The 43,713-nt window shown below is 60.2% G+C and carries 42 protein-coding genes, 1 tRNA gene and 1 other RNA gene; 23 read left to right on the plus strand and 21 right to left on the minus strand.

From position 1 onward, the window contains the following. The 8 genes from U9R81_RS19235 to U9R81_RS19270 all read left to right on the plus strand — a co-directional run. On the plus strand, window positions 1-74 hold a 74-nt coding region (locus tag U9R81_RS19235; RefSeq protein WP_322495331.1), incomplete at its 5' end, for a hypothetical protein. Between the two features lie 120 nt (window positions 75-194). Then, window positions 195-374, plus strand: a complete 180-nt coding sequence (gene secE, locus U9R81_RS19240; RefSeq protein WP_245668954.1) for a preprotein translocase subunit SecE — start codon at window positions 195-197, stop codon at window positions 372-374. A gap of 24 nt (window positions 375-398) precedes the next feature. Then, on the plus strand, window positions 399-956 hold the full coding sequence (gene nusG / locus U9R81_RS19245; protein WP_322497028.1) for a transcription termination/antitermination protein NusG: 558 nt from the start codon (window positions 399-401) through the stop codon (window positions 954-956). An 83-nt stretch (window positions 957-1,039) separates the two neighbouring features. Next, entirely contained in the window at window positions 1,040-1,465 is a 426-nt protein-coding gene (gene rplK / locus U9R81_RS19250; RefSeq protein WP_322497029.1) for a 50S ribosomal protein L11, read from the plus strand. Between the two features lie 57 nt (window positions 1,466-1,522). Continuing rightward, complete coding sequence (gene rplA / locus U9R81_RS19255; protein WP_322497030.1) at window positions 1,523-2,236, plus strand: 50S ribosomal protein L1; 714 nt, start codon at window positions 1,523-1,525, stop codon at window positions 2,234-2,236. A 224-nt stretch (window positions 2,237-2,460) separates the two neighbouring features. Continuing rightward, window positions 2,461-3,003: a 50S ribosomal protein L10 gene (rplJ, locus tag U9R81_RS19260; protein WP_066787813.1), complete on the plus strand. Its 543-nt coding sequence runs from the start codon at window positions 2,461-2,463 to the stop codon at window positions 3,001-3,003. 98 nt (window positions 3,004-3,101) lie between these two features. Further along, the gene (gene rplL / locus U9R81_RS19265) at window positions 3,102-3,500 is read left to right on the plus strand and encodes a 50S ribosomal protein L7/L12 (protein WP_322497031.1); all 399 of its coding nucleotides are present in this window, start codon (window positions 3,102-3,104) and stop codon (window positions 3,498-3,500) included. A 90-nt stretch (window positions 3,501-3,590) separates the two neighbouring features. Continuing rightward, window positions 3,591-6,548: a hypothetical protein gene (locus U9R81_RS19270; RefSeq protein WP_322497032.1), complete on the plus strand. Its 2,958-nt coding sequence runs from the start codon at window positions 3,591-3,593 to the stop codon at window positions 6,546-6,548. A 56-nt stretch (window positions 6,549-6,604) separates the two neighbouring features. Here U9R81_RS19270 and ffs read toward each other — a convergent pair. Further along, window positions 6,605-6,703, minus strand: an RNA gene (gene ffs, locus U9R81_RS19275) — signal recognition particle sRNA small type. Window positions 6,704-6,793: 90 nt separating this feature from the next. Between ffs and U9R81_RS19280 the strand changes: the two genes are divergently transcribed. Further along, window positions 6,794-7,441, plus strand: coding sequence for a hypothetical protein (locus tag U9R81_RS19280; protein ID WP_322497033.1), 648 nt, complete (start codon window positions 6,794-6,796; stop codon window positions 7,439-7,441). A gap of 106 nt (window positions 7,442-7,547) precedes the next feature. On the opposite strand, the gene cdd is transcribed toward U9R81_RS19280, so the two are convergent. The 4 genes from cdd to U9R81_RS19300 form a co-directional block, all read right to left on the minus strand. Then, window positions 7,548-7,958 (minus strand): cytidine deaminase, encoded by a 411-nt coding sequence (gene cdd / locus U9R81_RS19285; protein ID WP_322497034.1) that lies wholly within the window; start codon window positions 7,956-7,958, stop codon window positions 7,548-7,550. Continuing rightward, window positions 7,939-9,291: a hemolysin family protein gene (locus U9R81_RS19290; protein WP_322497035.1), complete on the minus strand. Its 1,353-nt coding sequence runs from the start codon at window positions 9,289-9,291 to the stop codon at window positions 7,939-7,941. Before U9R81_RS19290 ends, cdd begins: the two co-directional genes overlap by 20 nt. An 88-nt stretch (window positions 9,292-9,379) precedes the next feature. Then, window positions 9,380-10,318, minus strand: a complete 939-nt coding sequence (locus tag U9R81_RS19295; RefSeq protein ID WP_322497036.1) for a ribose-phosphate pyrophosphokinase — start codon at window positions 10,316-10,318, stop codon at window positions 9,380-9,382. Window positions 10,319-10,468: 150 nt separating this feature from the next. After that, window positions 10,469-10,542, minus strand: a tRNA-Gln gene (locus tag U9R81_RS19300). Between the two features lie 115 nt (window positions 10,543-10,657). On the opposite strand from U9R81_RS19300, the gene ettA reads away from it, so the two are divergent. From ettA to U9R81_RS19315, 3 genes are all read left to right on the plus strand, one after another. Beyond that, complete coding sequence (gene ettA / locus U9R81_RS19305; RefSeq protein ID WP_322497037.1) at window positions 10,658-12,334, plus strand: energy-dependent translational throttle protein EttA; 1,677 nt, start codon at window positions 10,658-10,660, stop codon at window positions 12,332-12,334. A gap of 133 nt (window positions 12,335-12,467) precedes the next feature. Then, window positions 12,468-12,599, plus strand: coding sequence for a hypothetical protein (locus tag U9R81_RS19310; RefSeq protein ID WP_322497038.1), 132 nt, complete (start codon window positions 12,468-12,470; stop codon window positions 12,597-12,599). A 3-nt stretch (window positions 12,600-12,602) separates the two neighbouring features. Next, the gene (locus U9R81_RS19315; protein WP_322497039.1) at window positions 12,603-14,438 is read left to right on the plus strand and encodes a hypothetical protein; all 1,836 of its coding nucleotides are present in this window, start codon (window positions 12,603-12,605) and stop codon (window positions 14,436-14,438) included. On the opposite strand, the gene U9R81_RS19320 is transcribed toward U9R81_RS19315, so the two are convergent. Then, the gene (locus U9R81_RS19320; protein WP_322497040.1) at window positions 14,414-14,554 is read right to left on the minus strand and encodes a hypothetical protein; all 141 of its coding nucleotides are present in this window, start codon (window positions 14,552-14,554) and stop codon (window positions 14,414-14,416) included. The genes U9R81_RS19315 and U9R81_RS19320 overlap by 25 nt on opposite strands. A 216-nt stretch (window positions 14,555-14,770) precedes the next feature. Here U9R81_RS19320 and U9R81_RS19325 point away from each other — a divergent pair, with 216 nt between their 5' ends. From U9R81_RS19325 to U9R81_RS19340, 4 genes are all read left to right on the plus strand, one after another. Continuing rightward, window positions 14,771-16,120, plus strand: a complete 1,350-nt coding sequence (locus U9R81_RS19325) for an acetyl ornithine aminotransferase family protein (protein ID WP_322497041.1) — start codon at window positions 14,771-14,773, stop codon at window positions 16,118-16,120. Between the two features lie 126 nt (window positions 16,121-16,246). Then, window positions 16,247-17,674 (plus strand): serine/threonine protein kinase, encoded by a 1,428-nt coding sequence (locus U9R81_RS19330; protein ID WP_322497042.1) that lies wholly within the window; start codon window positions 16,247-16,249, stop codon window positions 17,672-17,674. 28 nt (window positions 17,675-17,702) lie between these two features. Then, window positions 17,703-18,302 (plus strand): GNAT family N-acetyltransferase, encoded by a 600-nt coding sequence (locus tag U9R81_RS19335; protein WP_322497043.1) that lies wholly within the window; start codon window positions 17,703-17,705, stop codon window positions 18,300-18,302. A 10-nt stretch (window positions 18,303-18,312) separates the two neighbouring features. Then, window positions 18,313-18,864 carry a hypothetical protein gene (locus U9R81_RS19340; RefSeq protein ID WP_322497044.1) on the plus strand — a complete coding sequence of 184 codons (552 nt, stop codon included), beginning with the start codon at window positions 18,313-18,315 and terminating at the stop codon, window positions 18,862-18,864. A 7-nt stretch (window positions 18,865-18,871) separates the two neighbouring features. On the opposite strand, the gene U9R81_RS19345 is transcribed toward U9R81_RS19340, so the two are convergent. The 3 genes from U9R81_RS19345 to gatA form a co-directional block, all read right to left on the minus strand. After that, window positions 18,872-19,354: a transcriptional repressor gene (locus tag U9R81_RS19345; RefSeq protein ID WP_322497045.1), complete on the minus strand. Its 483-nt coding sequence runs from the start codon at window positions 19,352-19,354 to the stop codon at window positions 18,872-18,874. Between the two features lie 96 nt (window positions 19,355-19,450). Next, window positions 19,451-19,696, minus strand: coding sequence for a 30S ribosomal protein S18 (gene rpsR / locus U9R81_RS19350; protein WP_066787774.1), 246 nt, complete (start codon window positions 19,694-19,696; stop codon window positions 19,451-19,453). Between the two features lie 103 nt (window positions 19,697-19,799). Further along, entirely contained in the window at window positions 19,800-21,260 is a 1,461-nt protein-coding gene (gene gatA / locus U9R81_RS19355) for an Asp-tRNA(Asn)/Glu-tRNA(Gln) amidotransferase subunit GatA (protein ID WP_322497046.1), read from the minus strand. Window positions 21,261-21,285: 25 nt separating this feature from the next. Between gatA and U9R81_RS19360 the strand changes: the two genes are divergently transcribed. Further along, window positions 21,286-24,009, plus strand: a complete 2,724-nt coding sequence (locus tag U9R81_RS19360) for a clostripain-related cysteine peptidase (protein ID WP_322497047.1) — start codon at window positions 21,286-21,288, stop codon at window positions 24,007-24,009. A 268-nt stretch (window positions 24,010-24,277) separates the two neighbouring features. On the opposite strand, the gene U9R81_RS19365 is transcribed toward U9R81_RS19360, so the two are convergent. The 4 genes from U9R81_RS19365 to U9R81_RS19380 all read right to left on the minus strand — a co-directional run bounded on the left by U9R81_RS19365 (window position 24,278) and on the right by U9R81_RS19380 (window position 30,816). Then, window positions 24,278-26,173: an ABC transporter ATP-binding protein gene (locus U9R81_RS19365; RefSeq protein ID WP_322497048.1), complete on the minus strand. Its 1,896-nt coding sequence runs from the start codon at window positions 26,171-26,173 to the stop codon at window positions 24,278-24,280. Continuing rightward, window positions 26,170-28,095: an ABC transporter ATP-binding protein gene (locus tag U9R81_RS19370; protein WP_322497049.1), complete on the minus strand. Its 1,926-nt coding sequence runs from the start codon at window positions 28,093-28,095 to the stop codon at window positions 26,170-26,172. The genes U9R81_RS19365 and U9R81_RS19370 overlap by 4 nt, the downstream gene beginning before the upstream one ends. Before the next feature lie 50 nt (window positions 28,096-28,145). Further along, the gene (locus tag U9R81_RS19375; protein ID WP_322497050.1) at window positions 28,146-28,577 is read right to left on the minus strand and encodes a MarR family transcriptional regulator; all 432 of its coding nucleotides are present in this window, start codon (window positions 28,575-28,577) and stop codon (window positions 28,146-28,148) included. Window positions 28,578-28,782: 205 nt separating this feature from the next. After that, window positions 28,783-30,816, minus strand: coding sequence for a S9 family peptidase (locus tag U9R81_RS19380; protein ID WP_322497051.1), 2,034 nt, complete (start codon window positions 30,814-30,816; stop codon window positions 28,783-28,785). Between the two features lie 234 nt (window positions 30,817-31,050). Between U9R81_RS19380 and U9R81_RS19385 the strand changes: the two genes are divergently transcribed. Both U9R81_RS19385 and U9R81_RS19390 read left to right on the plus strand, forming a co-directional pair. Then, window positions 31,051-31,761, plus strand: a complete 711-nt coding sequence (locus U9R81_RS19385) for a helix-turn-helix transcriptional regulator (RefSeq protein ID WP_322497052.1) — start codon at window positions 31,051-31,053, stop codon at window positions 31,759-31,761. 110 nt (window positions 31,762-31,871) lie between these two features. Continuing rightward, window positions 31,872-33,005 carry a glycosyltransferase family 1 protein gene (locus tag U9R81_RS19390; RefSeq protein WP_322497053.1) on the plus strand — a complete coding sequence of 378 codons (1,134 nt, stop codon included), beginning with the start codon at window positions 31,872-31,874 and terminating at the stop codon, window positions 33,003-33,005. Between the two features lie 14 nt (window positions 33,006-33,019). On the opposite strand, the gene U9R81_RS19395 is transcribed toward U9R81_RS19390, so the two are convergent. Then, window positions 33,020-34,483: a GNAT family N-acetyltransferase gene (locus U9R81_RS19395; RefSeq protein ID WP_322497054.1), complete on the minus strand. Its 1,464-nt coding sequence runs from the start codon at window positions 34,481-34,483 to the stop codon at window positions 33,020-33,022. Window positions 34,484-34,538: 55 nt separating this feature from the next. Here U9R81_RS19395 and U9R81_RS19400 point away from each other — a divergent pair, with 55 nt between their 5' ends. Continuing rightward, on the plus strand, window positions 34,539-35,066 hold the full coding sequence (locus U9R81_RS19400; protein ID WP_322497055.1) for a dual specificity protein phosphatase: 528 nt from the start codon (window positions 34,539-34,541) through the stop codon (window positions 35,064-35,066). Here U9R81_RS19400 and U9R81_RS19405 read toward each other — a convergent pair. From U9R81_RS19405 to U9R81_RS19435, 7 genes are all read right to left on the minus strand, one after another. Then, window positions 35,044-35,949 carry a DUF2156 domain-containing protein gene (locus U9R81_RS19405; protein ID WP_322497056.1) on the minus strand — a complete coding sequence of 302 codons (906 nt, stop codon included), beginning with the start codon at window positions 35,947-35,949 and terminating at the stop codon, window positions 35,044-35,046. The two genes, U9R81_RS19400 and U9R81_RS19405, sit on opposite strands and share 23 nt — an antisense overlap. 83 nt (window positions 35,950-36,032) lie before the next feature. Next, window positions 36,033-36,662, minus strand: a complete 630-nt coding sequence (udk, locus tag U9R81_RS19410; protein ID WP_322497057.1) for a uridine kinase — start codon at window positions 36,660-36,662, stop codon at window positions 36,033-36,035. A gap of 62 nt (window positions 36,663-36,724) precedes the next feature. Further along, window positions 36,725-36,865 (minus strand): hypothetical protein, encoded by a 141-nt coding sequence (locus U9R81_RS19415; RefSeq protein WP_322497058.1) that lies wholly within the window; start codon window positions 36,863-36,865, stop codon window positions 36,725-36,727. Window positions 36,866-36,868: 3 nt separating this feature from the next. Next, on the minus strand, window positions 36,869-37,576 hold the full coding sequence (locus U9R81_RS19420; RefSeq protein WP_322497059.1) for a zinc metallopeptidase: 708 nt from the start codon (window positions 37,574-37,576) through the stop codon (window positions 36,869-36,871). A gap of 138 nt (window positions 37,577-37,714) precedes the next feature. Then, window positions 37,715-37,933, minus strand: coding sequence for a YtxH domain-containing protein (locus U9R81_RS19425; RefSeq protein WP_322497060.1), 219 nt, complete (start codon window positions 37,931-37,933; stop codon window positions 37,715-37,717). Between the two features lie 159 nt (window positions 37,934-38,092). After that, window positions 38,093-39,370 carry a Glu/Leu/Phe/Val family dehydrogenase gene (locus tag U9R81_RS19430; protein WP_416180999.1) on the minus strand — a complete coding sequence of 426 codons (1,278 nt, stop codon included), beginning with the start codon at window positions 39,368-39,370 and terminating at the stop codon, window positions 38,093-38,095. A 118-nt stretch (window positions 39,371-39,488) separates the two neighbouring features. Then, complete coding sequence (locus U9R81_RS19435) at window positions 39,489-40,553, minus strand: M42 family metallopeptidase (RefSeq protein WP_322497062.1); 1,065 nt, start codon at window positions 40,551-40,553, stop codon at window positions 39,489-39,491. A 207-nt stretch (window positions 40,554-40,760) separates the two neighbouring features. On the opposite strand from U9R81_RS19435, the gene U9R81_RS19440 reads away from it, so the two are divergent. The 3 genes from U9R81_RS19440 to U9R81_RS19450 all read left to right on the plus strand — a co-directional run bounded on the left by U9R81_RS19440 (window position 40,761) and on the right by U9R81_RS19450 (window position 43,588). Continuing rightward, a complete protein-coding gene (locus tag U9R81_RS19440; RefSeq protein WP_066787718.1) occupies window positions 40,761-41,114 on the plus strand; it encodes a metallopeptidase family protein in 354 nt (117 codons plus the stop codon). A gap of 32 nt (window positions 41,115-41,146) precedes the next feature. Then, window positions 41,147-42,394 carry a glycosyl hydrolase family 18 protein gene (locus U9R81_RS19445; RefSeq protein WP_322497063.1) on the plus strand — a complete coding sequence of 416 codons (1,248 nt, stop codon included), beginning with the start codon at window positions 41,147-41,149 and terminating at the stop codon, window positions 42,392-42,394. A gap of 132 nt (window positions 42,395-42,526) precedes the next feature. Next, window positions 42,527-43,588 carry a hypothetical protein gene (locus tag U9R81_RS19450; protein ID WP_322497064.1) on the plus strand — a complete coding sequence of 354 codons (1,062 nt, stop codon included), beginning with the start codon at window positions 42,527-42,529 and terminating at the stop codon, window positions 43,586-43,588. The last annotated feature ends 125 nt before the right edge of the window (window positions 43,589-43,713 follow it).

Raw genomic sequence — 43,713 nt, forward strand, 5'->3', positions numbered from 1 at the left:
AGAGTCTCCGCTTCGCCATTCGCGAGGGTGGCCGCACCGTCGGCGCTGGCGTCGTGACCAAGATCCTTGATTAACGCCTGAGGCCGGATTCGCTGGGCTGCCGGTGGCCTTGCCGCCGCCGGCAGCTTCAAAGTGAAGGGTATACAATGGCCGTGGCCAAAGATACAGAGCGCGACATTCAAGAAAACATCCTCGTGCGCACGTTTCGCGAGACGCGCAGCGAGTTACGGCAAGTCGTTTGGCCAAGCCGTGAAGAGACGATTCGTCTGACGGTGCTCGTGATTGCGGTGTCGTTGGTGATCGGGTTGCTGCTGTTTATTGGTGATTCGATCTTTACCTTCCTCTACACGAGCCTCGTGAGCCTCGTCCAGTAAACTGTTCGCGAACAGGGGCTGCCCATGTCTGAGGAAAAAGAGAAAGAGGCTGATGATCGGCGCTGGTACGTGATTCACACGTACTCAGGCTACGAGAATAAAGTGAAGCAAAATCTGGAGCATCGCATTGCTTCGATGGAGATGCAAGACCAGATTTTTCGCGTCATTGTGCCGACTGAAGAAGAGATTGAAATCAAGAATGGCCAGCGCCGCACGGTCAACAAGAAGATCTACCCCGGTTATGTGTTGGTGCAGATGCGCCTGACCGATGACTCGTGGTATGTGGTGCGCAATACGCCGGGTGTGACGAGTTTTGTCGGGCATGGGAATAAGCCGACCCCGCTTGAGGATGAAGAGGTAAAGGCCATCCTGCGCCAGATGGAGGGCGAAGCGCCGAAGGTGCGCGTCAGCTACCAAAAGGGGCAGGCCGTCAAGATTATCGATGGCCCGTTCACCGATTTCGAGGGTATTGTCGATGCGATCGACCACGAGCGGGGCCGCGTGCGGGTGCTGGTCTCGTTCTTCGGTCGCGAAGCGCCGGTGGAACTTGACTTCTTGCAAGTGACCCGGTTGGTTGAGTAAGAATATTCCGTTATCCGTGACCTCGCCGGCTGCGCGAGGGAGGGAAGCATTTCACAGCTTTCCGCTATGTAAGGAGTAGTGTTGTGGCGAAGAAACTTGTCGCAGTTGTCAAGCTGCAATTACCGGCCGGCAAGGCGACGCCAGCGCCGCCCGTTGGCCCGGCGCTCGGCCAGTACGGCATTAATATCATGGCGTTCGTGAAGGAGTATAATGAGAAATCGGCTTCGCAGGCCGGCAGCATTGTCCCGGTCGAAATCACGATCTACAGCGATCGCTCCTTCGTCGCGCGCCTGTTGACGCCGCCGGCTGCTGATCTGTTGCGTAAGGCTGCTGGCATTCAGAAAGGTGCGAGCAATCCGAAGCGCACGACGGCGGGGTCTATTACTCGTGCCCAGTTGCGCCAGATTGCCCAGCAGAAGCTGCCCGATATGAACGCGAATGATATCGAAGCGGCGGAACGGATTATTGCCGGCACTGCCCGCAGCATGGGCATCAAGATCGTTGAATAAGCGTTGTTAGTTGGTGGGAGGATCAATCGATCCGCCATCACCACCCGGAGTGTTACCATGCCAAAGCACGGAAAAAAGTATCTCGCCGCGCTGGCGAAGGTTGATCGCTCGCGTCTCTATACCCCAGCCGAGGCGCTGGCGCTGGTGAAAGAGACGTCGTATGCCAAGTTTGATGCGACGGTCGAAGCGCACTTGCGCCTTGGCATCGATCCGCGTCACGCCGATCAGAATATCCGCACGACGGTTGCGCTGCCCCACGGTACCGGCAAGACGGTGCGAGTGCTCGTCTTCACGCAGGGTGAGGCGGTGCAGGCAGCACTCGATGCCGGCGCTGATTACGCCGGGAGCGATGATCTGATTGCCAAGATCGATCGCGAGAATTTCTTTGATTTCGATGTGGCGATTGCAACCCCCGATATGATGGGGAAGGTTGGTCGCATCGGCCGCAAGCTTGGTCCCCGCGGTCTGATGCCGAACCCCAAGAGCGGTACGATTGTGCCGGCTGCTGATCTCGCTCGCACGATCCGCGAAGTGAAGGGTGGTCGTGTTGAGTTCCGCAATGACAAAACTGGCATTCTGCACGTGGCGATCGGGAAGGTAAGCTTTACCCCGCAGCAGTTGGCCGAGAATTTTGTCGCCTTGATGGATGCGGTCAAGGCAGCGAAGCCGAGTGGTGCGAAAGGAACGTATATTCGCACCGTGACCCTGACCAGCACGATGGGCCCCGGTGTGCCGGTTGATCCGGCAGCGGCGCAGACCTTTAAGCCGTAATAGGTGAATATATCTCGTGGCTGCCTGAGACAGCCGGTGAGCATGCGCTCCTAATGGCCCCGTTGGGCCGCCGGCCGAGGTGGCGTCTGAGGTGCGATAGCCGTGAGCGTTGCGCTCGCTCTGTCGATTGTGCGCAGTGTTTGGCTGCGCTCATCTCGGTCGCTCGGTCTCAGGACGCGAGCGACCGTTTTTATTGTGACTTCAACAGAGAGGAGGTGAGATAGATGCCAACGCAGCGCAAAATTGAAACAGTGCATGAGCTAACCGAGAAGCTGAGCCGCGCCCAGTTGGTGGTGGTGGCCGACTATCGCGGCGATGGTCGCGGCATGAGCGTGGCTGATATGACTGAACTGCGCCGGAAGCTGCGCGAGCACGGCGGCGAAGTTGTGGTGGCGAAGAATACGCTGCTCAAGATTGCCGCCAATCATACCGGTCGCGAGGCGCTTGATTCGTTGCTCTCCGGCCCCACTGCGGTGACCTTTGCTTACGATGATGCTGGCAAGGTGGCCAAGGCGCTGCTCGATTATCTCAAGTCTGGCAACAAGAGCTTTACCGTCCGTGGCGCGTTGCTCGGCAAGACGCTGCTGCCAGCCGATGCCCTCGAGCAGGTGACGAAGCTGCCATCGCGCGAGCAGGCGCTGGCGCAGGTGGTCGGCGGAATCGCAGCGCCGGTTTCCGGTGTGGTTGGTGTGCTCAACGCCGCGATCTCCAATGTGCTGTACGTCTTGCAGGCCCGGATTGATCAATTGCAGCCGCAGAATTCGTAATGCGTAGCGGCACAAGGTTGCTGTGCCGTTGGGCACAGCAACCCTGTGCCCGTACAGGGAATAAGGTTATTAGTACTACATAAAGGAGTATACATACCATGTCGAAGATCGATTCGATTATCGAGATGATCGAGGGCCTGAATGTCCTCGAGCTGGTCGAGCTGAAGAAGAAGATGGAGGAGAAGTGGGGCGTGACCGCAGCGGCGCCAGTGATGGCGATGGGTGTGGCTGCGCCGGTGGCTGCCGCCGGTGACGGCGCTGCCGCTGCTGCTCCGGTTGAGGAGAAGACTGAGTTTGATGTCATCCTCAAGGAGGCTGGCCCCAACAAGATTCAGGTCATTAAGGTCGTGCGCGAGCTGACCAGCCTTGGCCTGAAGGAGGCGAAGGATCTAGTTGAGGGCGCGCCCAAGCCGGTGCGCGAGGGTGTGAGCAAGGAAGAGGCCGAGGCGGCCAAGGCCAAGCTGACTGAAGTCGGCGCTGTGGTTGAGGTGAAGTAAGCCGGTTTGCCGCACCTTTGGGTTGGTACGGGCACAGCACTGCTGTGCCCGTACACTGTTTTTGCAAGGGTGTGGTATAGTACATACCCGATGACGCCAATAGTACCGCGCGCCTTTCGCGCTGTCGAGCAATTTAGCGAACTTTACGCCACCGTCGCGCCGGCGTTGCGCGCGCAGCAAGAACGGGTGCAGGCATGCTTGCGCTCGGCGATTGACCGGCCGGCGTTGCTTAATGCTGTGGTCGCCACGGTGCGCGATCAGCAAGGCATTGTCGCCCTCAAGGCGCCGATCGGCGCTGGCGCAACCACCTTGCTCTGCCAATTGGCGGTGCGCTACGATTGGCCGCTCTGGTTAGCCGATGATGATGACGGCGGCGGCGCGCTGGCGTTCTACGCCCAAATAGCTGCTCTGCGCCGGCCCTCGCTTCCATTGATCGATCCAGCGGCGCTGACTGATCCGTCCGCTTTTGAACGGCTGTTGGCCGAGGTGGCCGATCCTTCCCAGCCGTTGGTATTGCTGGTCAGCGCTCCCGACCGCGATCGGCAGCCGTTACGCTCGTTACCCCTGTCATTGCCGTTTGATCTCCCTGCCGGTGTGACGCTGGTGATGCACGGTTCATTGCCGGTCGAACCGGATGCGCGTCTCGTTTTACCTGCTGCTGATCGTGAGTTGATCCAAACCCAGACGGCGTTGCTCGAACGGCGCCATTGTCCGCCGGCATGGCGCGCGCCGTTGCTGGCCGCGGCGCAGGGGAATCTGCTCTACTTGAGCTGGGCTGAACGCTGGCTCCATCTCGGGTTGCTCACGAGCGCCGATCTGCCTGCCGATTTGAACTATTTGCTGCTGGACTGGTGGCGAGCGCTGAGTCCAACCGAACGGCGGCTGGCGGTGTTGCTGGCTGCGAGCGGCGAACCGGTGCCAGTAGCGGCGCTGGCTGAGATTAGCGCCGAGCATCCGCATTTGGTGCTCGATCGGTGGGAAGAGCAGGGACTGGTGCATATCAATCTTCGTCGCTTGAGCGATGAAGATTCCTTGTTGCTGGTGCGTTATGCTCATCGCGCCGTGCGCCTTTTTCTGGCGCGCCACGTGCCTCGCGAGATGGATGCCGCTCACGGTGAATTGGCGCAGTGGTGCGCCGAACGCTTGCGGCGCAATCCCCTCGATCCGGTGAACCGGTACCTTGTGCGCCAACTAGCGCGCCATACCGCGCTGTGCCCGCCGGCTCAGCGACCGGCTTATCTGCCGACTGCCGACCAAACTACGTGGTTGCGCGAACGCGAGTTGCGCGAAGGACTGGTCGGCGCGTTACGCGATGCCGGGTGGATGCTGCACGATGCCGCGCATGGCCCGCCGTTAGCCTTAGCCCGCACCGCAGCAATCACCGGTACCCTCGCGACCCGGGCTCGCCAACTGAGCGGTGAAGTGGTGACGGCGGCATTCCTCACTGCGGTTCAAACCGGTGGTCGCGAGGGCAGCCTGCGCCGGGTGACGGCCATTGTCGAGCAGTTGCCCGATGGCGTGCCGAAAGCCGCGGTGCTGCGCCAGCTCGGCGAGGCGTGCTATAGCGTCAATATGCGCAGCGCCGCAATGCGGCTGCTCTCGCGCGCGCTCGATCTTGAGGCGCAACCGGTGTCACGGGCATGGTGCGATGCGCGCGATCAGGCAATCGAGGCCTTGGCCACGGCGTGCCTAGAAGCGGGTGATATTGAGCGGGCCTTAGCGTGCGCTGAACAGATCGATCTGCTTGAGCGGCGTGCTCACGTTGAGACGCTGGTCGTGCGCCGGTTATTGGCCGATGGCCAGTATAATCACGCATGGCGGCTGTCGCGCGCGATTCTGCACGAGAACCGGGCCGCATGGGCGCAGGCTGAGGTAGCGGTTGCGTTAGCCCGAATCGGCGATCCACGGGGCGAGATGCTGCTCGAAGAATTGAAGGTGGAGACGGCGCGGGCATGGGCCGAGATCGAGTTGGCATGTGACCTCGCGTTGCGCAACGAAGAGGCGGCGTTGCAACGTATAGCGGCCTTGGCTAGCCCGCATCAGCGTGATCGGGGCTTAGCCCGCCTTGCCCGGGTCTTTGCGTTGGCTGAGAAGGACGGTGATGCGCTGGCTGCCGCCGAACGGATTGGCAACCGCGAGTTGCGGGTAACGACGCTGCTTGAGTTACGGTTGTTGTTACAAGGGTTGGTCGCCAATCTTGCCACCGAGCGCGCAACGCGCGAGATCGATGCTTTGCAAGGCGAGGATCGGCCGATCTTGCTTGCGGCCTTGGCTTCGGCTCACGCTGCCATTGGCCGTAAGGATCGGGCGCTGGCGATTGCGTATCAGTTAAGCGGTGAAGAATTGGAGCGCGCCTTGTCGCGGGTTGCGGTAGCCTGCGCGCAGGCCGGTGATTACGCCGGCGCGCAAGAGGTGTTGGCCGCGATGACCGATGATGATGAGCGTGACTGGGCCCGCGACGAGATTGCGCGCGCTTTGGCCGCTATCGGTGATTGGGTGGCGGCGAGTGCGCAAGCCGCGGCGATTGTGGCTGAAGACCAACGGGCGCGTACCAGCGCTGATCTGGCGATTGCGCGCGCGCGGGCCGGTGATGTGCTCGTGGCCGTCGATATGATCCGCGCAATCGAGGTGGCTGCCGAACGCGGGCGGGCGTTGGTTATGATTGCGCCGTTGTTGGTAAACACCGATACCGGCTTGGCCGACCGTTTGGCTGAAGAATTGCTGGCTGGCGAAGCGCGCAATCGTTACCGCGCAGCCTTGGCTGTTGCGCTTGTCGAGCATGGCGATGTGACAACCGCTGCCACTATTGCGCGCCGGATTCGCCGCCGCAATGAACGGGTGCGCGCTGAATTGGCGATCGTGGCGGCGCTCGATCCTGCTGATCCAATGACCTTGCACCGGCTGGCGAGCACGTTAGGCAAGGCGGCCATTGGGCGCGAGGAAATGTTTCATGCGCTGAGCTTCGTTGTGCCGATGTTGCAGCGCATGGGTGGTACGCCATTGTTGGCCGAATTGGCAGCGGCGATTGTCGCTGATGATCGCGCTTAGCGTATCCGGCTTTCAGCTAGCCGGCAGCATCGACCCCTATCCGTTTCACCTCTGCCAAAAACAAAGCGCCGCGAACACCCAGAGGAACTCGCGTACCGTTGCTACCTCTCGGTCCTGGCGGGGTTCCGCAAGTATCTGCCGTTCGCGGCACTAGTTCATTATACCCCAAAATCGCGATTGCGCAACTCTTGCATCTACGAATGAGCGTGGTATTATTCGAGACAACTGTAGTTGTAGGAGGACGCATGAGCAACGAAACCACGCCTCGCCCCGTCAAGCGTTACGCGCGCATTGCCCCCCTCTACAAAGCGCTGATCTGGACATCGTTCATCATGAACGCAGTGCTGCTGGTGGCGCTGGGGATTGTGATTGGGATTTTGGTGATGAACCAGCGTCAAGTGGCGCAATTGGCCGAGAATTTGCCGGTCTTCGCCGCCAATAATCTGGCTGAGCTGCAAGATGTCGTGAACCATCTCGAGTCGGCGACAATTGTTTACACAGTGCCGCTGAGCACGCGCTTGCCAATCGAGCTGGATGTGCCGATCAACGGCGCAACGATTATGACCGAGCGCAATGTCGTGAAGTTGACCGAGCCGGTTTCGTTGCAGGCGCCAGCCCAAATCGCGTTTCCCGGCGGCGGTGGCAATCTCAATGCCAGCGTGGCGATCGTGTTGCCCGCCGGGCTTGAGTTGCCGGTCGATTTGAATATGAATGTCAAGCTGGTGACATCGATCCCGGTTGAACTTGATGTGCCGGTAAACATCCCGCTTGCCGAGACTGAACTGGGGCCGCAGTTCACCCGGCTCAGCGCGATTGTCGACCGGCTGGTTGAACCGGTCGCGCCGCTGTTGCCGATGCCGGCGACCCCACCGGATAGCAGCAAGCCGCAATAACATCCAACCGTGATGTGTTCATCAAGATAATGTTCGCGGCCAAAGGCAGTGTCACCCGATGGATGGCGGCAGGGTAGCTGCCGTCACCCATTACTGTCGCCTGCGCTCACTCCCCACGCAGTTGTTCAGGACCAAAACCGTAGGGCAACAACTCAGCCGGCGTGGTGAGTCGGCGTTCGCTTGCATCGGCGTTGATCAGAATGATCTGCGCGTGCGGCGCTAGCTCAAAGATCACCTGCCGGCACGCGCCACACGGGCTGGCGACGGTAGCGGTCGGCGTCACCACCGCTAACACCGTTACCGGCCCGGCAGCGGCCATGTGCGCGCTGAACAGTGCCACCCGCTCGGCGCAGATGGTCAGCGGGTATGAGGCATTCTCAATGTTTGCGCCGCTAAAGATTTGCCCATCCGCCGTGAGGACGGCTGCGCCAACGGCAAACTGCGAATAGGGCGCGTAGGCGCGGCTTTGGGCCGCCAACGCGGCGGCCACGAGTCGATCAAGGACTGCTTGATCCATGCGCTTCTTTGGTCAGCGGCAACATAGGCTTCTCGGCCTCCGCCGGCGCTGCCGCCTCTACCTCTGCCGGCGTTTGCCGCACAATGCGCAACCGTTCAGCGCGGATGCCTTTCAATGAGAGTACCGTGATGGTGACATCACCGCACGTCACCTCATCACCCACCCGCGGAATCCGGCCTAACTGCTCGTACACCAAGCCGCCAATCCGGTCGGCAGTCGTTTCCGGGAATTCGACTTCCAGCAATTCGGCCACATCATCAATCGGCACGCGGGCATCGACGATAAACTCACGCGGCCCCACTTCCACAATCGCCGGCTCTTCGGTATCGTACTCGTCGCGGATTTCGCCCACGATCTGCTCGATCAAATCCTCTAGGGTGACAATGCCGGCGGTGCCGCCGTATTCATCAACCACGATCGCCATGTGAACGCGCCGGCGTTGCAAATCTTCCAAGAGCGCCTTGACCTTCATCGTCACCGGCACAAAATAAGCCGGGCGCAGCAGGTCGCGCAGCGGTGTATCGCGCTTGCCGTCGCGCAAGACGGGGATGAGGTCTTTGGCGTACAGAATGCCGACCACATTGTCGATCGTCTCTTCGTAGACCGGAATGCGCGAGTGGCCGCGAGTGATCGCCATATCGAGCGCGCGATCAAGCGAGCTATTGACTTCGAGCGCAGCCACATCAACCCGCGGGATCATAATCTCGCGCACCAGCGTGTCGCCAAAATCCATCACACCCTCGATCATCTCGCGCTCTTCGTGCTCGATCCAACCCGCCTCTTCACCGGCGCTCATCATCAGGCGCAGCTCTTCTTCCGTCACCAATGGCGTCGGCGGGGCCGGTTTGCCGCTCAAGAGGGTGAAAATGGGGCGGGTAATGGCGTTGATCACGGCCATTAACGGCCACAAGATCGTGGCGACGATCACCAGCGGGCGGGCCAGCACCAGCACGGTGGTGTCGGGGTTGCGGCGCGCGAGCGCCTTGGCCACCACTTCACTGAGCAACAGAATCGCAAACAGCAGGGTGGCTAGACCGCCGATCATCGCGTTGGCGCCATACAGCGCGGTGAGTTGGATGGTCAGCGCGGTCACGGTGATGGTCAAAACGGTATTCAGAAAGATAATGGCCGACTTGATCCGGTATGGTTCGTCGAGGAAATGGGCCGTGAAGCGGCGCGAGCCAAGACCAGCCGAGGCGAGCAGGGCGCTCAGGCGCGGGCGACTCACCGTCATCAAGACCGTATCGGCTGCCGAGGTAATGCCGAGGAACATGAGGCACAGGCCAATGCCGATCATCAGCGAACTAGGGCCGGGGTCCTCCAAGCGAATCATCCTCCTTTCCGCGGAACAGAGTGGCGCGCATCACTCTGCGGGTGCGCCCGAACGCTCCGTTGCCTTCGGGCGCAGCATTGCCGCATGGTTACGAAAACAGCGCGCTCAGCGACAGATCTTTGTGGATCCGCATAATCGCTTCGGCAAACAGCGGCGCGACGCTGATCGTGCGCACCCGCGCGGCAGTTGCCTCAGGCGGTTGGGGAATGGTGTTGGTGACAATCGTCTCGATCAGATTAGATTTAGCGATCAGTTGCAACGCATTATCGGCGAAAATGCCGTGCGTCGCGCAGGCGTAGACGGCGCACGCGCCGCGGGCTAGCAGGGTCTGGGCCGCTTCGATCAGCGTGCCGCCGGTCGAGATCATATCATCGACGATGATGGCCGTCTTGCCCTCGACTTCGCCAACCATCTCGATTACTTCGGCGGTGTCAGGTTCGAGCCGCTGCTTAGCGATAATCGCCAAGCCGGCCCCGATCCGTTCGCGGAAGCGGTTGGCTCGCCCCACGCCGCCGGCATCGGGCGAAACGACGACCGGATTGGGCAGATTCAGCTCGCGAATATAGTCGGCCAAGAGCGGTGACGCCTGCAAGTGATCGACCGGAATGTCGAAGAAACCTTCGATCGCTGGCGCGTGGAGATCCATCGTCAACACCCGGTCGGCGCCAGCGGTGCGGATCAAGTTGGCGACTAGCTTGGCCGTAATCGGCTCGCGCCCTGATGTCTTCTTTTCTTGCTTGGCATAGCCGTAGTATGGAATGACCGCCGTCACCCGCGCTGCTGACGCGCGCCGGAAAGCGTCGATCATAATCAACAATTCCATCAGATGGTGATCCACTGGCGTGCAGGTGGGCTGGATCACAAACACATCGCAGCCGCGCACATTGTCGTGGATCTTGACCCGCGTCTCGCCGTTCTTGAACGTGCCGACCAGCGCCCGTCCCAGATTGATGCGCAGGTTGCGGGCAATCTCTTGCGCTAACGCCGGGTTGGCGTTGCCGGTGAAAATCAGCAGGCGACCATCCATGATGCAGTCGTTCTTTCTTGAATAGAAACGCGCAGCGAGCATGCTCACTGCGCACATATCAATTGGCCGAGCCAGAAATCCTGACCACCATCGCCGAGAGCAGATTGTGTGGGTTCAGTCGTTTCATTGCCTGTGGCACGGTTGTTGCTGTGGCTGCCGGGCTAGGACTCGAACCTAGACTAACGGATCCAAAGTCCGCTGTGCTACCATTACACCACCCGGCATCACGCTGGGTATTATACCATAAGCTTGAAATTGTGTTGTCAATCGCGCGCTGTATTTGGTTGACCGCTCTATGCTACACTAAGAGCGGTATCACCCAACTCAAGGAGTGCTCGCATGACCGATACTCAAAAGATCATCTTCTCGATGTACCGGGTGGGCAAGGTGGTGCCCCCCAATCGCGAAATCCTGAAAGATATCAGCCTCTCGTTTTTCTATGGGGCCAAGATCGGCGTGATCGGCGCCAATGGTTCAGGCAAGAGTTCGCTCTTGCGGATTATGGCTGGTCTCGACCAAGATTACAACGGTGAGATTACCCGCGCTCCCGGCTATACGGTTGGCTTGCTCGAACAAGAGCCGCACCTCGACAATGCCAAGACGGTGCGTGAGGTGGTTGAAGAGGGCATGGCCGAGACGGTGGCTCTGCTGCGCCGCTACGACGAGATCACCGAGCAGTTTAACAACCCCGATGCCGATTACGATGCGCTGATTGCCGAGCAGGCCGAACTGCAAGACAAGATCGATCACGTTGACGGCTGGAATCTCGATAGCCGGCTGGAATTGGCGATGGACGCGCTGCGCTGCCCGCCGGGAGATACGCCGGTGGCGGTGTTGTCGGGCGGTGAACGCCGTCGGGTGGCGCTCTGCCGGTTGCTATTGCAGCAACCCGATATTCTGCTGCTCGATGAGCCGACCAACCATCTGGACGCCGAATCGGTGGCGTGGCTGGAACGGCATCTGCAAGAGTACACGGGTACTGTGATCGCGGTCACGCACGATCGCCACTTTCTCAACAATGTCGCCGGCTGGATTCTCGAACTCGAACGCGGGCAGGGCATTCCGTGGCGCGGCAACTATTCGAGCTGGCTTGAGCAGAAGCGGCAGAAACTGGCCGAAACCGAAAAGGCCGAATCGCAGCGCCAAAAGGCTCTCCAGCGTGAGTTGGAATGGATTAATATGGCCCCCAAGGGCCGCCATGCCAAGTCGAAGGCGCGTATCGCCGCCTACGAGCGTCTGCTCAGCGAGAGCCAAGATCAGCGTGATCGCGAGCTGGAAATCTACATCCCGCCAGGCCCCCGCCTCGGCGATCTGGTGATCCGGGCCACCAATGTGACCAAAGCCTACGGCGACAAACTGCTCTATGAAAACCTGAGCTTCGATGTGCCGCCGGGAGCGATCGTCGGCATTGTCGGCCCCAACGGCGCCGGCAAGACAACCCTCTTCCGCATGATCGTCGGCCAAGAGCAACCTGATAGCGGCACGCTCGCCGTTGGCGCTTCCGTCAAGCTCGGCTACGTCGATCAGAGCCGCGAGGTGCTCGATCCCAAGCAAACGGTCTGGGAAGCGATCACCGAAGGGAACGACCAGATTGTGCTGGGTGGGCGGCAAGTCAACTCGCGCGCCTACTGCGCTCGCTTCAATTTTAGCGGCAGTGACCAGCAGAAACTGGTGGGCAGCCTTTCGGGCGGCGAGCGCAATCGGGTTCATCTTGCCCGCATCCTCAAGTCGGGGGCGAACGTCTTGCTGCTCGACGAGCCGACCAACGATCTCGACGTGCATACCCTGCGCGCGCTGGAAGAAGGGTTAGAGAACTTTGCTGGCTGCGCGTTGATTATCTCGCACGACCGCTGGTTCCTCGATCGCGTCGCTACCCACATTCTCGCCTTTGAAGGCGATAGCCAAGTGGTGTGGTTCCCCGGCACCTATTCGGAATACGCTGCCGATTATCGCCGCCGCAAAGGGGCCGAGGCCGATCACCCGCACCGGATTGTCTACCGTAAATTGACGCGGTGATGGCGACGGCGGGGGCGCACTGACGTAGGGGCGCACGGTAGTGCGCCCCTACGTAAATATCTTTTCACTGTATTTCCTGTGGGCGCGTGCTACAATCGCAATGAAGCGACCTTTTAGAGGGAGGGGGTGCGCGATGCGTTCGCTCGTCACGTTCCTGATCGCGGTACTGTTCGCCGGTTGCACGTTGCCCTTCGCCGAAGCGCCTACGCCGACCGCCACCCTGACTCCATCGCCACGCCCGACCCGCACGCCGCGCCCGGTGTAAGTGGTGACGCCATTTCCGGCGCTGACGCCACCGCCAATGATGCCAAGCTTCTATGGCTTTGACCCCGAACGGGCGTTGGCAGCACCGTTGCTTGAGGTCAATTCGGCGCAAACCGTTCAATTCGATCAGACCGGGATCGCATGGTTCCGCATCAACTTGCAGACCGGCCAAGCGTATGAACTGTTTACCGCTAATCTTTCCGACGGCCTCGATACCACCTTAGTTATCTTCAACCGTGCTGGCGACGAAGTCGCGTTTGACGATGATTTTGAAGGCTTCGCGTCGCGTATTATCTATCTGCCGGATGAATCAGCGACCTTCTTTGTGCGATTGGACAGCTTCTTATCAGTCTCTTCTGCCGGAGCGTCCTGTCTGTTGCATTTACGCACTTTGGCGTTGCCACCTCCTGATGCCTTTGAACCCGACGATACGCAGGCACAAGCGCGCCCAATTGCGCTCGACGAAGTGCAGAATCGCACGTTTACCCATGCCAAGGATATTGATTGGGTGCGCTTTGAAGCCCAAGCTGGCCAGATCTATCTCTTCCGCACGCTCGATCTAGGTGTAGGAGTTGACACGATGTTGTCACTATACAACGAGCGTGGCGAGGAGTTGGCCTATAACGACGACGCAGAGGACTTGGCCTCGATTATCGTCTATGGCAGCGATACCGATGCGACCCTCTACCTTAAGGTGTCAATTTATACCATACAACAGGTAGATATACCGTACCGGTTGGTGGCGACCATCTTTACCCCGGCGCCGCCGGATGCTTACGAACCGGACAATGAACTGGCCGCGGCGCGCCCAATCGCAGTAAGCGAAATGCAAAACCGCACCATCAGCGATCCACGTGATAGTGATTGGTTGGCGCTTGAGACACGTGCTGGCTATGCCTACCGTATTATGTTGCGGCTTGAAGGCCGGGGAGCCGATCTCGCTCTCGTGTTGACTGACGCTGCCGGCAACGAGCTGGAGTCTGGCGTCTATCTTGATGATCTGAGCCGTGATCTCATCTATTCAGCGGACATCGACGCGACGAGGTTTGTCGCAATTCGCCCATCCTACTTCCGCAGCAATGATACGCGCTACAGCGTGCAGGTCGAAGCAGTGCCGCTGATTGCTCGCGAGGCCTTTGAGCCCGACGATCTGCCGGCGAATGCCGGTTTGCTTGTTGAGGGTGAGACGCAACTACGCACGGTTCAAGATTCATCTGACGTTGATCTGGTGCAGGTGCAAGTACAGGCCGGCAAGGCGTATCAATTTGTGGCAACGTATGATCCCTATACAGTGTGGCTATCACTCGATCTGCTTGATAGTGAACGAGAGGTTATTGTAGACGCTGATTTCGTTCAAACTGACAATGGCCGTCAGATTCGCTATCTGGCAAACGCCGATGCGATCCTCTATCTCCAAGTAACTGCGTATGATGTGCAATTAGGCGGCGCGAGCTATCAATTGTCAATGGAAACGATTCCTTCGCCGCAGCCCGACGCCTACGAGCCGGATAACGACCTCCAGAGCGCGCGTCCGATTGAGATCGGCGCCACCCAACAACACAATTTCATCGGTCGTAACGATGAAGATTGGCTGAAGCTCGATTTGCAGGCCGGCCAGACCTATATCATTGAAACGTTTGACCTTGCTAGCGACGTAGATACGGTTATCGAACTGTTTGATGCGCAGGGCCAGTCGCTCGCGATGAATGACGATAGCGATGGTTTCGCATCGCGAATCGAGTTCCGCCCGCCGCGCAGTGCGATCTATTACGTGCGGATTACGAATATTGGCGTCGCCATGTTTGGCGCCACCTATCAGGTGCGGGTCAGCGCGCGGTAGCCGGTTGGCGTAATGCGTTGCCCGATGCGCTCGCCTCTTGTCATTGCAAGCCGCGCGTAGGGGCAGAGCGTCGCTCGGCCCGCGCGCAGCGCAGCCATTGCAATGCGCTCAGGCATAGGTTACGCTAAAGCGGGAGATTACTTCGGTCGGGTGGCGCCCGCTGCGCTGGTCGCCACCACTCCCTCGCAATGACCGGAGGGGCGCTACGCGCCCGCGCAATGACAGAAGCTACCCTTCGCTCCCTCGCTATGCCCCTGCCTTGACGCCCTTAGCGCATGTCGGCTACAATATTTAGTCTGCAACTATCGTCACGATCTGCAAAGGAGCGCGTCATGACTGCTCATACCGACACGGCAAGGATGCCTGCTGAGTATATGCCCGAACCGGCGCCCGGCCCACGCGCGCAAGCGCTGGTGGCCCGCGATCGCGAAGTGATTGCGCCGTTGGGGCGCGTGTATCCGCTCGCCATCGATCATGCGCAGGGTTGTGAAGTGTGGGATGTCGATGGGAACCGGTTCCTCGATATGAATGCGGGGATTGCCGTGCTGGCCGCCGGTCATTGCCACCCGCGTCTGATCAAGGTGGCGCAAGAGCAGTTGCAGCGGTTTACCCACATGGCCGGCACCGATTTTTACAACGAGCCGATGGTGCGGGCTGCCGAGAAGCTGGTTTCGCTCATGCCCGGTGGCAAAGATTGGCAGGTCTTTTTCACCAATAGCGGCACCGAAGCGGTCGAGGCGAGCATTAAATTGGCCCGCTACGCCACCGGTCGCCAGAACATTATCGCTTTTTACGGCGCATTTCACGGGCGTAGCTACGGCAGTCTCTCGCTGACGGCCTCGAAGCCGCGCCAACGCCGCGGTTTTTTTCCGCTCTTGCCCGGTGTTAGCCATACCTATTACCCGAATTGTTATCGCTGCCCGATTAATCTCCAGTTTCCGTCGTGCGAGATCGCGTGTCTCGATCTGATCGAGCGCACGCTCTTCAAGACTACCACGCCCCCCGAAGAGGTGGCGGCGATCATTATCGAGCCGATTCAGGGCGAAGGCGGTTATGTGGTGCCGCCTCCCGGCGCGCTGGCCCGCCTGCGCTCGATCTGCGATCGCTACGGTATCCTGTTGATTGTGGACGAAGTACAGAGCGGTGTTGGTCGCACCGGCAAAATGTGGGCCTTCGAGCACGAGGGCATTGTGCCTGACATTGTGGCCTCGGCCAAAGGGTTGGGCGGCGGTTTGCCGCTGGGTGCTATGATCGCGCGCACCGAATTGGCTCGCCGGTGGCAACCCGGCTCGCACGGCAATACCTATGGCGGCAATGGCCTCACCTGCGCCGTGGCGTATGAATTGCTCTGCATGGTCGAAGAGGAATTGATGGCGAACGCGGCGACGGTTGGCGTGTATCTGCTCGAACAATTGCAGGCGTTGCAGCAGCGCTTCCCGCAGATTGGTGCGGTGCGCGGGCGCGGGTTGATGATCGGGGTCGAGTTTGTTGATGGCCAAGGCAATCCTGCCGGCTCACTGGCCGATGCCGTCATGCAGGAGAGCTTCCGCAAGGGGTTGCTGGTGTTGACCTGTGGCGCTTCGACCATCCGGTTCTGCCCGCCGCTGACGCTCACAATGGCGCAGGCTGATGAGGCTGTGGCCCGGTTTGCGTTGGCGATTGAAGCATGCGTTGCCGGCTAAGATCGCGCCGCCGATGATGCATAGTTGGCGTCTTAGCGGTATACTGGTAAGAGAGCATCATCTGACTAGCACAACTGTGATCAGGCAGTGATGACTGCGGGTACGCCGTTTTGATGGATCAATCGCATGACCGCTCCTGAAGCGACAAAGGAACCAATCCTCTTTGGCCGGTATCGTGTTCACGAAGCGCTTGGTGAGTCACGGTTGGCTGTGGTCTACAAGGCGACCGACTTACGTCTGCAACGGACGGTCTTGGTCCATCTGTTGCGCAAGGAATTGCGCGATAATCCGCGCAAACGAGCGCAATTCATCGCTGAGGCTACCCAGAGTGCGCGCCGTTCGCATCCGGTGTTGCTCGAGGTGTTTGATAGCGGTGAGAGTGGCGATCGGCCCTTTGTGATCACCGAAGCGGTGGAGGGCCGGCCTTTGTTTGGCATCGGCGCCTTGAGTGTGGCGCAGGCGCTCTTGATCGTGCGGCAAGTGGCCGAGGCGATCGCGCTCTGCCAGCGCCACCGCTCGGCTGAATTGCCGCTCGGTCTTTTTCATCCGCCGATCAGCAGCGCCAACCTCTTGTTAATTGGCGATGGGCAGGTTAAGTTAGTAGACGGCTGGTTCTTCGCTCCGGCGCTGTTTCCAGCCGATCTGGCCCACTATCGCGCACCCGAACTGAGCGCCGGCCAGCCGCCGCAGCTTTCCAGCACGGTATACGCGTTAGGCATTTTGCTCTTTGAGCTGATCACTGGCCAGCGCCCGGTTCACGGCGACGATGCGCAGGCCACCGCGCTGGCCCATCTTACCCAATCGGTGCCGCCACTAGCCCGCGTCCGCCCGACGATGTACCTGCCATCGGTGGAACGGCTGATCGCGCAGGCGACCGCTCGCGATCCGGCCCAGCGTTTCCCCGATGCGCAAGCATTTGCCTTGGCGATTAACGACCTCTGGCGCGAGCTGACCGTGCAGACCCGCCGGTTAGTGGTAGAACCGGCGGCTCCGGCCCGTCCTCCTGTCGATCGCGCGGCCCAGCGCCAACTGGCAACGCCGCCGGCAACCCCTCCTGCCCGTCCAGCGCCAACCCGGCCAGACGATCTGCGCAGCCGGGTGAGCCGTGCGCTGACCAATTCCTTTGACATCGACCAGTTTCGTCGCTATAACTTAAGCCGGAGCGTGATGGGTTGGGTGGTCATGGTTACGCTCTTGCTGATAGTGGCCGGGGGGTCATTTTGGGCCGTGACGTGGGCGATCGGGCGGTTTAGTGGGGGCGAAGCGCCGCGCTTGCCCGATCTGCCGGTGTGGTTGTTGCCCGATCTGAGCTGGCCGGGTAACGCTGCTCCTGAACTCTATGTGGTCAATATTGCCGAAGGGTTGAATCTCCGGTCGGCGCCAAACGCCCAACCTAACAACATTATCACTGTTGTGCCCAATGGGGTGGTGGTGCGCAAACTGGAAGGGCCAGTGATGGCCGATAATATCCCGTGGCTTAAAGTGCAGGTTGAGCTCAATGGCCAGACCATCGAGGGCTGGATGTCGCTCAACTATTTACGTCCGCAACCGTAGGAGAGAGATGGTGTTAGAGGAAGCGGAAATGCGTGAATTGCTCGGCGAGCGGGTTCGCATTCGGCCATGGCGGCGAGCCGATACGCTGATGCAAGAGCGCTGGCCGCGTTATAGCGAACCGTTCAGCTCATTGTGGAATATTCCGCGCCCATACCAACCCGTTCAAGATGATAGTCATTGGACGGGCGCGACTGAGGCGTGGGCGATTGATCTGCAGTCAGGCCCACTTATCGGGCGCATCTCGTTGCGCGAGATCGACCGGGAATGGCAGTCGGCCCGGCTAGGGATTTCGTTGTCCCAGCCGTATGTCGGGCAAGGGTTAGGCGGCGAGGCGTTGCGCCTCTTTCTCGCCTACTATTTTGGTTCGCTCGGTTATCAGCGGATGGTGCTCGATGTCGCTGCTTTTAATCTGCGCGCGGTACGATGCTATCAGCGGCTCGGTTTTGTTGGCGTAGGCAGTGAATGGCGGCGGATTGGTAATGAACCGGTGCTTCGCTTGTTGGATGATCAACAGTACCAACACCTGCGTCCCCATTTTCGGCGCAACCGGTTTGATGCGCAGGTTGAATTTTACGAGATGGAATTGACGCGCGAGGCGTGGCTAGCTGCAGGTGGCTCGTTGATATAGGGAGAAAACAATGTCACTTATCGCCGGAAATCTTGCTATCGTCCAACGCCTGCTCGACGGCGATCAGATGGTATGGGCTGTGATTGGTGGGGCGGCGGCACATCTGTACGGTGATCGGCGTCCGCTCAACGATGTGGATATTCTGGTGCAGCGGGGTGCGTTGCCGCGGATCATCCACTTGCTGCAACAATCGCATAAAGCGGTGCAATCGGATGGTTCGCGGGTGATCTGGCGCGGGATCAAGTTATTTGAAGATTTGACGGTGCGTCGCGGCGCTGCTAACCACCCCTTCTGGCTCGACGAGCCGATGCAGCGCCACCGTCGCCGGATGCCATTGCTCGGCGCGCAAGTCTATGTCGCTGCGCCGGAAGATATTGTGGCTCACAAACTGCTGTTGCAGCGCGGGCCGGAACAAGGGAAGAACGATATCAATGATGTGGCCGGGATTATCCGGCGCTGTCAACTCGACGTAACGTACCTTGAGACACGCCTCAAGACTATGGGAGCGCTTGATATTGTTCGCTCCCGCTTAAGTGAGTTTGGGGTGGTGTTGCCGTCGTAACGGTACGCTACGACGACGAAGCTTTCGCTTGGCATTGGGCGCAGCGGCCAAACAATTGCAGCAAATGCCCCTCGACGCTAAACCCAGTCTCTTTGGCGACACGGGCCAGCATCTGTTCCAGATCACAGCCTTCAAAACTGATGACTGCGCCGCATTGGGTGCAAACCAGATGGTGAAGATGGCCGGGATGGCAGGGCACGTACCCTTCTTCGCCGACCGAACCGTGGATACGGGCCAACCAACCGCTCGCGTGCAGTTGCTCGATCGTGCGATAGACGGTAGCCCGTCCCGGCGCCTCGTTGTGCGTACAGAGATCGGTGTAGAGCTGCTCGGCGCTGAACGGCGATCGGTACGATACGATCGTCTCGATCACGCGGAGGCGGGGGCCGGTGATGCGCAGGCCGCTGCGTTGCCATGCGGCGCGCACGCCGCTTAACCAAGCTTGGGTATCGAGTGGTGATTGCAGCGATGAAGATATGGAGACTGCCATAAGTTACTTCCCGTGTAGTCAACGTGCGAGGGTAGCGCAGCATACGAGCCGCTGCAACCCTCGCACGTTATCCGTACCGTTTCTGGCAATAATCGTTTAGCGCGTGTGCGCCGGCGCTGCCGGCAACAGCGCCAGATGGCGCGCGCGCTTGATGGCCACTGCCAACCGGCGCTGCATCTTGGCCGACACGCCAGTGCGGCGCCGCGGCAGGATCTTGCCCTGCGCAGTCAGATACTTCTGCAGACGCTTGACATCTTTATAGTCGGGCACAATTCCCAACTTGGTAAACTCACACTCGCGGCGGCGCGCCCGTGGCCGCCCAACCCCTCGCGAACGGCTCATTGATGATATCTCTCCTTGAATGATCCAATACTGACCGGTCGAGTTTTGATAAACCGCCTCTTAGTATACCACAATCTGCAAGTGTGTGGTGCAGAGTATAAGTTTAGGCCAACACCGGCCGGCGCGTATGCCAATCGGTGATGCGTTGATACGCATCGCCAACCCGCAATAACGTAGCTTCGTCGAATGGCCGCCCGATCAATTGCAACCCGACCGGCAGCCCTTCGCTAAAGCCGCAGGGCACGACGAGCGCCGGCACGCCGGCCAGATTGATCGGCAGGGTACAAACGTCACTGAGATACATCGCCAGTGGATCGTTGATCTTTTGGCCGATGGGAAATGCCACGGTGGGCGAGGTTGGCGTGGCCAAGAGATCTACCTCGGCAAACACCTGCTCGAAATCGCGCTTGATCAAGGTGCGCACCTGTTGCGCGCGCCGGTAGTAGGCATCGTAGTAGCCGGCTGAGAGCGCGTATGTGCCGAGCATAATACGCCGGCGCACTTCGGGGCCAAACCCTTGCCCGCGCGTCTGCTCAATCTGCTCCCACATCGTTTCACCCTCGGCGCGGAAGCCGTAGCGCACGCCGTCGAATCGGGCCAAATTAGCACTAGCCTCGGCGGGAGCAATGATGTAGTATGTAGGCAAAGCATATTTGGTGTGCGGCAGCGACACCTCGACCAACGTTGCACCCTGTTCGCGCAGCGCCTCAATAGCCGCGCGGGTGGCAGCTTCGACACCCGGCTCCATACCCTCCACGAAGTATTCGCGGGGAATCCCGATCCGCAACCCGCGCAGATCACCGGTTAAGGCTGCCGTATAGTCGGGCGTAGGAATAGGCGCGCTAGTGCCGTCACGCGGATCGTGGCCGGCAATGACGTTCATGATCAACGCAAGATCAGCGACTGTCCATGCCATTGGCCCGATCTGATCGAGCGACGAGCCGTAGGCGATCAGGCCATACCGGCTGACCCGGCCATACGTCGGTTTGAGGCCGCTGATACCGCACAAGGCCGCCGGTTGCCGGATCGAGCCGCCAGTGTCGGTGCCGAGGGTGGCCGGCACTTGACCAGCGGCGACTGCCGCCGCGCTGCCGCCGCTGCTGCCACCCGGCACCCGGCTGGTGTCCCACGGGTTGGTGGTGATCTGGTAGGCGCTGTTTTCAGTGCTAGAACCCATGGCAAACTCGTCGCAGTTGAGTTTGCCGATCAGCACCGCGCCGCCGGCAAGCAGCCGCTCGATGACGGTGGCGTTGTAGGGCGGGCGAAAGCCGGCCAAGATGCGCGAGCCGGCAGTCGTTGGCACGCCGTCGGTGCAGATGACATCTTTGATCCCGATCGGGATGCCGTCGAGCGGGCCGAGTGGCTGGCTTTTCCGGCGCCGTTCGTCAGCAGCGCGCGCTGCGGCGAGGGCGGCTTCGGGAGTGAGATGCAGGAAGGCGCGAATCATTGGTTCGGTGGCGTTGATCCGCGCGAGATAGGCTTCGGTGAGTTCTACCGCCGTGATCTCGCCGGCTGCTAACGCAGCTTGCGCGGCGCTCACGGTAAGATGAGAGACTTCAGTCATATCGCCTCCAGCGGAGTTGTGGCGCATGGTCGCTTTATTGTACCAGACTTCAGCGCAGCGTTTGGCGATGGGGCAGCGCCTGATCGCGCTGTTGATCTGCGTTGGGTTGCTCGTGGGTTTCATACCACCGCAGATTGAAGCGGCCTCTGAGCCGCCGCCTGAGCTAGCCAATTTGATCTGCACCGATGCGCTGGCTGATCCGGCGATCAGCCTTACGCCATCGGTCTCGCCGTGGCATACGGTGCGCGAGCAGGTAAACGTTACCTCCGAAAGTATACGGGTCGTTTCGCCGCCGCAGGCGATCTTTCTGACCGAAGATGACGATGGTGATAGCGATGGCAGCGTTGATGTCGATGCCTTCGGCCAGACCTTCACCGTACCGGCGGCTGCCGAGCAGATCATTGGTTCGCTGCGGTACCGGATACCACCCGGTGCGTTGGGGCCGAACGATACGGTGACGTTGTCGTTGAACCTGCCCGATGACCCGACCCCAGCGGGGCGTATCTTCGCCGTCAATCTGCCGCTGAGCGGGAGGGCGGACGGCAATTGGCGCAGCTTTACGTGGGCTGCTACCGATATTACGCCCCTTGTTGAACGCGGTTCGGCGCAATTCGTGATGACGCTGCGCGGCGTGAATGATGGCCCGGCGATTGGCATCTCATTCGATGACATTGAAGCGCAGGTGTGTACCCGCACCATCGCAACGCTCAGCGGGCGAGTGACGCAGCGCAATCGCACAGCACCCGCGCTGGGTAATGCGCAGGTGTTGCTGGTGCGTTACAATAGCAGCGGGCGGCAGGTAGTAGCAACGGCTCACGTCGCGCCAGCCGAAGATGGCTTTCGCTATCAATTCAGTGTGCCGCCATTGCCCGCCGGCGCTGCCTATCAAGTCTGGTTTGCCAATCAGCCGCTTGCGCCTACCCGTGACGAGCAACAGCTAGGGGTGCTGGCCGGGCCGGTGATCACCACGCTTACCGCTGGGCAGGAGGTGACCAATCTCGATCTTGAGTTGAGCACCGTGCGTTTGGTCAATCCTCCACCCAATGCTACCTTGGTATTGGCTCCTGATTCACCGGTGCGGCTCCAGATCGAGCCACGCGGGATCGAGGGCGAAACGTACCAGATTTGCCTCTACGATCCGGCGCTAGTCGTGCCCGAAACTGGCTTGCCGCCCCAATTGTGCAGTCCGGTCTTAACTGCGGACAAGCCATTCTTTGACCTTGTTCCAGCCAGTTTTGCCACATTCCGGCTCCGCTATGGTTATCCGTACCGCTGGTACGCCATCGTGCGCGATCCGCGCGGCACTGCCGCCCTTCCAGCCTATGGCTACAGCTTTGCTGAGCAGACGATTACCTTCTTGCCGGCGACACGCACGGAGCCTTTCCAACCGGCCAGCGATGAAGGATTGCCGGCTGGCGCATCATCAGCCAATTGGACGGTGCTGATCTATGTGGCCGCCGATAACGCGCTGGGTGATCCAGCGCGGATGAGCTTGGTTGCGCAGCCAGCGTTCGAGCTGGAGCGGCTGCGATCGTTGGCGGCATCCTATCCAAATATCTCGATCGTGACCTTCTACGATGGATACGGCAACACTGGCGGCGAGATCTGCGCGCTGCGCGGCAGTGCCGTGGATTGCCGGCAGCAACTCGAACCGAATAGCGCCGACCCGGTGACATTGCGCGAGTTCGTCGAATATGGCTTGCGCCAGTTTCCGGCCAGCCGTACGATGCTGGTGTTGGTGGGGCCGGCCCATCCGGCGTTGGGGGTTGGGAGCGATGAATCGACGATCAACCAACCGGAGATGAGCATCGCCGATCTGGGGGCGGCGCTTACTGCCGCTACCAATGCGAGCGGCAAACGGATCAACCTCGTGCTGATGCAAGCGCCGTTGACGGCTAATCTTACCACAGCGTCGGCTTTGGCTCCTGCCGCCGATTATCTAGTTGCGCCACCCGGCCAGATCTGGCGCATGGCATGGTTGAGGCAGGTATTGCACCGGCTGGTCGCGACCGGCGGCAATGATCCGCGCGCGGTGGCGAACGATTTACCGGTGCTGTATGCGGCGGCGTCGCGTGCCGATGGCGTATTGCGCGAGTATGCGCTGGCCGCGTTCGATCTTGCGCGCGCCGGTGCAGTGCAAACGGCGCGTGATGCGCTGGCTGCCGAGCTGGCGCGGGTGTTGAATGAACGTGGGACTGTCATCCAGCAAGCATTGGCTGAGGTGCGTGCGGCCAGCACCGTCTACGATTCGTCGGGCAATGGCTTGGCTGATAAGATGCGCGATGCAATCGGCGATCAGTATCCTATGCCGGAAGATGCCTTTCTTGATCTCGGTGATTTCATAGCAGCCTTAGCTACTGCTCCCGCTTTGCAAGCCAGCGAATTAGCTCTGGTGCGCGAGAGAACAACCGCTCTTGCTGCCGCACTTGGCGGTTCAACGCCATTCGTGATCAATGCCCGCCGGCAAGCTGCTGGTGTCCCCGGTGTGCCTACGTTGCCTCCCGGCGGCGGTCTGGCCGAGTTCTTCCCCCACTACTCGCTGCTTGGGATGCAGCCGCTCTACGTTGAACGCTTGCTCTACCGCGGTCAAACCGATGCATGGAGCAGTTTTCTGCGCCGTTATCTTTCTAGTGATCGGCCAGTGGGGGTCGGAGGTGTGACGGCTGCGCCTGCCGGTGGCAAGGGGTTGCCATTGATTGCCGGGATCCCGATTGCATACGATTGGTACTTGCCGATTGTGAGCCGGTGAGGGTTGGCTATGGCGTGTACCTGCCGTGACCAACCGCTTGCCGTTGCGCGGGAGGCTTCATGTCATTGCGAGGGCGCGGAGCGCCCGAAGCAATCTCCTGCTTGGGCAGGAGCGGACGCTGAGGGATGGTTCCCATGCTCGCGGGGGATTGCTTCGCCGCGCGTGGGCAGAGCGTTGCTCTGCCCCTACGCTCGGCTCGCAATGACATGCGGAAAGGTTGCGGGGATGGCGTCGCCGCGCGCGGGCAGAGCGTCGCTCTGCCCCTCCGTTACCCCACACGGGCCGGCGCCACGTCTGCACCTTCACTCGCGGTAAATTGCTGCCGGTACAGTTCGTAATACGCGCCGCGCTGAGCCAATAGCTCATGGTGGCTGCCGCGCTCGACGATCTGGCCGTCTTTGATCATCAGCACCAGATCGGCATTGCGGATGGTGCTGAGCCGGTGGGCAATCACGAAACTTGTGCGTCCGGCCAGCATCTGGTCAAAGGCGCGCTGGATGATCCGCTCGGTGCGGGTATCGACGCTGCTGGTCGCTTCGTCGAGGATTAAGATGCGCGGATTGGCCAGCGCGGCGCGGGCAATCGCGATCAATTGGCGTTGGCCTTGGCTGAGACCAGTACCCCGTTCGCCGAGCATCGTCTGGTAGCCGTCGGGCAACCGCTCGATGAACTCGTGTGCGCCAACTAGTTTGGCCGCCGCGATCACCTCCTCGTCGCTGGCGTCCAGCCGGCCATAGCGGATGTTGTTTAGCACCGTATCGGCAAACAGGAAGGTGTCTTGTAGCACAATCCCGATCTGCGACCGCAGACTGGCTGCCGTCACCTCCCGCACGTCGTAGCCGTCAATCGTGACGCTGCCCGCGCTTACGTCGTAAAACCGCGGGATGAGGTTGACCAGCGTCGTCTTGCCAGCGCCGGTCGGTCCGACGATAGCAATTGTCTGGCCCGGTTCGGCTACAAAGCTGAGGTCGCGCAATACCGGCTGGCCCGGTTTGTATTCGGCCCAGACGTGATCGAACACGACCCGGCCCTTGATCGGCCGCAGCGGGCGGGCGTTGTCGGCATCAACCAAATCGGGCTGCGCGTCGAGCAGGCCAAAGATCCGCTCGCCACCGGCAATCGCGTTCTGCACGTTCGTCCACAACGAGGCAATCTGCTGGATGGGCTGGTTAAAGCGCTGCACGTATTGGATGAAGGCGAAAATGGCGCCGAGCGAGATGACGGTTGTGCCGAAGAGGGGAGCATTACGCAGCGCACTGAGCGCACCCACCACGACCACAATTGCGATCGCAACGTACCCTAATGCTTCCAGCACCGGGTTGAGCGCACTGGTGAAGCTGGCGGCGCGAATGTTGGCGTCGCGGTTAGCGGCGTTAGCTCGCTCGAATTGGGCAATGCTCTCGGCTTCGCGGTTAAACGCCTGCACCTCGCGCGCGCCGGCGATGCTCTCTTGCAGACCGGCATTGACGTTCCCCATCTGCTGGCGGCTGGCGCGAAATGCGCGCCGGGCTTGGGTCGAGAAGTAGAACGTTGCGAGGATCATGAACGGTACGACGCTCAGGCTGATCAGGGCGTACGGCAGATTGCTCTGCACCATCGCGTTGATCGTCAACCCAATTTGCAAGAGGCCGTTGACCACGCTCAACAGGGCAAAGCTGAGCGCCTGCTGGATGGTGTCAGTATCGCTGGTGATCCGGCTCATCACGTTGCCGGCCTCGTTGCGAGAGAAATAGCCAAGCGAGAGCTGATGGATATGGGCGAAGACATCTTCGCGAATCTGGCGCAAGGCACGCTGGCCAGTCCAGTTCATGCTAAAGAAGGCCAACCCTTGCAGGAATGCGCCGCCGATGAAGATCACCAACAACCAGCCGGTTAAGCCGGCCAACCCTCCCATCCGGTCGGCGATGGTGGCCGCAGGATTGACTGTCGTGTACCAGCAGGCATCGGCGCGCGGGAAGAGGTAACAGTCCACCGCTTGACCGATCAGTTCAGGCGCTGTCACCTGCAATTGGGCGCTGGCCGTGATCAAGATCAGCGTCAAGGCCACGGCAAACCAATAGGGCCGGAAATAAGGCCAGAAGCGGGCGATGGTCGCCAACACATTCTTTGGCTTCTGCACCTCGGTATTGAGCATGCGGCCGGGGCCGCCAAATCCTCCCATCATAGCGCGGATGCTCCTTCGCCAAGCTGGCCGTTCGGTGACGGCAGGGGGGTGTCTTCGATCAACTGGGAAGCGTAGATTTCGGCATAGATCGGGCTGTTTTCCAACAGCTCGGCATGGGCGCCGCTGGCCGCTAGCCGGCCTTTGTCAAGCACAAGGATCAGATCGGCGTTGCGCACGGTGCTGATCCGGTGGGCAATCACGAAGCTGGTGCGATTGCGCAGCAATTGGTCAAGCGCGCGCTGAATGAGCGCCTCGGTCGCGACATCAACGTTGCTGGTGGCTTCGTCGAGGATCAGCAGGCGCGGATTGAGCAGTAGGGCGCGGGCAATGGCGATGCGCTGTTTCTGACCTCCCGATAGGGTCATGCCTCGCTCGCCGACTCGTGTTTGGTAGCCGTCGGGAAAACTCATAATGAAGTCGTGCGCCGCCGCCGCCTTCGCCGCTGCAATCACCTCTTCGTCGCTGGCGTCGGGCCGGCCAAAGGCGATGTTCTCGCGGATGGTGCCGCTAAACAGGTTGGTCTCTTGCAACACGATCCCGATCTGGCTGCGCAGGCTATCGATCGTCACCTCGCGCACATCGTAGCCGTCAATCAGCACCGCACCTTCGCTCACATCGTAGAAACGCGGGATCAGATTGATAATCGAGGTCTTGCCGCTGCCAGTGGCGCCAAGCAGAGCCACGGTTTGGCCCGGCTCAACCACAAAGCTGACCTCTTGCAACACCGGCGCGCTGCTGTTGAAGTAGCGGAAAGTGACATTGCGGAACTCGACTCTTCCCTGCAACGGTGGCAAGACGATCGCGTTCGGGCGTTCGACAATCTCGCTTTCGGTATCGAGCACCTCGAAGATGCGGGCCGCCGACGCGCCGGCTTGCGCCAGCAGTGCGATGATAAAACCGAGCTGGCCGAGCGGGAAGAAGACATACACCAGATAGAGGCTAAATTTCTGATACTGGCCTAGCTCCAGCGTGCCGTTGAGGATCTGCTGGCCGCCAAAGTAGAGGATTGCCGCTTGGCCGAGCTGGGCAATCAGAAACACGACCGGAAACAGAAAGGCGAAGATGCGATTCACCTTAATCTGCTGCTCCATCAGCGCCGTCGCCGCTTGATCAAACCGTTGTTGTTCGTAGGGTTCGCGGGTAAACGCCTTGACCACCTTAATCCCGGCGATATTCTCTTGCAAAATAGTATTGAGCCGGGCCAGTCGCGCTTGCACTTCCCCGAACAACGGCTGGCTTAGGCGGCCAAAGACGACAAAGACGGCCAGTGCGATCGGCAAAATCGGCAAGATCACCAGCGTCAGTTGCCAGTTAGTGAATGCGAGCACGATCAGCGCGCCGGTGAGGAGCAAAAACGACTGGGCCACCAGCACTAACCCCTGCGCCACAAAGGTGCGCACCCGCTCGACATCATCGGTGGCGCGCACCATGAGCTGCCCGGTCTGGTTACGGTCGTAAAAGCTGAACGACATCCGCTGGATCTTGCTGAAAATCGCGTTACGCAGGTCGAAGGCCAAGCCGTGCGAGGTTTGTTCAGCCATAAACGACTGTAAAAACGAAAAGACGCCGCGCATCACGGCGAAGGCTAAAATCAGCAGAGCCGCGTTGATGACAATTCCTTCGGCATTGGCGGCGTCGCGCTGCAACTGTTCGACGGTCAGGCCGAGTTTAGCGGCAGCGGCAGCCTGAAATGCCGCCGGCACTTCGGTAAGGATGCGGGTAGCGGTAATGCTGCGCGTGACCGCATCGATCATGTTCTGCACCAATTGCGGCACAGCTAGTTGGGCTAAGGTTGCGATTACCAATGCGCTGTAGGCAATTGTCACGGTGCGGCGCTGCTTACCGAGATAGCGAATAGCGCGGATCAGTGCGCCGGGATTGGGCCGGTTAGCCGGCGGTTGGGCGACACGATGAGCTTGCATAGAGGTTCCTACTGGCAGAGTTGCCAAATCTTCCCGCTTTGTTGTTCAGGTCATGTGCGTATCGCGCGTTCGAGCAAATCGAGAAAGAGCTGTTGTTCGGCGTGGCTGAGGCCGGCCAACAACCGTGTCATGTGGCCTAGCCGCTCTGCTTCGAGATCGCGATGCAGCTTGCGTCCGGCCTCGCTCAGCGCCAGCAGCGTGATCCGGCTATCGTCGGGATGCGGGCAGCGTTCGACCAACCCTTTCTGCCCCAACCGGCGGGTAAGGGCCGACAACGACGGCGGCGTAATGCCGAGCGCCTCGGCCAATTCGCGCATCGACAGCTCGCGATCAGGCGCCAACAAACCAAGCAAGCGCACGTGCGACATCGACAATCCCCACTCGCCAAGCTGCTGGAAGAGGGGACTGCGTGGTTGGTTGGCCCGCATGCAGTCGATCAACTGGATCAGACGTTGGGCATTGGCGATGGTGGTTGGATCCATAGGTCAAAACAATTAGTTAGACAAACTAAAAGTATGATACGGCGGCAATGATTGACGTGTCAAATGAGAAACTGGTGAAGGGGCACAGCGCCGCTGTGCCCGTACAGGGGCCGGGGCGCGGGTCGGGTGGGGCGCGGAACGGGGCGCGGGGCCGTTGGTAGAGAAGCACGGCCGTGCGTCGCTACGATCATAACGTGATCGGTATTTATGACCGGCAATACCGGTCAAACCATTCCAACGTCCGTCGCATGTGGTCGGCGCGGTGGCGCGGTTCGCCGCTGCGGGTCAATTCATGGCCTTCGCGCGGGTAGCGCACCAGTTCCACCACCTTCTTTTGGCGGCGGAGGATGGCGAAAAGCTGTTCGGCTTCGCTAATCGGCACGCGATAATCGAGCTCGCCGTGCAAGAGCAGCAGCGGTGTTTGAATCTTGTGGGCATGCGCCAACGGTGAATGATCCCACAGTTCTTCGTATAGCTCCCACGGGTAGCCGCCGAATTCGATCTCGATCAGCTCGTGCGCATCACTGATGCTATGTTGGGTCAGCAGATTGTAAACGCCGCGCGCGGCGACGGCGCAGGCAAAGCGGTCGTCGTGGCCGATCAGCCATACCGTCATATAGCCGCCATACGAACCGCCGGTGACGGCGATGCGGTCTGGGTCAATGTAGCCGCGGGCGACGAGGGTGTCGATCCCGGCCAAAATATCGGGCGCATCGGCTTCACCCCAATTGCCGCGGATCGCGTCGCGCCAGAGTTCGCCGTAGCCTTCGCTGCCGCGCGGGTTGCAGAAGAAAACGACGTAGTCGCGCGCCGCCGCTGTTTGCCATTCGTGCCACATCGAACGAAAACCCGGCCCCCACATCACATGCGGCCCGCCGTGGATATAGACCGCTAATGGATAGCGGCGAGCCGGATCGAAATCAGGCGGGTGCAGCACCCAGCCTTGCACTTCGCTGCCGTCAGGCGCAAGATAGACCAGTTCTTCGATCGGCACAATGATCCGCTGGCGAAGTAGCCGGTCGTTGATCGCCGTCAACCGGCGCTCGTGGCCATCGGCGCTGCGGAAGTAGAGGTCGCACGGATTGTCAGGGCTGCCGGCGACAAACGCGATACTGCCATCACGCCCCACGTCAAATTCGCTGACGATGCGCGGCCCGCTTACTAGCGTGGCCCCATTGCGGTAGGCCGGCGTGCCCGGCAACCCGATCTGGTAGACGTGGGCCTCGCCGCGCCAACCGGCGCTAAACAACACGCCTTGCCCATCAGGCTGCCAGTGGAATTGCTCCACGTTCAAATCGGTATGAGCGGTGAGATCGTGCGGTTCGCCTCCCTCGGCGGGAATAATCGCTACCCGCCGGCCTTCACCGAGCAGCCGTGCTTCATTCAGGCGCAAAAAGGCAATCTGGCTGCTATCGGGCGAGGGTTGCGGGTCAAAGTACGAAAAGCCGGGACTGGTCAGCGCCTGCGGCAGCGATCCATCAAGCGGAATGCGCATCACATCATAGTAGGCAAAGAGCGAATCAGCTTCGGGATCGCGAGTCGCAGTGTTGAGGAGCGCATCGCCAGCGGGCATCCAGACCGGTGCGCTGTAGTGGAGATCGCCGGACGTCAGTCGGCGCGGGGTAGCCGGTGTTTCCTCGTCGCCGATCTCGATCACATAAATGTGCCGCCGCCGATCATCGAAATAACTCGTGCCGCTGCGGTAGGGCAACTTCGTCACCACGCGCGGATCGTTGCGCAGCTCCTCGTCGTGCTGGCGCTGCTCACGGGCGCGCCGGGCCTCCCATGCATCAGCCGGCGGCGGCAGTGTCCCGCTATCTTCCCGCGCTTGCTCTTCAGCGTTCACCGGCGAAAGGAACGCGAGCCATCGCCCGTCCGGGCTCCATGCCGGATCACTCGCGCCGTTGGGCATACTGGTGACTTGACGGGCCTCGCCGCCATCAACCGGCATCAAGTAGATCTGGCCCCGTTCATCGTCGCGGTTCGAGACGAATGCCAGCCACTTACCGTCAGGACTCCAGCGCGGCTGGCGATCCTGCTTGGCGCGCGTAAACCGGCGCAGCGGCCCGCCAGCGGTTGGAACCAACACGATCTGGCGACGATAGCTATTGTTGAACCGATCGACCGTAACCCACACGGCTGCCGCCATACCCCCATCATGGCTCAGGCGCGGGTCTTCCAGCCATCCCAGCTCGTAGAGGTCGTCGATCGTAAAGCGACTAGGGATCGGGGTTGTCATGTGCGGTCCTGCAATTATGAAACCGGTGCCAATACCTTGCTATTGTAACACACTTCTCTGAGCATGTCACTTTGATGTTTTTGTTAGAAAGTATCAAATGACCACAACAAAAACCTTGACATTTTAGCGATATCCAACTATAATCCTACAATAGCGAGCGTGATTAAAGATGTTTTTGCAATTTCTTGCGTAATCATAGGATGAGAACTACTGATAACGAAAGGATTGCCTCCGGTGAGCACGTCCGATCAAAAGATGCCGCTTTCGGTGCTCTTGTTCCATGCCGCGATGCAACGGCGAACATCGCTGGCTGATTTTGCCGGGATGCTGGGGATCAGTGTCGCCACCTTGCGCTCGTACCTGTTTGAAGCAGGCGCGCGTTCCCGGATGCGCAGCAAAACGGTTGAGCAGATGGCGGAAGTCTTGAATATGCCGGCCAGCGAAGTCCGTGAACGGTCTGAATTATTGCCTTACGCTGGGCAAACATTTGGTGAGTGGTTGAAAGAGCAGATGCAAGGCCGGTTTACCCGCGCGAGCCTATGTACCGCCACTAAAATCAGCGACAGCGCGATGAAAAACTATATCAACGGCCAAACCACGCCCGATCCCGATAACGCGATGAAACTGGCCGAAGTGTTGGGCGCTGATTCGCTCGAGGTGGCATACCTGATCATCGCGACTGAATTGAGCCAGCGTGGCGTTGCGTTGCCGCCGGCGCCGAGCCATGAGGCGGAGACTACGGTAGCGTTGGCGGCGGCGGCTCCTACACCTGTGGTTGCTTCGCCAAACTCGGTAGATGCGCCGGTAGCAGATTCGGTCGCCGACGAAGCAATTATCCATGCCTACGCTGAACAGAAGTTGCTCAATCTGTGGCGGCGCTTGCATCCCCAAGGTCGCCGGGCGACGTTGACCTATATGGCATCGCTACTGGTTGAGGAAATCTAGGCTGATGGATGGGGCAGTACGGGCGGGCGCCAAGCCCGCCCTTGCGCTACCGCGACCCTTGTGCCTCTACGTTATATCTGCATGATCACAAATGATCGCACCTTGCCCTCATGTTGCCGCTTCGCATCGGTTTTGATGCTCGCTATGCCAGCGACCACTTTCCCGGCATTGGCCGTTATATTACCGCGCTCTTGCCGGCCCTAAGCGAACTGATCGCGCCTCATCGTCTGTTTGTACTGGTCAATGCCGGGCAAGCATTGCCGCCGTTATCCGATGCTGTCACCGAATACATCACCGTGCAGAGCGGCCCTTTTGCGCTGGGCCAGCAGTTTGAAATACCGTTGCTGGCGCGCCGGTTGCACCTCGCTCTCTTGCATTCGCCCTACATTGTCAAACCGTATCTGCTGCCTTGCCCCTCGGTCGTAACCATCTACGATGTCTTGCCGTTGCGCTATCCGCACACCCTGACCCCGCGCGGACGGTGCTTCTACCGCTGGTCATTGCGGCTCGCGGCCCAGAGCGCGCGCAAGCTGATCACCATCTCAACGGTTTCGCGTGATGATTTGGCCTTTCATCTCCGCATTCCGCGCGACCAGATCGCAGTGACGCCGCTGGCCGCCGCGCCGGGTTTTGCCCCGCAGCCGGTGGATGAGATTACCGAGGTGCGGATGCGCTACGCTCTGCCGCGCCACTATGTGTTGTACGTCGGCTCAAACAAGCCACATAAGAATATCGACCGCCTTGTCCGGGCCTGGGAACGGGTGCTGCCGGATTTGCCAGCGGCCTTTGCCGATGCCGTGCTGGTGATTGCCGGCAAATTTGACCGGCGCTACCCGTTGCCAATGGTGATTGCTGCTGACCGCGGTGTGAGCGACCGGGTCACGGTATTGGCGAATGTTGCCGAAGCCGATTTGCCGGCACTCTACAGCGGGGCATTGCTGTTTGTCTTCCCCTCGTCGTATGAGGGCTTTGGCTTGCCGCCGCTCGAAGCCATGGCCTGCGGCGTTCCAGTGGTCTGCGCGTATGCCGGTAGCTTGCCAGAGGTGGTTGATGAAGCCGCGCTGACGGTTGATCCGCACAGCATGCACGAGATCGCCGAGGGCATCTTGCGTGTGCTCCGCTCGCACGATCTGCGAGAGCTGCTGCGCCAGCGCGGGTTGCGCCGGGCGGCGCTCTTCTCATGGCGCGTGACGGCGCAAGCGACGCTGGCAGTGTACGAGCAGGTAGCAGCCAGCGCGCGGTAATCCATTGCCAGTTCCTACGGTTCGGGCGCGCTGAGCAATGTGGCATTCACCCACCCCTCGGCGCCGGCGCTCACCCGTTCGGGAACGCAGTTGCCGGCAGTTTCGACCACCCGCAACCGGTACCAACGATTGGCGTCGTTGGTTTGCTCTTCTAACAATACCACCCGATCACCCACACACACTTGCCCAATCACCGTTTCAGCGGCGACACGCGGTTCACGCCGGATATTGCCGCCGTTAATCACTTGCGCGCGGCCAAGGATTGGCTCTGGCGTCGGAGTAGGTGTTTCGGTTGCGGTTGGCGTTGCGGTTGGTGTTGCCGTAGCCGCCGGAATGGCGCTCTGCGTAGCTGCTTGTTGAGCGGTTGCTCGCGCCTCACGGGTTTGCAGCGCAATTTGGGTTTGGCGGGCAATGGCCCGGCTCGTTTCCAGTTGGTCGATGACGAGGGGCGTGAGTCCAATCAGACCAACGATGATCATCCCTATCACGAGCGCTGCGATGAGCGTGCTAAGCGGGCCGCGCTGGCGTTGGCGCCGTTCAAACAGCCGATTCCAGTCGCGCGGATCAGTTTTCGGTGGCACGGTTCTCCCTCTCTGCAACCAGCGGCAGAGCACCGGCTGGCGTTCACCGGTCGGCGCAAAGCCAAACCAGCGATACAGCCGCTGGGCATGATGGTTGTACGCTTGGGTGTTGAGAGTGAGCAACTCGGCGCCGGCTTCAGCCGCATAGGCGACGAATTCGGCCAATAATCGTACACCGATGCCGCGTCCGCGCACATTGGGATCGACCGCGATCCGCACCAAGTGTACCAATCGGCCGCCAAAATGGCTGGTGGCATAACTGTATCCCGCTAGCTGCCCGTTGAGTTCAGCGACCACGAAAAACGACCCATCGGCAATGGCCGGCGCGAGAATGCTTTCGTCTTTGACCCATTGCGGTTCAAAGCAACGCATGTCGAGTTGCAGCACTTCGGCTAAATCAACGGCTTGGACGGGGCGAACTTGCACATCGCGATTGCCATTGGCGGGAATTTCCCAGTCGCGTTTTTCATAGACGACGACATCAGTTTGATGGTAGTACCCGGCCTGTTCTAACAGCGGGCGCAGCCACTGATTTGACTGGTCATCGCCGGCATAATAGAGGTGGGTAATGGCCTGTTGGCGGGCGACTTGTTCGAGCGCAGGCGCGACTCGCGCTACTGCCTCGCGCGGTTGGAGCCGTTCGCTCACCGCGAGCACGCGTAGCCATGCCACCTGATGAATGGGCCGGCCCAGCACGGCCGCCGCCAACACTTCACGTTCAAGCTGCATCACGACCGCCCGCCCTTCTTCGACGGCAGGGTAGAGTTCGCTGCCGGCGGCGGCGGCAAAGCGGCGGCTGGCGGCGTTCAAGAGATGGCTGACCGCCGTGACGTCGGCTGGCTGGCTTGGCCGGACAATGGCTGCGCTGAGATCAATTGGTTTGCGAAACGGCCACATACTTGTGCTACCATACACATAGAGGTCTGAAGTTGTATTGTACCAGAGAAGCGCAATGATCAACCGGGTGCGCCAGTATTTTTCCACGCAGTGGCAACGATTCTTTGGTCTGAACATTACCCCGATCACGCCGATGTTGTTTGTCGGCGGGCAATTTCATCCGCAGCAGTGGCCGTCGATTTACGCGCTAGGGGTACGTGCAGTCCTTTCGTTGCAGGCCGAACGAGCTGATGTGTTTAGCGGGCCATTGCCTACGCGCAGCTTACGTCTCCTAGTGCCAGATTTTCATCCGCCGACCATCGAGCAACTCGATGAAGGGGTGCATTTTATGGCCCATGCCATTGGCGATGGCCTGCCGGTCTTCGTCCATTGCCATGCAGGCGTAGGCCGGGCGCCGATGATGGCGGCGGCCTATCTGATGGCTCGCCACGGCCTCGAGCATCGCGCGGCGTTGGCAACGTTGCGTATCGCGCGCCCGATCATTCGTCCGAACCGCCGGCAGTTGGGCCGATTGCGCGAGTATGAGCGGCTCTTGCGCCAGCGCCGCCACAGTAGCCGCGCTACGCCGCCTGCCGGCGATTGAAACCGCTGGCAGCTAGTTCTAGACATCCCGATACGGTAAAGAGATCTACCAGCGCCAGCAACGGCAGGCAGGGCCGGGCGCACAGGTAGACGGGCCGCCAGTGAGGCGCAAACTTGGCCTTAAACCGGTACAGGCCATCAGCATCATACACGGCGGCCATTTGCCTGCCGGCGAGCGTAATGAGCCATTCAAGCGGGCGCAAATGAGGCTCAAGATGGCGGAAGGGCGCTTCATTGAGGCTAAGGGTCTGGCATCCTTCGCTGCGAAGCTGATGGCCGGCTGTGGCGAAGATGGCTTCCATGACCCCCGCTGGTGCGTGTGGCCGGCGCAGCATCAATTCGGTGACGGCGGCAGTGGGAGATGGCTGGGTGAGCAGTACTGCACCTTGCCAATCCCCATCACGGTCAATAAAGACAAACAGGCGCGTTTCCGGTTCAAATGTCGCGCGAAAGAGATAGCGGAGTTGCGGGCGCTGGCCGTGGCGCGCTTCGCGGGCCAGCCAGCGCAACCGGGCAACGGCGGTTGGGCTCCACGGGATTTCATAGACGCTGCCGAAGCGGGCGGCGGCGCGTGCCATTTTGCGCACGGTGCGCCGGTGCAAGCTTTCACCGGTGAGATCGATCACGCCTTCTATGCCGACCCGCACTGTTTCCCAACCGGCGCGGGCCAACCGCTGCGCTAATCCTGCCGGGCAGCCGCGTAGCAAGAGGCGGGCATGCTGGTCGTGCTCGTGGTGGAAGGCGCTGAAGTGGCCGTTCGCCGGCATTGTGGCGTAAGCCAGCCATGTAAAGCCAGACAACGGCAATCGCACCCGCTGGACGCGCGGTGCAGTGAGCACGGCGCGCGTCCAGCTTAGGGGCAGCTCATCACTTTCAGATAGCAAGCTTAACGGCATCGTGGTTCGCAACCGGCGCTAGACTGATCGAATTGCTCTCACATGTAGTTTGCGCTCGGTTGCGAATTGTGTCAAGCAGTTGCTTGCAAGGCGGCTTCGATCCGCGCCACGACCATATCGATCGCGATCGGATTGCGCCCGCCGCCGGGGAAAATGACATCAGCGTACCGCTTCGTCGGTTCGACAAACTCAAGATGCATCGGGCGCACTGTCGCCAAATATTGCTCAATGACCGACTCAACCGAGCGTCCGCGCTCGGCAATGTCCCGTCGCAGCCGGCGGATGAAGCGTAAATCGGCATCAGTATCAACAAACAGTTTGATGTGCATCCGGCGGCGCAACACCGGTTCGTAGAAGATCAAAATGCCTTCGACCAAGATGACTGGCCGCGGTTCGATCCGCTCGGTTTGCGGCAGGCGCACATAAGTGGCGTAGTCATAGGTCGGCAGATCGATCGCTTGGCCAGCGCACAAGGCATCGAGATGCGCCACTAACAGATCATTGTCGAGCGCGTCAGGGTGGTCGAAGTTGAATTTGGCCCGCTCGGCGAGCGGCAGATGGCTCAGGTCTTTGTAGTAGCGGTCGTGATCGATGTGGGCGATGCGGTCGGCGCCGACTCGTTGCAGAATCGCCTGCGCGACGCTGGTTTTGCCGCTAGCACTGCCGCCGGCGACGCCAATAATGATGGGATTGGCATTCATACTGCAAACATCAATAAAAGAGCATCGTAGGGGCAGAGTAACGTTCTCCCCCTACGATGCTGCTACACCGTCTGCGATTCCGGTTTTGATGGCTCGCCTAAAATCTTGTTCGTCAAATAGGCCGCCAACCACGCGGCTGCCAAGCTCAACACGAGGCTGATCAAGCCATGCACCAACTTTCGGCGCAATTCTTCCTCTGTCATGCGTTAATCCCTCCGTCGCATCAAAATTGTCACGAAGTAGAGCAACTGCGCGATCGCTTGCGCTGCCGCCGCCACATAGGTCAACGCTGCCGCGTTGAGCACGGCATTCACCCCTGCCGCCTCTTGCACCGTCACTAACCCAGCGCGCTGGAGCATCTCGCGCGCGCGCGCGCTGGCATTGAATTCAACCGGCAGCGTCACGAGCGTAAAGGCAACCGCGGCGCTAAACAAGATCACGCCAACGACCGCTAGTTGGAAACCGAACCGGCTGCCGCCGCCGGCGCCGAGCAACATGCCGATAAAGAACAGCCACGTGCCGAGTTGCGAGCCGATGTTGGCGAACCCAACGATGCCCGATCGCACGCGCAACCACGCATAGCCCTCTTTGTCTTGCGCGGCGTGGCCCAACTCGTGGGCAACGATCGCCATTGCGGCGACCGACGGTTGCACTGATCCTTCCGAGAGGCGAATGACCTTGCTCGCAGGATCGTAGTGGTCGGTCAACATGCCGGGAATGGTCTCGACGCCAACATGATCGAGGCCTTCGTTGCGCATCAAGATGCGAGCAACGTCAAAACCATTCAGCCGCCGCATGTTGGCGACCTGCGACCATTTATTAAAGGCCGACTGGACCTGAAATTGGGCCCAGAGGGCGAAGAGCATCGCTGGCACAGCAAAGAGAAGATAGGTTGGATCGAAAAAGAATGGCATAGGAGCCTCCCTTGAACGCTGAGATGCGGTACTTGTCCGCTGTTGTGCTCAGTATACCACTCTCTTGCATGAGAAGAGTGTTGGTGAAATGTTTGAGTTTTGCAAAAGCGATGAGGCTGGCAGAGCAGTGCAGCGCGTTCACAAGGGTTGCTCGCCGGTCAGTGTGTGGCGGGCCTGCCCCAGCCACGCTTGGGTGCGTTCGGCCAACCATGCGCGGAGCGCCGGCCCGCTGCGGGGCATCAACAGGGCCGCTGCGGCGGCGCCGCCGATCATCCCGAGCAGCAAACCGGTGATGAAGCGCCGGCCATTGGTGCGGCGCGGGATCAAGCTGTCGATCATCGTGTCGAGGTCATCCATAGCAACTCTACTCTGTACAGGAATGCTACGCTTGCATCCAAGCATACTACAGAGAGTGCGGCAGTCAACCTGCCGCACTCCAAAGCAATCCTATCATCAAAATCATAGCGCATCGCCGGCGATCGTGTACCGGCCGCACCCGCATGCGGCCTGATGGCGCTACGGATAGATCCCGCGCGTGGTCACTGCATCACCCACCCGCTGGATCGCCAGCATATAGGCGGCGGTGCGCAGATCAACCTGTCGCTCTGCCGCGACGCGCAACACTTGCTGCAAGGCATTGGTCATTACCCGGCGCAATTGGGCATTGACCTCGCGTTCGCTCCAGAAGAACTCTTGCAAGCCTTGCACCCACTCGAAGTAGCTGACCGTGACGCCGCCGGCGTTGGCCAGAATGTCGGGGATCACGAGACAGCCGCGGTCGTACAAGATGGCATCAGCAGCTTTGGTGGTCGGGCCATTCGCCGCTTCGGCGATGATCTGCGCTTTGATCCGGCTGGCGTTTTGGGCCGTAATGACGCCGCTCAACGCTGCCGGCACCAGCACATCACACTCGACTTCAAGCAACTCCTCGTTGGTCAGCGAGTCGGCGTTCGCGGCGCCGGCCACGCTGCCGGTGCGCGTTTTGTGCGCCAGCACCGCTTCGACGTCGAGGCCGTGCGGATTGTAGACACCGCCACGGCTATCGCTCAGGGCGACCACTTTCATACCCAACGCAACCGCTTCCCTCGCTACAGTTGAGCCAACGTTGCCGCACCCCTGAATAGCGAGCCGGATCTCAGAAATCTTCAAGCCAAGATGCTGTGATGCGGTTGTGAGCACGTACGTCAACCCGCGTCCGGTCGCTTCAAGCCGGCCTTCCGAGCCGCCAATATTGATCGGCTTGCCGGTGACGACTGCCGGCACGGTATGGCCCTGATGCATCGAGATGGTGTCCATGATCCACGCCATAATCTGGGGGTTGGTACCGATGTCAGGCGCGGGAATATCGCGCTCAGGGCCGATGACGACGCTGATTTCGGTGGCGAAGCGGCGGGTCAGCCGTTCGATCTCGCCGAGCGAGAGCTGTTTAGGATCGACGATCACCGCGCCTTTAGCGCCACCGTAAGGTAAGCCGGCCAACGCGCACTTCCACGTCATCAACATCGCCAAGGCGCGCGTCTCGTCCAGCCTGACTGCGGGATGGTACCGGATGCCGCCCTTCGTTGGGCCGCGGGCTAGATTGTGTTGGACGCGGAACCCTTGGAATACTTCGATGCGGCCATTATCGCGTTTGACGGGAAAGTTAACGGTCAGCTCGCGCTGCGGGGCGCGTAAGATGGCACGGAGACGGGCCGGCAGATCGAGCAGATCGGCGGCTTCGTCAAATTGTTGCTGGACGGTGCGTAGCAGATCGGCGCCTTCAGAGGGCGCAGCAGTGTGGATTAGATTAGTCATCACCATGATGATTTATCCCTCTCCAACGAGTAAGGACGGCCGGCGCTGGCCGATCGCGACAACGGCGGCGCGACGGTTGCAATTGTACCATAATTGCATGGTATTTGTGGAATAATATTTATTCATCAGCCGGAATAAATTCAGTAACACTCGCTACCGAATGAACAAACGCGGCGATCAGTTTGACCGCATGCGCCACATCGCTGATCTCAATCATCTCATTTGGCGAGTGCATATAGCGATTGGGGATCGAGATTACTGCGCTGGCGATGCCGCCGCGCACGTGATGGATAGCGTCGGCGTCGGTGCCGGTGTAGCGTGGCGCAATTTGGACATTGTACGGGATCGACTCGCGTTCGGCCAATTCGACCAGCCGGCGGAAGACGCGGCCACTGTTCGCCGAACCGCGTGAAAGCACCGGCCCGCCGCCGAGCTTCACCGTATTCCACTGGCGCTGATCAGCGTCGGGATGGTCAGTGGCGAAGGTGACATCAACCACAATCGCCACTTGCGGGTCAAAGCTGAACGCAGCAGTGGTGGCGCCACCGAAGGTAATCTCTTCCTGCGTGGTCGCCACGGCGGCAACGCAGGCTGCCGGACGGTTTTGGCTGAGCAAGCGCAACGCTTCCAGCACGGTAAACGCCCCGATCCGGTTATCGATCGAGCGGCTGACGAGGCGCCCGCCGCGCAATTCATATACCGGCGCGTCGATCACGCCAGCATCGCCGACCTGCACCAATTCAGCCGCTTCGTCACGGCTCGTAGCGCCAATATCGATCCACATCTGCTCGATCTTGGTGGCTTGATTGCGCTCCTCTGGTTTCAGCAAATGGATCGGCTTCTTGCCGACGACGCCGAGCACTTCGCCGTGCCGGCCTAGCAAGCGCACGCGCTGCCCGATCAGCACCTGTGCATCCCAACCGCCAATGGGGCTGAAGTAGAGAAAGCCATTCTCATCGATATGGCTGATCATGATGCCGATTTCGTCAATATGACCAGCCAACAAAATGCGCGGCCCGCTGCCTTCGAGCACGGCAAAGCTATTGCCAAGCACATCGCTGTACACTTGATCGGCGAACGTGCGCGCCTCAGCCCGCCACACCCGCGCTGCCCGATCTTCGTCGCCCGATGGCCCCGGTGCGCTCAGCAGGCGCTTGAGAAATGCGATTTGCGTGTCTTGCATGGGGATGATCCTTACCTATCCTGTTGCGAGGACGTATAAAAACGAGCTGTTATAGTAACTCTCATGTAAGTGTTGCCGATTTTTCGCTCGCCCGATCAGACCAATATGCGTTTTGGGCCTTGTGAAAACCGGCAAAATGCTTGACGCCATTTGACCGCGGCCAGTATAATAAATTGTGGCATTACATTATACTCGATAGCAAACGCAATGGAAAAACCCGACTTTGCTGATTTGGTCGCTGAAGTCATCGCGAGCTTGCCCCCTGCCTTTGCGCGCCATCTCGAAACGGTCGAAGTGGTGATTGCGCCGCGCCCAAGCCGCGAACAACGACGCGCGCTTGGCTTGAAGCCTTGGCAGACGATTTATGGCCTCTACGAGGGGGTGCCGCTCACCGAGGAGTATGATGCGCCGGCGGTGATTACTATCTTCCAAGAGCCGCTCGAACGCGATTTTCGCACCACGGCGGCGCTGCGCGAGCAGGTGCGGCGCACTGTCTTGCACGAAATTGCCCACCATTTCGGGATTAGCGATGAGCGGTTGCGCGAGTTGGGTGCCTACTAAGCGAGGATCGGTTGTCGTTCGAGAGGTAGCGCGTGCGGATCAGCACGATTATCACCGGAATCATGTATATTGGCGCGTTGGCGATTGCCGGTCTTTTGCTCTGGCAGACCGTGCAGATGTCGAGCGCGCTCATTGCGCTCTCGGCGAATGCGCCAACGCCAACGGTTGCGATAGCTCCCACTGCCACCGCAGCGCCATTGCTGGTGTTGCCCACACCGGTGCCGCCGACGCCACTGCCTACTGCCGCGCCGCCCCAACCGGAAACGGTCGGGTATCATCCCAAGAGCGGGCGCTATATTGCGGTCTGGCTGCCGCCGGATTTTGAAGGTGATGCGCGTGAGTCGTTTTTCGCCAATGTCGATATTATCGACGACATTAGCCCGTTTTGGTATACCACTGACGCGAGCGGGCGGCTCTATGGCCGGCGCGATGATGATCTGGTGCGGATTGCGCACGAAAACAACGTGCGTATCATCCCCTCGATTCATAACGTTAGCAACCCCGGCGCGGTGGTGCCGGTGTTGACTAATCCGCAATTACGCGCGCGCCACATCCAAAACATTGTTGATGAGGTGTTGGCGCGCGGTTACGATGGGATTGATATTGATTATGAATCGCTCGCCCCTTCGCTGCGCGACGATTTTACCGCGTTTATCGTTGATCTTGCTGCGGCCTTGCACGCGCACGGCAAGCTCTTGACGGTCGCCGTCCACGCTAAAGATCGTGATGATGGCGGGTTGGGTGCGTTTCAAGATTGGCGCGCGATCGGGCCGCATATTGATCAATTGCGGATTATGACCTACGATTACCACTGGCGCGGGTCAGGGCCGGGGCCGGTCGCGCCAGCCTACTGGGTTGAAGCTGTCGCCAATTATGCGCGCGAAGTGGTCGATCCGGCCAAGGTGCTGATCGGCGTTCATTTCTACGGCTACGATTGGCCGCCCAACGGCAATGCTACGGCTCGGCCTTGGAAGATTATCGAAGAGATCATCAACGAGTATCAACCAACAGTGAGCTTTATCGAACGCAATGCCCGCGGGCGGGTCGGCGAGAGCACCTTTACCTATCGCACCAGCGCCGGCACGCGCACCGTGTGGTTTATGACCGATACTGGCCTTGCCGATAAGATCGCAGCGGTGCAGAAGCTTGATTTGGCGGGCATTGCGATTTGGCAATTGGGGTACGAACGGCCAGAATATTGGCAGACGGTACGCGCCAATTTAGTGCAGGATTCAACGTTGATTCAACGGGCATTAAACGCCTTATTGCCGAAACACTAGGAGGGACGCACGGCAGTGCGCCCCCGGCGGTGCGTCCCCCGGCAGTGCGCCCCGGTGATCGGCGTAACCGTCAATCGGAAATCGTAGCGACGCACGGACGCGCGTCTCAGATTACATATATCGGACTGTACCATGACCACCACCGCAGGCGAACCTAGTGTCCGGACCAATCCAACCGAAGCGCGTGATCTCGTCGATCGCGGCATTGCAGCGGCGCGCGGCGGGCAGCGCCGGGTTGCTGCCGGTCTGCTGGCGCGCGCGCTCAAGCTCGATCCCCGCGATGAACGGGCATGGCTGTGGTTGAGCGGTGTGGTTGACGATCCAGCGCAGCGCGCTTTCTGTTTGCAAGCCGTTTTGCGCATTAACCCTAATAATCCCCACGCTCGTCGCGGTCTGGCCTATCTCGAACGGCAAGGCACGACGACTGCGCGCCCGATCGCTGATCTCGCGTCGCCATCGTCGCCGGAGCCAGCCGCCGATGCCGCGCCTGCTCCTCCTCCCACGCCAACCGCGCAAGCTCGCGATTGGTGGGTTCAGTGGCGCTGGCAGCGTCGCGAAGCGTCGCGGGTGCGGATAGTGTTGTGGGTATTGCCCATTGTGTTGTTGGCGGTGGCGCTGATTTTACATCAGAGTGTGAGCATCGCCCGCGAGCGCGCGCTTGCGGCGCTGGCTGCCGAGCAAGAACCGGCCTTTACCGTCGAAACCGCTCTGGTGACGCCGCTTGCGACTCCCACCCCCATTCCGGCGCTGGAAGCCGAGCCGCTCGCCGTCGTCGAGAGTCTCACCGTGTCGTACCTGACCGCGATCGATGCGATCCGTGCCGATCTGCGCACTGCCACGGCTGCCTATCGGCAAGAGACGAGCCAGCCCGGCGGCGCGTCGATCAACCACGTGGCGGCAACCCAACGGCTGCGAGCGACGGTGGCGCAGGCGCTGGCTAATCTGGGCGAACTGCGCGCGCCGGGAGTGTTGTTGCCGGCTCACGAAGATTACCGGCAGGGGCTTGAGCTCGAGCTGGCCGGCCTCGATGCCATCCTCGACTTCTACAGCACCTACGATGTGGCAAACGCCAATCGCGCCGCACTCCGCTTCCAAGAGGCGCGCGCGTTTATCGAGCGCGCCCAAGCCGGCTTTCAAGCTCAGCGCCAGCTCCTCGGCGAGATGAGCCTCATGAGCGCGTACACGATTCGCTGATGGGCATACCTCTTGCTCGGATCGCAAGAATGGCCCCGCCCTAGCCCTCCCCCGCTGGAGGGGGGAGCAATGTCGCCTAGCACTGCCGAGCCTGTTTGTCATTGCGCGGGCGCGTAGCGCCCGCA

Source organism: Chloroflexus sp. (genome assembly GCF_034435895.1).
Lineage (GTDB): Bacteria > Chloroflexota > Chloroflexia > Chloroflexales > Chloroflexaceae > Chloroflexus.

Excerpts from the sequence above, each read along its gene's own strand:
- rpsR (WP_066787774.1), bottom strand. The coding sequence starts at position 19,696 with ATGAGCCGTTCGCGAGGGGTTGGGCGGCCACGGGCGCGCCGCCGCGAG.
- rplJ (WP_066787813.1), top strand. The coding sequence starts at position 2,461 with ATGCCAACGCAGCGCAAAATTGAAACAGTGCATGAGCTAACCGAGAAG.
- U9R81_RS19335 (WP_322497043.1), top strand. The coding sequence starts at position 17,703 with ATGCGTGAATTGCTCGGCGAGCGGGTTCGCATTCGGCCATGGCGGCGA.
- U9R81_RS19375 (WP_322497050.1), bottom strand. The coding sequence starts at position 28,577 with ATGGATCCAACCACCATCGCCAATGCCCAACGTCTGATCCAGTTGATC.
- U9R81_RS19440 (WP_066787718.1), top strand. The coding sequence starts at position 40,761 with ATGGAAAAACCCGACTTTGCTGATTTGGTCGCTGAAGTCATCGCGAGC.
- ettA (WP_322497037.1), top strand. The coding sequence starts at position 10,658 with ATGACCGATACTCAAAAGATCATCTTCTCGATGTACCGGGTGGGCAAG.
- rplL (WP_322497031.1), top strand. The coding sequence starts at position 3,102 with ATGTCGAAGATCGATTCGATTATCGAGATGATCGAGGGCCTGAATGTC.
- U9R81_RS19425 (WP_322497060.1), bottom strand. The coding sequence starts at position 37,933 with ATGGATGACCTCGACACGATGATCGACAGCTTGATCCCGCGCCGCACC.
- U9R81_RS19330 (WP_322497042.1), top strand. The coding sequence starts at position 16,247 with ATGACCGCTCCTGAAGCGACAAAGGAACCAATCCTCTTTGGCCGGTAT.
- U9R81_RS19340 (WP_322497044.1), top strand. The coding sequence starts at position 18,313 with ATGTCACTTATCGCCGGAAATCTTGCTATCGTCCAACGCCTGCTCGAC.
- U9R81_RS19295 (WP_322497036.1), bottom strand. The coding sequence starts at position 10,318 with ATGGATGGTCGCCTGCTGATTTTCACCGGCAACGCCAACCCGGCGTTA.
- U9R81_RS19420 (WP_322497059.1), bottom strand. The coding sequence starts at position 37,576 with ATGCCATTCTTTTTCGATCCAACCTATCTTCTCTTTGCTGTGCCAGCG.
- U9R81_RS19390 (WP_322497053.1), top strand. The coding sequence starts at position 31,872 with ATGTTGCCGCTTCGCATCGGTTTTGATGCTCGCTATGCCAGCGACCAC.
- U9R81_RS19320 (WP_322497040.1), bottom strand. The coding sequence starts at position 14,554 with ATGCCTGAGCGCATTGCAATGGCTGCGCTGCGCGCGGGCCGAGCGACG.
- U9R81_RS19325 (WP_322497041.1), top strand. The coding sequence starts at position 14,771 with ATGACTGCTCATACCGACACGGCAAGGATGCCTGCTGAGTATATGCCC.
- U9R81_RS19400 (WP_322497055.1), top strand. The coding sequence starts at position 34,539 with ATGATCAACCGGGTGCGCCAGTATTTTTCCACGCAGTGGCAACGATTC.
- U9R81_RS19310 (WP_322497038.1), top strand. The coding sequence starts at position 12,468 with ATGCGTTCGCTCGTCACGTTCCTGATCGCGGTACTGTTCGCCGGTTGC.
- U9R81_RS19280 (WP_322497033.1), top strand. The coding sequence starts at position 6,794 with ATGAGCAACGAAACCACGCCTCGCCCCGTCAAGCGTTACGCGCGCATT.
- udk (WP_322497057.1), bottom strand. The coding sequence starts at position 36,662 with ATGAATGCCAATCCCATCATTATTGGCGTCGCCGGCGGCAGTGCTAGC.
- U9R81_RS19435 (WP_322497062.1), bottom strand. The coding sequence starts at position 40,553 with ATGCAAGACACGCAAATCGCATTTCTCAAGCGCCTGCTGAGCGCACCG.
- U9R81_RS19430 (WP_416180999.1), bottom strand. The coding sequence starts at position 39,370 with ATGACTAATCTAATCCACACTGCTGCGCCCTCTGAAGGCGCCGATCTG.
- U9R81_RS19415 (WP_322497058.1), bottom strand. The coding sequence starts at position 36,865 with ATGACAGAGGAAGAATTGCGCCGAAAGTTGGTGCATGGCTTGATCAGC.
- U9R81_RS19365 (WP_322497048.1), bottom strand. The coding sequence starts at position 26,173 with ATGATGGGAGGATTTGGCGGCCCCGGCCGCATGCTCAATACCGAGGTG.
- U9R81_RS19395 (WP_322497054.1), bottom strand. The coding sequence starts at position 34,483 with ATGTGGCCGTTTCGCAAACCAATTGATCTCAGCGCAGCCATTGTCCGG.
- nusG (WP_322497028.1), top strand. The coding sequence starts at position 399 with ATGTCTGAGGAAAAAGAGAAAGAGGCTGATGATCGGCGCTGGTACGTG.
- U9R81_RS19370 (WP_322497049.1), bottom strand. The coding sequence starts at position 28,095 with ATGCAAGCTCATCGTGTCGCCCAACCGCCGGCTAACCGGCCCAATCCC.
- U9R81_RS19450 (WP_322497064.1), top strand. The coding sequence starts at position 42,527 with ATGACCACCACCGCAGGCGAACCTAGTGTCCGGACCAATCCAACCGAA.
- cdd (WP_322497034.1), bottom strand. The coding sequence starts at position 7,958 with ATGGATCAAGCAGTCCTTGATCGACTCGTGGCCGCCGCGTTGGCGGCC.
- U9R81_RS19380 (WP_322497051.1), bottom strand. The coding sequence starts at position 30,816 with ATGACAACCCCGATCCCTAGTCGCTTTACGATCGACGACCTCTACGAG.
- rplA (WP_322497030.1), top strand. The coding sequence starts at position 1,523 with ATGCCAAAGCACGGAAAAAAGTATCTCGCCGCGCTGGCGAAGGTTGAT.
- U9R81_RS19270 (WP_322497032.1), top strand. The coding sequence starts at position 3,591 with ATGACGCCAATAGTACCGCGCGCCTTTCGCGCTGTCGAGCAATTTAGC.
- U9R81_RS19360 (WP_322497047.1), top strand. The coding sequence starts at position 21,286 with ATGGTCGCTTTATTGTACCAGACTTCAGCGCAGCGTTTGGCGATGGGG.
- U9R81_RS19290 (WP_322497035.1), bottom strand. The coding sequence starts at position 9,291 with ATGATTCGCTTGGAGGACCCCGGCCCTAGTTCGCTGATGATCGGCATT.
- U9R81_RS19345 (WP_322497045.1), bottom strand. The coding sequence starts at position 19,354 with ATGGCAGTCTCCATATCTTCATCGCTGCAATCACCACTCGATACCCAA.
- gatA (WP_322497046.1), bottom strand. The coding sequence starts at position 21,260 with ATGACTGAAGTCTCTCATCTTACCGTGAGCGCCGCGCAAGCTGCGTTA.